The 55330-nt window shown below is 72.1% G+C and carries 55 protein-coding genes (1 of these 55 cut by a window edge); 21 read left to right on the top strand and 34 right to left on the bottom strand.

The genetic code is table 11. From position 1 onward, the window contains the following. Positions 1 to 165 precede the first annotated feature (165 nt). From ACFC09_RS34340 to ACFC09_RS34360, 5 genes are read right to left on the bottom strand one after another with little or no spacing between them, the layout of a single operon-like run. Positions 166 to 963 carry a type III pantothenate kinase gene (locus tag ACFC09_RS34340; RefSeq protein WP_376534841.1) on the bottom strand — a complete coding sequence of 266 codons (798 nt, stop codon included), beginning with the start codon at positions 961 to 963 and terminating at the stop codon, positions 166 to 168. A 4-nt stretch (positions 964 to 967) separates the two neighbouring features. Continuing rightward, a complete protein-coding gene (gene nadC, locus ACFC09_RS34345; RefSeq protein ID WP_376534843.1) occupies positions 968 to 1945 on the bottom strand; it encodes a carboxylating nicotinate-nucleotide diphosphorylase in 978 nt (325 codons plus the stop codon). A 5-nt stretch (positions 1946 to 1950) separates the two neighbouring features. Then, positions 1951 to 3810: an L-aspartate oxidase gene (locus ACFC09_RS34350; RefSeq protein WP_376534845.1), complete on the bottom strand. Its 1860-nt coding sequence runs from the start codon at positions 3808 to 3810 to the stop codon at positions 1951 to 1953. After that, entirely contained in the window at positions 3807 to 4829 is a 1023-nt protein-coding gene (gene panC, locus ACFC09_RS34355) for a pantoate--beta-alanine ligase (RefSeq protein WP_376534847.1), read from the bottom strand. The genes ACFC09_RS34350 and panC overlap by 4 nt, the downstream gene beginning before the upstream one ends. Then, positions 4826 to 5815, bottom strand: a complete 990-nt coding sequence (locus tag ACFC09_RS34360; RefSeq protein WP_376534849.1) for a Rossmann-like and DUF2520 domain-containing protein — start codon at positions 5813 to 5815, stop codon at positions 4826 to 4828. The genes panC and ACFC09_RS34360 overlap by 4 nt, the downstream gene beginning before the upstream one ends. Positions 5816 to 6081: 266 nt before the next feature. Here ACFC09_RS34360 and ACFC09_RS34365 point away from each other — a divergent pair, with 266 nt between their 5' ends. Next, positions 6082 to 7278: a threonine aldolase family protein gene (locus ACFC09_RS34365; RefSeq protein ID WP_376534851.1), complete on the top strand. Its 1197-nt coding sequence runs from the start codon at positions 6082 to 6084 to the stop codon at positions 7276 to 7278. Between the two features lie 282 nt (positions 7279 to 7560). On the opposite strand, the gene ACFC09_RS34370 is transcribed toward ACFC09_RS34365, so the two are convergent. The 3 genes from ACFC09_RS34370 to ACFC09_RS34380 form a co-directional block, all read right to left on the bottom strand. Next, positions 7561 to 8193, bottom strand: a complete 633-nt coding sequence (locus ACFC09_RS34370) for an AAA family ATPase (protein WP_376534853.1) — start codon at positions 8191 to 8193, stop codon at positions 7561 to 7563. A gap of 33 nt (positions 8194 to 8226) precedes the next feature. Continuing rightward, entirely contained in the window at positions 8227 to 8898 is a 672-nt protein-coding gene (locus ACFC09_RS34375) for a response regulator (RefSeq protein WP_376534855.1), read from the bottom strand. 99 nt (positions 8899 to 8997) lie between these two features. Then, positions 8998 to 10203 (bottom strand): sensor histidine kinase, encoded by a 1206-nt coding sequence (locus ACFC09_RS34380; protein ID WP_376534857.1) that lies wholly within the window; start codon positions 10201 to 10203, stop codon positions 8998 to 9000. A gap of 118 nt (positions 10204 to 10321) precedes the next feature. Here ACFC09_RS34380 and ACFC09_RS34385 point away from each other — a divergent pair, with 118 nt between their 5' ends. Further along, positions 10322 to 11758, top strand: coding sequence for an SAM-dependent methyltransferase (locus ACFC09_RS34385; protein ID WP_376534859.1), 1437 nt, complete (start codon positions 10322 to 10324; stop codon positions 11756 to 11758). A 219-nt stretch (positions 11759 to 11977) separates the two neighbouring features. Here the strand turns inward: ACFC09_RS34385 and ACFC09_RS34390 are convergent, their stop codons facing one another. Further along, positions 11978 to 13129 (bottom strand): NADH-quinone oxidoreductase subunit D, encoded by a 1152-nt coding sequence (locus tag ACFC09_RS34390; protein ID WP_376534861.1) that lies wholly within the window; start codon positions 13127 to 13129, stop codon positions 11978 to 11980. Positions 13130 to 13331: 202 nt separating this feature from the next. On the opposite strand from ACFC09_RS34390, the gene ACFC09_RS34395 reads away from it, so the two are divergent. Beyond that, positions 13332 to 13754: a PH domain-containing protein gene (locus tag ACFC09_RS34395; RefSeq protein ID WP_376534967.1), complete on the top strand. Its 423-nt coding sequence runs from the start codon at positions 13332 to 13334 to the stop codon at positions 13752 to 13754. Beyond that, positions 13751 to 15079, top strand: a complete 1329-nt coding sequence (locus ACFC09_RS34400; protein ID WP_376534863.1) for a PH domain-containing protein — start codon at positions 13751 to 13753, stop codon at positions 15077 to 15079. Before ACFC09_RS34395 ends, ACFC09_RS34400 begins: the two co-directional genes overlap by 4 nt. Before the next feature lie 287 nt (positions 15080 to 15366). On the opposite strand, the gene ACFC09_RS34405 is transcribed toward ACFC09_RS34400, so the two are convergent. Both ACFC09_RS34405 and ACFC09_RS34410 read right to left on the bottom strand, forming a co-directional pair. After that, a complete protein-coding gene (locus tag ACFC09_RS34405; protein WP_376534865.1) occupies positions 15367 to 17064 on the bottom strand; it encodes a hypothetical protein in 1698 nt (565 codons plus the stop codon). A gap of 132 nt (positions 17065 to 17196) precedes the next feature. Beyond that, the gene (locus ACFC09_RS34410) at positions 17197 to 18318 is read right to left on the bottom strand and encodes an alpha/beta hydrolase (protein ID WP_376534867.1); all 1122 of its coding nucleotides are present in this window, start codon (positions 18316 to 18318) and stop codon (positions 17197 to 17199) included. Positions 18319 to 18521: 203 nt separating this feature from the next. Here ACFC09_RS34410 and ACFC09_RS34415 point away from each other — a divergent pair, with 203 nt between their 5' ends. From ACFC09_RS34415 to ACFC09_RS34440, 6 genes are all read left to right on the top strand, one after another. Further along, entirely contained in the window at positions 18522 to 20405 is a 1884-nt protein-coding gene (locus ACFC09_RS34415; protein ID WP_376534869.1) for a phosphatidylglycerol lysyltransferase domain-containing protein, read from the top strand. Positions 20406 to 20458: 53 nt separating this feature from the next. Then, on the top strand, positions 20459 to 21385 hold the full coding sequence (gene folP, locus ACFC09_RS34420; protein ID WP_376534871.1) for a dihydropteroate synthase: 927 nt from the start codon (positions 20459 to 20461) through the stop codon (positions 21383 to 21385). Beyond that, on the top strand, positions 21382 to 21885 hold the full coding sequence (locus ACFC09_RS34425) for a nuclear transport factor 2 family protein (protein ID WP_376534873.1): 504 nt from the start codon (positions 21382 to 21384) through the stop codon (positions 21883 to 21885). Before folP ends, ACFC09_RS34425 begins: the two co-directional genes overlap by 4 nt. A 246-nt stretch (positions 21886 to 22131) precedes the next feature. Next, a complete protein-coding gene (folB, locus tag ACFC09_RS34430) occupies positions 22132 to 22491 on the top strand; it encodes a dihydroneopterin aldolase (RefSeq protein WP_376534875.1) in 360 nt (119 codons plus the stop codon). Next, complete coding sequence (gene folK / locus ACFC09_RS34435; RefSeq protein WP_376534877.1) at positions 22488 to 23099, top strand: 2-amino-4-hydroxy-6-hydroxymethyldihydropteridine diphosphokinase; 612 nt, start codon at positions 22488 to 22490, stop codon at positions 23097 to 23099. The genes folB and folK overlap by 4 nt, the downstream gene beginning before the upstream one ends. Before the next feature lie 83 nt (positions 23100 to 23182). Then, the gene (locus ACFC09_RS34440; protein ID WP_376534879.1) at positions 23183 to 23674 is read left to right on the top strand and encodes a DUF3180 domain-containing protein; all 492 of its coding nucleotides are present in this window, start codon (positions 23183 to 23185) and stop codon (positions 23672 to 23674) included. A gap of 15 nt (positions 23675 to 23689) precedes the next feature. On the opposite strand, the gene folE is transcribed toward ACFC09_RS34440, so the two are convergent. The 6 genes from folE to dacB all read right to left on the bottom strand — a co-directional run bounded on the left by folE (position 23690) and on the right by dacB (position 31627). After that, entirely contained in the window at positions 23690 to 24295 is a 606-nt protein-coding gene (gene folE / locus ACFC09_RS34445) for a GTP cyclohydrolase I FolE (RefSeq protein ID WP_376534881.1), read from the bottom strand. Positions 24296 to 24417: 122 nt separating this feature from the next. After that, entirely contained in the window at positions 24418 to 26457 is a 2040-nt protein-coding gene (ftsH, locus tag ACFC09_RS34450; RefSeq protein WP_376534883.1) for an ATP-dependent zinc metalloprotease FtsH, read from the bottom strand. A 185-nt stretch (positions 26458 to 26642) separates the two neighbouring features. Continuing rightward, a complete protein-coding gene (gene hpt, locus ACFC09_RS34455) occupies positions 26643 to 27203 on the bottom strand; it encodes a hypoxanthine phosphoribosyltransferase (protein ID WP_376534885.1) in 561 nt (186 codons plus the stop codon). A gap of 65 nt (positions 27204 to 27268) precedes the next feature. Further along, a complete protein-coding gene (gene tilS, locus ACFC09_RS34460; RefSeq protein WP_376534887.1) occupies positions 27269 to 28354 on the bottom strand; it encodes a tRNA lysidine(34) synthetase TilS in 1086 nt (361 codons plus the stop codon). Positions 28355 to 28546: 192 nt separating this feature from the next. Beyond that, positions 28547 to 29680 (bottom strand): zinc-dependent metalloprotease, encoded by a 1134-nt coding sequence (locus tag ACFC09_RS34465; protein WP_376534889.1) that lies wholly within the window; start codon positions 29678 to 29680, stop codon positions 28547 to 28549. 333 nt (positions 29681 to 30013) lie between these two features. After that, positions 30014 to 31627, bottom strand: coding sequence for a D-alanyl-D-alanine carboxypeptidase/D-alanyl-D-alanine-endopeptidase (gene dacB, locus ACFC09_RS34470; protein WP_376534891.1), 1614 nt, complete (start codon positions 31625 to 31627; stop codon positions 30014 to 30016). Between the two features lie 79 nt (positions 31628 to 31706). Between dacB and ACFC09_RS34475 the strand changes: the two genes are divergently transcribed. Further along, the gene (locus ACFC09_RS34475; protein WP_376534969.1) at positions 31707 to 32198 is read left to right on the top strand and encodes an inorganic diphosphatase; all 492 of its coding nucleotides are present in this window, start codon (positions 31707 to 31709) and stop codon (positions 32196 to 32198) included. A gap of 174 nt (positions 32199 to 32372) precedes the next feature. Next, the gene (locus ACFC09_RS34480) at positions 32373 to 34028 is read left to right on the top strand and encodes a threonine/serine exporter ThrE family protein (protein WP_376534893.1); all 1656 of its coding nucleotides are present in this window, start codon (positions 32373 to 32375) and stop codon (positions 34026 to 34028) included. A 105-nt stretch (positions 34029 to 34133) separates the two neighbouring features. Here ACFC09_RS34480 and ACFC09_RS34485 read toward each other — a convergent pair whose 3' ends face one another. Continuing rightward, entirely contained in the window at positions 34134 to 35270 is a 1137-nt protein-coding gene (locus tag ACFC09_RS34485; RefSeq protein ID WP_376534971.1) for a DedA family protein, read from the bottom strand. Between the two features lie 162 nt (positions 35271 to 35432). On the opposite strand from ACFC09_RS34485, the gene ACFC09_RS34490 reads away from it, so the two are divergent. Next, on the top strand, positions 35433 to 35798 hold the full coding sequence (locus ACFC09_RS34490) for a YbjQ family protein (protein ID WP_376534895.1): 366 nt from the start codon (positions 35433 to 35435) through the stop codon (positions 35796 to 35798). Here ACFC09_RS34490 and ACFC09_RS34495 read toward each other — a convergent pair. After that, entirely contained in the window at positions 35782 to 36582 is an 801-nt protein-coding gene (locus ACFC09_RS34495) for a MerR family transcriptional regulator (RefSeq protein WP_376534897.1), read from the bottom strand. The genes ACFC09_RS34490 and ACFC09_RS34495 overlap by 17 nt on opposite strands. Positions 36583 to 36749: 167 nt before the next feature. Here ACFC09_RS34495 and ACFC09_RS34500 point away from each other — a divergent pair, with 167 nt between their 5' ends. Continuing rightward, positions 36750 to 38162, top strand: a complete 1413-nt coding sequence (locus tag ACFC09_RS34500; RefSeq protein WP_376534899.1) for a glutamate decarboxylase — start codon at positions 36750 to 36752, stop codon at positions 38160 to 38162. Between the two features lie 377 nt (positions 38163 to 38539). Here ACFC09_RS34500 and ACFC09_RS34505 read toward each other — a convergent pair whose 3' ends face one another. The 5 genes from ACFC09_RS34505 to ACFC09_RS34525 all read right to left on the bottom strand — a co-directional run bounded on the left by ACFC09_RS34505 (position 38540) and on the right by ACFC09_RS34525 (position 44640). Continuing rightward, a complete protein-coding gene (locus ACFC09_RS34505) occupies positions 38540 to 39301 on the bottom strand; it encodes an ABC transporter permease (RefSeq protein WP_376534901.1) in 762 nt (253 codons plus the stop codon). Then, positions 39298 to 40263 (bottom strand): ATP-binding cassette domain-containing protein, encoded by a 966-nt coding sequence (locus ACFC09_RS34510; protein ID WP_376534903.1) that lies wholly within the window; start codon positions 40261 to 40263, stop codon positions 39298 to 39300. The genes ACFC09_RS34505 and ACFC09_RS34510 overlap by 4 nt, the downstream gene beginning before the upstream one ends. 140 nt (positions 40264 to 40403) lie before the next feature. After that, positions 40404 to 41045, bottom strand: a complete 642-nt coding sequence (locus ACFC09_RS34515) for a PadR family transcriptional regulator (protein ID WP_376534905.1) — start codon at positions 41043 to 41045, stop codon at positions 40404 to 40406. A gap of 1119 nt (positions 41046 to 42164) precedes the next feature. Then, a complete protein-coding gene (locus ACFC09_RS34520; protein ID WP_376534907.1) occupies positions 42165 to 43625 on the bottom strand; it encodes an aldehyde dehydrogenase family protein in 1461 nt (486 codons plus the stop codon). 190 nt (positions 43626 to 43815) lie between these two features. Then, entirely contained in the window at positions 43816 to 44640 is an 825-nt protein-coding gene (locus ACFC09_RS34525) for a helix-turn-helix domain-containing protein (protein ID WP_376534973.1), read from the bottom strand. A gap of 335 nt (positions 44641 to 44975) precedes the next feature. On the opposite strand from ACFC09_RS34525, the gene ACFC09_RS34530 reads away from it, so the two are divergent. Next, on the top strand, positions 44976 to 45467 hold the full coding sequence (locus ACFC09_RS34530) for an ATP-binding protein (RefSeq protein WP_376534909.1): 492 nt from the start codon (positions 44976 to 44978) through the stop codon (positions 45465 to 45467). A 93-nt stretch (positions 45468 to 45560) separates the two neighbouring features. Here the strand turns inward: ACFC09_RS34530 and ACFC09_RS34535 are convergent, their stop codons facing one another. The 8 genes from ACFC09_RS34535 to rpmG all read right to left on the bottom strand — a co-directional run bounded on the left by ACFC09_RS34535 (position 45561) and on the right by rpmG (position 49429). Beyond that, positions 45561 to 45779, bottom strand: coding sequence for a DUF397 domain-containing protein (locus tag ACFC09_RS34535; RefSeq protein WP_376534974.1), 219 nt, complete (start codon positions 45777 to 45779; stop codon positions 45561 to 45563). Positions 45780 to 45976: 197 nt separating this feature from the next. Further along, positions 45977 to 46453, bottom strand: coding sequence for an SRPBCC domain-containing protein (locus tag ACFC09_RS34540; RefSeq protein WP_376534911.1), 477 nt, complete (start codon positions 46451 to 46453; stop codon positions 45977 to 45979). Beyond that, entirely contained in the window at positions 46450 to 46803 is a 354-nt protein-coding gene (locus ACFC09_RS34545) for an ArsR/SmtB family transcription factor (RefSeq protein ID WP_376534913.1), read from the bottom strand. The genes ACFC09_RS34540 and ACFC09_RS34545 overlap by 4 nt, the downstream gene beginning before the upstream one ends. 34 nt (positions 46804 to 46837) lie before the next feature. Further along, on the bottom strand, positions 46838 to 47209 hold the full coding sequence (locus tag ACFC09_RS34550; RefSeq protein WP_376534915.1) for a VOC family protein: 372 nt from the start codon (positions 47207 to 47209) through the stop codon (positions 46838 to 46840). 153 nt (positions 47210 to 47362) lie between these two features. Further along, positions 47363 to 47602, bottom strand: coding sequence for a 30S ribosomal protein S18 (gene rpsR / locus ACFC09_RS34555; RefSeq protein WP_376534917.1), 240 nt, complete (start codon positions 47600 to 47602; stop codon positions 47363 to 47365). A 5-nt stretch (positions 47603 to 47607) separates the two neighbouring features. Then, positions 47608 to 48990, bottom strand: a complete 1383-nt coding sequence (locus ACFC09_RS34560) for a GTP-binding protein (protein WP_376534919.1) — start codon at positions 48988 to 48990, stop codon at positions 47608 to 47610. Beyond that, entirely contained in the window at positions 48987 to 49259 is a 273-nt protein-coding gene (locus ACFC09_RS34565) for a type B 50S ribosomal protein L31 (protein ID WP_376534921.1), read from the bottom strand. The genes ACFC09_RS34560 and ACFC09_RS34565 overlap by 4 nt, the downstream gene beginning before the upstream one ends. Positions 49260 to 49264: 5 nt before the next feature. After that, positions 49265 to 49429, bottom strand: coding sequence for a 50S ribosomal protein L33 (gene rpmG, locus ACFC09_RS34570; RefSeq protein WP_376534923.1), 165 nt, complete (start codon positions 49427 to 49429; stop codon positions 49265 to 49267). Between the two features lie 62 nt (positions 49430 to 49491). On the opposite strand from rpmG, the gene rpmB reads away from it, so the two are divergent. The 4 genes from rpmB (at position 49492) to ACFC09_RS34590 (ending at position 51500) form a co-directional block, all read left to right on the top strand. Beyond that, positions 49492 to 49728 carry a 50S ribosomal protein L28 gene (gene rpmB / locus ACFC09_RS34575; protein WP_376534925.1) on the top strand — a complete coding sequence of 79 codons (237 nt, stop codon included), beginning with the start codon at positions 49492 to 49494 and terminating at the stop codon, positions 49726 to 49728. Between the two features lie 18 nt (positions 49729 to 49746). Beyond that, positions 49747 to 50052 carry a 30S ribosomal protein S14 gene (rpsN, locus tag ACFC09_RS34580; protein WP_376534927.1) on the top strand — a complete coding sequence of 102 codons (306 nt, stop codon included), beginning with the start codon at positions 49747 to 49749 and terminating at the stop codon, positions 50050 to 50052. 56 nt (positions 50053 to 50108) lie between these two features. Then, positions 50109 to 50597, top strand: a complete 489-nt coding sequence (locus ACFC09_RS34585; RefSeq protein WP_376534929.1) for a hypothetical protein — start codon at positions 50109 to 50111, stop codon at positions 50595 to 50597. Positions 50598 to 50981: 384 nt separating this feature from the next. Continuing rightward, positions 50982 to 51500 (top strand): DUF4232 domain-containing protein, encoded by a 519-nt coding sequence (locus ACFC09_RS34590; RefSeq protein WP_376534931.1) that lies wholly within the window; start codon positions 50982 to 50984, stop codon positions 51498 to 51500. 251 nt (positions 51501 to 51751) lie between these two features. On the opposite strand, the gene ACFC09_RS34595 is transcribed toward ACFC09_RS34590, so the two are convergent. After that, a complete protein-coding gene (locus ACFC09_RS34595) occupies positions 51752 to 52117 on the bottom strand; it encodes a hypothetical protein (protein WP_376534933.1) in 366 nt (121 codons plus the stop codon). 309 nt (positions 52118 to 52426) lie between these two features. Continuing rightward, positions 52427 to 53605, bottom strand: a complete 1179-nt coding sequence (locus ACFC09_RS34600) for a DUF2786 domain-containing protein (protein WP_376534935.1) — start codon at positions 53603 to 53605, stop codon at positions 52427 to 52429. A 226-nt stretch (positions 53606 to 53831) separates the two neighbouring features. Here ACFC09_RS34600 and ACFC09_RS34605 point away from each other — a divergent pair, with 226 nt between their 5' ends. Together ACFC09_RS34605 and ACFC09_RS34610 are read left to right on the top strand one after the other, a co-directional pair. Next, positions 53832 to 54629 (top strand): Clp protease N-terminal domain-containing protein, encoded by a 798-nt coding sequence (locus ACFC09_RS34605; protein ID WP_376534937.1) that lies wholly within the window; start codon positions 53832 to 53834, stop codon positions 54627 to 54629. 49 nt (positions 54630 to 54678) lie between these two features. After that, on the top strand, positions 54679 to 55330 hold the start of the coding sequence (locus tag ACFC09_RS34610) for a bifunctional 3'-5' exonuclease/DNA polymerase (protein WP_376534939.1). Its footprint extends 1034 nt past the window's final position; 652 of the gene's 1686 nt are visible here — the first part of the coding sequence; the start codon lies at positions 54679 to 54681; the stop codon falls past the right edge of the window.

The raw sequence follows: 55330 nt of genomic DNA on the forward strand, positions 1-55330 counted from the left end.
GAAGCGGCGCGGACCGGGCCGGGCCGGACGCGCAGACGGGCGTTCGGGCGGGGCCGTGGGCGGGCGCGTGGCCGGGCTTTCGGCCGGGCGCGTGGGCAGGGCGCGTTCGGTTGGGCGTGGGTGGGTGGCCGTTCGGTTGGGCGCGTGGGTGGCTGTTCGGCCGGGTCAGGGCCGGGACACGTTCCGCTCGTACACGAGGCGCAGCCCGATCAGCGTCAGCCACGGCTCGTGCTCGTCGATGACCGACGACTCGCCCAGGACCATCGGCGCCAGCCCGCCCGTGGCGATCACCGTGACGTCGTCGGGATCGTCGGCCAGTTCCCCGGCCATCCGGCCCACCACGCCGTCGACCTGCCCGGCGAACCCGTACACGATCCCCGCCTGCATCGCCTCCACGGTGTTCTTGCCGATGACGCTGCGCGGCCGGGCCACCTCGATCTTCCGCAGCTGCGCGCCCTTGACCCCGAGCGCCTCGACGGAGATCTCGATACCGGGCGCGATGACCCCGCCGATGTACTCCCCGCGCGCGCTGACCGCGTCGAACGTCGTCGCCGTACCGAAGTCCACGACGATCGCCGGACCGCCGTACAGTTCGACGGCCGCGACCGCGTTGATGATCCGGTCGGCGCCGACCTCCTTGGGGTTGTCGGTGAGGATCGGCACGCCGGTCTTCACGCCGGGCTCCACCAGCACCGCGGGCACGTCCCCGTAGTAGCGCCGCGTCACCTCGCGCAGTTCGTGCAGCACCGACGGGACGGTCGCGCAGATCGCGATGCCGTCGATGCCGTCGCCCAGTTCCTCGCCGAGCAGCGGGTGCATGCCCATCAGCCCCTGGAGGAGCACCGCCAGCTCGTCCGCCGTGCGGCGGGCGTCCGTGGAGATCCGCCAGTGCTCGACGATGTCGTCGCCGTCGAACAGACCCAGCACGGTGTGCGTGTTGCCCACGTCGATCGTCAGGAGCATGGTCTTACTCCGCCTCGCGCAGGTCCAGGCCGATGTCCAGGATCGGCGACGAGTGGGTCAGGGCACCGACGGCCAGGAAGTCCACACCGGTGTCCGCGTACGTCCTGGCGTTCCCGAGCGTCAGCCGGCCCGACGCCTCCAGCAGCGCCCGCCCGGCCACGAGGGCCACCGCCTCCTCGCACTCACCGGGCGTGAAGTTGTCCAGCAGGATCAGGTCCGCGCCCGCGTCGACGACCTCGCGCAGCTGGTGCAGGGTGTCCACCTCGACCTCGATCGGCACGTCCGGGAACGCCTCCCGTACGGACGTGAAAGCCTGCGCGACCCCGCCGGCGGCGACCACGTGGTTGTCCTTGACGAGCGCCGCGTCCGACAGCGACATGCGGTGGTTGACCCCGCCGCCGCAGCGCACCGCGTACTTCTCCAGCGACCTGAGGCCCGGCGTCGTCTTGCGGGTGTCGCGCACCTTCGCCTGGGTGCCGTCGAGGGCGTCCGCCCACGCGCGCGTGGCCGTCGCGACGCCCGACATGCGACACAGCAGGTTCAGCGCGCTGCGTTCGGCCGTCAGCAGGTCGCGCGTGCGCGCGGTGACCGACAGCAGCGGCTGCCCCGCCGCCACCCGGTCGCCGTCCTCCACGTGCCGCTCGACCTCGAACTCGTCCGTGCAGACCACCGAGACCACCGCCTCGGCGACCCGCAGGCCCGCCACCACGCCCGCCTCGCGCGCGGTGAAGTCGGCGGTGGCCCGAGCGTCCTCGGGGATGGTCGCGACGGTGGTCACGTCCTCGCCGCCCGCCAGGTCCTCCTGGACGGCGACGCCCGCGATGTCCTCGACCTCCACCGGGTCGAGCCCGGCGTCGGCCAGGAGCTGGGCGAGCGCGGGGTCGAGCCCGCACTCCAGGTACGCCTCGTCGCCCTCACCGCCGCAGGCGCAGCCGTCGCCGCAGCCACCGGTCGGGGCGAGGGGAAGGTCGGGGGTGCTCACTTCTGTCACTGCTCCTGGGGACGGTAGGGCCGGGTCGGGGGGAAGTCTGCGGTGTCCGTGGTGCGCACGGCCAGCGTGCGGTCCGGATTCAGCCGTACGACGATGTGGCGCCGCCAGTCGGTGTCGTCGCGGGCGGGCCGGTCCTCGCGCCAGTGGCAGCCGCGGGTCTCCTCGCGCAGCCGGGCGGCGGCGACCAGGACGCGGGCCACGCACAGGAGGTTGGTGGCCTCCCAGGTGTCGACGCCCGGCTCGGCGGTCTTGCCGTCCTCGTCGAGGGCGTCGCGGGCCTCGGCGTGCAGCCGCTGGAGCTGGTCGGCGGCCTTGGCGAGGGATTCGTCCGAGCGCAGGACGCCCGCGCCGTCGGTCATGATCCGCTGGATCGCGAACCGGGCCTCGGGGGCGAGCAGCGGGTACGCGGGCCGGTCCGGCCGCCCGGCGGCCTCCGGCCGGGGCGGGGTCGGGCCGGGGGCAGGCGCACCCCGCAGGCCCCTTGCCTGGTCCGCGTGGTCCGCATGGCCCGCGTGGTCGGCGTGGTCCGCCCGCTCCGCCTCCGCCTGGTCCGCGTGGTCCGCCGCGATGTCGGCGGCGATGTCGGCGGCGATCCGCTCGGCGTAGACCAGTCCCTCCAGCAGGGAGTTGGAGGCGAGCCGGTTGGCGCCGTGCACGCCCGTGCAGGCGACCTCGCCGCACGCGTACAGCCCGGGGACCGTGGTGCGGCCCCGGGAGTCGGTGCGGACGCCGCCGGAGGCGTAGTGGGCCGCCGGGGCGATCGGGATGGGCTCCCGGACCGGGTCGATGCCGTGCGCGCGGCAGGCGGCCAGGATCGTCGGGAAGCGGTGTTCCCACATGTCCTGGCCGAAGTGCCGGGCGTCGAGGAACATGTGCCCGGCGTCCTGCTCCTGCATCCGGCGCATGATGGCCTTCGCGACGATGTCCCGGGGCGCCAGCTCGGCCAGTTCGTGCTGCCCGGCCATGAAGCGCACCCCGGCGGCGTCGACCAGATGGGCGCCCTCGCCGCGCACGGCCTCGGAGACCAGCGGCTGCTGCCCCTCCGCGTCGGCGCCGAGGAACAGCACGGTCGGGTGGAACTGCACGAACTCCAGGTCGGAGACCTCGGCGCCGGCCCGCAGGGCGAGCGCCACGCCGTCGCCCGTCGACACCGACGGGTTGGTGGTCGCCGAGAACACCTGGCCCATGCCGCCGGTCGCCAGCACCACGGCGGGGGCGTGCACGGCGCCCACGCCGTCGTGCTGGCCCTCGCCCATGACGTGCAGGGTCACGCCCGCCGTGCGGCCGGCCGCGTCCGTGAGCAGGTCGAGCACGAGCGCGTTCTCGATGGTGCGCACCCCGCGCGCGTGCGCGGCCTCCACGAGGGTCCGGGAGACCTCCGCGCCGGTGGCGTCGCCGCCGGCGTGCGCGATCCGGCGGCGGTGGTGACCGCCCTCCCGGGTCAGCTCGATGCCGCCCTCGTCGTCCGTGTCGAAGTGGGCGCCGGTGGAGATCAGCCGCCGGACCGCGCCGGGGCCCTCGGTGACGAGGATCCGTACGGCCTCCTCGTCGCACAGGCCGGCGCCCGCGACCAGGGTGTCGTCCAGGTGCTGTTCGGGGGTGTCGCCCTCACCGAGCGCCGCCGCGATGCCGCCCTGCGCCCAGCGGGTGGAGCCGTCGTCGAGCCGGGCCTTGGTGACGACGACGGTCCTGAGGCCGGCGGCCTCGCAGCGCAGGGCCGCGGTGAGACCGGCGACGCCGGAGCCGACGACCACCACGTCCGCGGCGATCGACCAGCCGGGCGCGGGTGCGTGCAGTCGTATGCCCGTGCTGGTGCTGCCTGTGCTGCTGCCGGTGCTGGTGCCTGTGCTGGTCACGAGGCGGCTCCGAGGGTTCCGAAGGTGAGGGGGAGGTTGTCGATCAGCCGGGTCGTGCCGACCCGGGCGGCCAGGGCGAGGACGGCCTCACCGGTGAAGTCGTCGTCGATCTCGGTGAAGTCGGCCGGGTCGACGAGGGCGAGGTAGTCCACTTCCAGCGGCGGGTCGTAGTGCGCGGCCTCGTCCAGGACGGTGCGGGCGGCGGCGCGGACGGCCGCCGCGGCTCCCGGTACGGCCTTGGCGACGGCGTGCGCGTCGGCGGCGGCCCGGGACTCCCCTATGGCGCTGAGCGCCTCGGCACGCGCACGCGTGGACGGCACTTCGAGGGCACGCGCGCGCAGCGCCTCCTGCGCGGCGTGCCGGTCGCGGCCCGCGAACAGGGCCCGGGACAGGGCGAGCGCCGTGCGCCGCTCGTCGATCGAGAGGTAGCGGTTGCGGCTGGACAGGGCGAGGCCGTCGGGTTCGCGCACGGTCGGTACGGCGACGACGTCGACGCCGAAGTTCAGGTCCCGCACCATGCGGCGGACCAGGGCGAGCTGCTGGGCGTCCTTCTGTCCGAACAGGGCGACGTCGGGCCGGGTGAGGTGGAGCAGTTTGGCGACGACCGTGAGCATGCCGTCGAAGTGTCCGGGACGTGCGGCGCCCTCCAGCCGGTCGCCCATGGGGCCCGCGGCGATGCGCACCTGGGGCCGGCCGCCGGGGTAGACCTCGTCCACGGAGGGCGCGAACACGGCGTCGGCGCCGGACTGTTCGGCGATCTTCAGATCGGCTTCGAGGGTGCGCGGGTAGCGGTCCAGGTCCTCGCCCGCGCCGAACTGGAGCGGATTGACGAAGACGGTGACGATGACGAACCCCTTGCCGCCGACGCGCTCGCGCGCGGCCCGGACCAGGGTGGCGTGGCCCTCGTGCAGCGCGCCCATGGTCATGGCGACCGCGGTACCGCCCGGCACCGCGAACCGGTCGCGCAGCCGCGTCAGGTCGTCGGCCGTGGCGGCGAGTTCGAGACGGCGGCGGCTCATCGGTCCTCCCCGTTCCCGGCCGGGTCGGTGCCGTCCGTGCCGTCCGTGCCGTCCCTGCCGCCTGTGCCGTCCGTGCCGTTCCTGCCGCCGTCGGCGAGCACCCCGAGCAGGTCCTCGGCGAGTTCCGGCTTCAGCAGCCCGTGCGCCAGCGCCCGGTCGGCGGTCGCGCGGGCCATCGCCAGATAGCCGGCGAGGCTCTGCGGGGCGTGCTTGCGCAACTCGTCGACGTGCGCCGCGACCGTACCCGCGTCCCCGCGCGCGACGGGCCCGGTCAGCGCCGCGTCGCCGGAGCGCAGGGCGTTGTCCAGGGCGGCGCCGAGCAGCGGGCCCAGCATCCGGTCGGGCGCCTCGACACCGGCCGCGCGCAGCAGTTCCATGGACTGCGCGACCAGGGTCACCAGGTGGTTGGAGCCGAGGGCGAGGGCCGCGTGGTAGAGCGGGCGCTTGTCCTCGTCGACCCATTCGGGCTCGCCGCCCATCTCGATGACGAGCGCCTCGGCGGCCAGCCGCAGTTCCTCGGGGGCGGTGACGCCGAACGAGCAGCCGGCCAGCCGCTGGACGTCCACGGGGCTGCCGGTGAAGGTCATCGCGGGGTGCAGCGCGAGCGGCAGCGCGCCCGCGCGCAGGGCCGGGTCCAGCACCCGCGCGCCGTACCGCCCGGAGGTGTGCACGAGCAGTTGCCCCGGTCGTACGGCGCCGGTCTCCGCCAGTCCCGCCACGAGGCCCGGCAGGGTGTCGTCAGGGACGGTGAGCAGGACCAGGTCGGCGCGGCCCAGGACCTCGGCGGGCGGCACGACGGGCACGTCGGGCAGCAGCAGCGCGGCGCGTCGCCTGGAGGCGTCGGAGACCGCGGAGACGGCCACCGGGTGGTGCCCGGCGAGTTGCAGGGACGCGGCCAGGGCCGGGCCCACCCGGCCGGCGCCGACGACGCCCACGGTCAGCCGCGCCGGACGGTCCTTGAGGTCTGGCTGTTGGTCTGTACTCACGCGACGGTGGCCTTCCCGTTCCAGTCCGCTCCGGGTACCGGACGATTTCTCGTCATGTTAACGCGATCGGGTCGAGGGCCGGCCGGTCGTCCACAGGCTGTGGGTTTCCGTGCACCCGGACCTACCCGGGACACCGGGACCACCGGACCACCGGACCACCGAGCTGTCGGACCACCGGACCACCGGGGCACCCGGGGGCACCGGAGAAATGTGGCTGCCGGGAAATGAGGCTGCCGCGCACAGCGGGGCACGGCATGATCCGGTGCATGAATGACACGGCTGGGCAGGACGAAGGCCCCTCGCGGCACGAGCAGGAGCAGGAGCGGCTGCGGCAGCGGCGGACGGCGGCGAACCGGAACGCACGGCACGCGCTGGCCCGCACGAGCATGCGGGCCACGATCCGCGAACGGCTCGAAGAACTGCGGGAGGCCGGCCCCGAGGTGTACGACCTGGACGAACAGGTCGACGCGTACGGCGACCGGATCGTGGCCGCGCTGGAGGACCGGGTCGCCGCGCTGCTGGGCACGGAGGCCGCGGCGTTCTTCCCGACCGGCACGATGGCCCAGCAGGTGGCCCTGCGCTGCTGGGCGGCCCGCACCGGCAACACCACGGTCGCGCTGCACCCGCTGTCGCATCCCGAGGTGCACGAGCGGCACGCGCTCAGCCAGGTCTCCGGGCTGCGCCCGGTCCATGTGACCACCGCGGCCCGGCTCCCCACCGCCGAGGAGATACGCGCCCTGGGGGAGCCCTTCGGCACGCTGATGCTGGAGCTGCCTCTCCGGGACGCCGGCTTCGTCCTGCCCACCTGGGAGGAGCTGACCGAGACCGTGGCGGCCGCCCGGGAACGGGACGCCGTGGTGCACTTCGACGGGGCCCGGCTGTGGGAGTCGACCGTCCGTCTCGACCGCTCCCTGGACGAGATCGCGAGCCTGGCGGACAGCGTCTACGTGTCGTTCTACAAGTCCCTCGGCGGCTTGAGCGGCGCCGCGCTCGCCGGCAGCCGGTCGCTGGTGGAGGACGCCAAGGTCTGGCGGCACCGGTACGGCGGCACGCTGTTCCAGCAGTTCCCGGCCGCGCTGTCGGCGCTCGTCGGGCTGGAGCGCGAGCTGCCCCGGCTGCCGGAGTACGTGCGGCACGCGCGCGTGGTGGCCGGCGCGCTGCGCGAGGGGTTCGCCGCGGCCGGCCTGTCGTGGGCGAGCGTGCACCCGGAGGAGCCGCACACGCACCAGTTCCAGGTCTGGCTGCCGTACGAGCCGGACGTGGTCGCCGAGGCAGCGGTGCGGCAGGCCGAGGAGACCTCGGTCGCCCTGTTCACGGGCGCCTGGCAGTCCGGCGGCCCGAGCCTCGCCGTCACGGAGGTCACCGTCGGGGCGTCCGGCCTGGAGTGGACGGCGGACGACGTTCGGGCAGCAGTGGCGGAGTTCACCGCCCGGCTCCCGAAGAGGTCCCGGCCCGGCGCCTGACCCGGCCCGGCCGCCGGCCCGGCGCGGCGCGTAATCCGGTCCGGGTCCTGGCCCGGTCCTGCTCGTGGCCCGGTCCGGCTCGTGGCCGGGTCGTCGCCCGGCTGGGCGGCGACCTGCTGGGCGGCGACCTGCTGGCGGGGCTGCTGCGTCAGGCCGCCGTGCCTGGTCGGCCAGGTCCCGCCGGTCGGCCAGGTCCCTCCCGGTCGGCCCTCGCAGGCCCCGTTCGGACCGGGCTCGGACCGGGCTCGGACCGGGGCGCGGGCCGATGGAGCACGGCCCGGCTCAGTCGAAGCGGATGTGCCGCAGTCCGACGCCGGCCTGCCGGACCCGGGTCCGCAGCGGACCCTCGGTGTTGGGCAGCAGCGTCAGCCCGGCCAGCACCGCGATCCGGTCCGCCGTCTTGGCCACCGTGGAGTGGTCCGTCCACAGGTGCTCGGCGAACTCCGGCTCGCGCAGCCGCTCCAGGCAGTGGTCGAGCTGCTGGACGGCCCAACTCTCCCGGCGCAGCCCGGCCTTCTTCCCGGAGACGTACCGCAGCAGGTGTCCCAGGCCGCGCTCGCGCAACCGCTTCAGCGCCGTCTCCCGCTCGGCGAGGAGCGTGAAGTGCCGGACGTCGTGGCCGAGTTCGCGCAGCCGGCCGACCGTCTCGGCGAAGTGGCCGGAGTCGGTCACCGTCATCGGTGCGATCACCACCCCGTCGTGCTTGCTCAGGGCGAGGTCGAGCACTTCGACGACGCCCTGCCGCCAGGCGGCCAGGTCCTGGAAGTCCGCGCGCAGTCCGGGCGGGAGCATGCGGTGCAGCCCGAAGCCGGGGTGCTCGGGGTCGCAGATCACACTGCCCGGCAGGCGGCGCTGGATCTCGTGCGCGGTCTGCGTCTTGCCGCCCCCGAAGGGGCCGTTGATCCACAGGAGCATGTGCACGACCCTATCGATGCCCTCGCGCGCGGGTCAGCCCTGTCCGCCCGCCCGTACCAGACCCGTCTCGTACGCCAGGACCACCACCTGCACCCGGTCCCGCAGCCCCAGCTTGGTCAGGATGCGGCCGACGTGTGTCTTCACGGTCGCCTCGGACAGCACCAGCCGGGCCGCGATCTCGCCGTTCGACAGGCCCTGGGCGACCAGCACCATGACCTCGCGCTCGCGGTCGGTGAGCCGCTCCAGCTCCTTGTGCCGCGGTTGCGGGCCCGCGGTGGGCAGCATCGGCGCGAAGCGGTCGAGGAGGCGGCGGGTGGTGGAGGGGGCGACGACGGCGTCGCCGCTGTGCACGGAGCGGATCGCGGCCAGCAGCTCGGCCGGCGGCACGTCCTTCAGCATGAAGCCGGAGGCCCCCGCCTTGAGCCCGGAGAAGGCGTACTCGTCGAGGTCGAAGGTGGTCAGGATCAGCACCTTCGGCGGATTGGGCGCGGAGCAGATACGGCGGGTGGCCTCCACGCCGTCCAGCTTCGGCATACGGACGTCCATCAGGACGACGTCGACGTCGGTGGAGCGCAGCACCTGGAGGGCCTCGACGCCGTCTCCCGCCTCCGCGACGACCTCCATGTCCGGTTGGGCGGCCAGCACCATCCGGAAGCCGGTGCGCAGCAGCGCCTGATCGTCGACGAGCAGCACGCGGATCGCCATCGGTTTCCTCTTCCGTTCCTCTTCCGTTTCCGGCTTCTCGGTCTCGGTGCCCCGCCGGGTCACTGGGTGCCCCACCGGGTCACTGGGTGCCCCACCGGGTCAGTGCGCCGGTTTGAGCGGGAGCAGGGCGCTGATGCGGAATCCTCCGCCCGGCCGGGGCCCCGCGTCGAGGGTGCCGCCGACCATACCGACCCGCTCGCGCATGCCGATCAGGCCGTGGCCGCCGCCGTCGGCGCCGCCCTCCTCGTACAGCTCGTGCGGGGCGCCCCTGCCGTCGTCCTCGACGAGCAGGCCGAGCCCGTCGTCGAAATAGACCAGCCGCACGCTGGCCCCCGCGTCCGGCCCGCCGTGCTTGCGGGTGTTGGTCAGGGCCTCCTGCACGATCCGGTACGCGGTCAGCTCGACGCCGCTGGGCAGCGGGCGCGGGGTGCCCTCGACCTTGAAGTCGACGGTGAGTCCGGAGCTGCGGCACTGCTCGATCAGTTCGTCGATCTGCTCCACGTCGGGCTGCGGGACGTACTCGCCGCTCTCCTTGTGCTCACCGGTGCGCAGCACGCCCAGCAGCCGGCGCATCTCGGCGAGTGCCTGACGGCCGGTGGAGGAGATCGTCTCCAGGGCCTTCTTGGCCTGGTCGGGCGCGGCGTCGAGGACGTAGGCGGCACCGTCGGCCTGCACCACCATCACCGACACGTTGTGCGCGACCACGTCGTGCAGTTCGCGCGCGATCCGCGCGCGCTCGGCGGCGACCGCGACCTTCGACTGCGCCTCCCGCTCCTTCTCCAGCCGGGAGGCGCGCTCCTCCAGTTGCGCGAAGTAGGCACGGCGCGTGCGCATGGAGTCGCCGAGCACCCATGCGAGGGCGAACGGCACCGTCTGGAAGACCGCCATCGCGATCTGCCCCGCGAAGCTCGCGTCCTCGGCCGGCCAGCGGATCTGGGCGAGGGACGCCGCGCACAGACCGGCGACCAGGGCGAACCGGGAGGCCCACCGGACGCCGGTCGCGGCGACGGTGTAGACGATCACCAGCATGGCGAAGTCGGCGACGGTCGTCTCGATGTCCAGGGCGAACTGGGCCACTCCGGTCGCGGCGGCCAGCAGCAGCATCGGCTCCGGCAGCCGGCGGCGCAGCGCTATGACGACGGACATCACGGCGGACACGGCCAGCGCGGCGCCGACCGATCCATGGTGGTGCGACGCCCCGTTGATGTTGGTGACACCCACGCAGGAGAGCCCGAACAGGACGACGGCCCAGAAGGAGTCGACCAGGGTCGGGTGTGTGCGGAGGTAGTCGTAGAGGCGCTGCACGTAACCCAGAGTAGGGAAGTGTGACGTGTGCAGGGGTCAACCGGAGGACCGATCCGAACCTGACGCGCGTACTCCGCTAGGTGGATGCCGTGATCATCTGCCCGCCTAGTCTGGTCGGATGACGGACGGGGCTACGAGCGGCGCAGCGGGGCCGGCCACGGGCGGAACCGCGGACGGAATCGCGGCGGAAACCGCGGCGGAAACCGCGCGTGGGAGCGCGTACGGGAGCGCCCACGGAACCGGCGGGTCCGCAAGCGGAAGCGGCGGAGACACGGGCGGGACCGGTGGAGGCACGGGCGGCACCGGCGGGAACGCGGGCGGCACCGGCGGTGCGGCGTCGGGCGGGAACGCGGACGGCACCAGCGGTGCGGCGTCGGGCGGGAACGCGGACGGCACCAGCGGTGCGGCGTCGGGCGGCGCGTCGGGTGCGTGGCGTGGCTGGCGGGCGGCCGCCGAGGCGGCGCTCTACGGCCCGGACGGCTTCTACCGGCGGCCCGAGGGCCCGGCCGGCCACTTCCGCACCTCCGTGCACGCGTCGCCGCTGTTCGCCCGTGCGGTGGCGCGGCTGTTGTGCCTGGTCGACGAGGCGTTGGGACGGCCCGCGACGCTCGACTTCGTCGACATGGCGGCCGGGCGGGGCGAACTGGTCGGCGGGGTGCTCGCCGCGCTGCCCGCCGAGGTGGCCGCCCGCGCGCGCGGGTACGCCGTGGAGGTCGCCGCCCGCCCGGCGGGGCTCGACGAGCGCATCACCTGGCTGAGTGAGCCGCCCGCCCGGATCACCGGGCTGCTGTTCGCCAACGAGTGGCTGGACGACGTACCGCTGGAGGTCGCGGAGGTGGACGGCGCGGGCGTGCCGCGGCTGGTGCTCGTGCGGGAGGACGGCGCCGAGCGGCTCGGCGAGCCCGTGGCGGGCACCGAGGCGGCGTGGCTCGCGCGCTGGTGGCCGCTGCCGCCGGAGGAAGGGCTGCGCGCGGAGATCGGGCTGTCGAGGGACGTCGCGTGGGCGTCCGCCGTCGCCCGCGTCGAGCGGGGACTCGCGGTGGCCGTCGACTACGCGCACACCGTGCGGACGCGCCCGCCGTTCGGAACGCTCACCGGGTTCCGGGAGGGACGCGAGACGGCGCCCGTGCCGGACGGGTCGTGCGACATCACGGCGCACGTCGCAATGGACGCGTGCGCCGCACCGGACGCGTACGCGACGCCTGCCCCGTACACGGCATCGGTCGCCGGCGCGGACACGGACGCGTACACCTACGCGTACGGCGAGCAGGAGGCCGGTGCGCCGCCCCGCACGGCGCGTACGCTCCCGGACGCACGCCTGCTCACGCAACGTGACGCGCTGCACGCCCTGGGCCTCACCGGCGCACGTCCCCCGCTCGCGCTCGCCTCCACCGATCCCCCGGCGTACGTCCGGGCCCTCGCGAGCGCCGGTGCCGCCGCGGAACTCACCGCGCCCGGCGGCCTCGGCGACTTCGGCTGGCTGCTCCAGCCGGTCGGCATCCCGCACCCGCTCGGCACGGACCCGGCACCCGGTCGCGGCCCCGCCCACCGGTGACGGCCCCGCCCGCCCGCCACGCGGGCCGCCCGCGCCCGCGCCGCCCGCTCGTCCGCCGCCCGCGCGCGTGCCCCATCCCGCGCGCGTCCGCGTCACCTGGTCACCTGGTCATCACCTGGTCACCTGGCGTCACTTGTCGCTGCTTGCCGCAGTTCGCCGCCGCCTGCCGCCGCCTGCCGCCGCCTGCCGCCGCCTGCCGCCGCTTGTCGCCGCTTGTCCCTACTTGTCGATGTCCCCGACCACGAAGAACATCGACCCCAGGATCGCCACCATGTCCGCGACCAGCGTCCCGGGCAGCAGCTCGGTCAGCACCTGGATGTTGTTGTACGAGGCCGAGCGCAGCTTGAGCCGGTACGGCGTCTTCTCGCCCTTGCTGACCAGGTAGTAGCCGTTGATGCCGAGCGGGTTCTCGGTCCACGCGTACGTGTGCCCCTCGGGCGCCTTCAGGACCTTGGGCAGCCGCTGGTTGATCGGCCCCGGCGGCAGCTCCGCGAGCCGGTCGAGGGCGGCGTCGGCCAGCTCCAGGGCGTTGTGCGTCTGCTCCAGAAGGCACTCGAAGCGGGCCAGGCAGTCGCCCTCCTGCCGGGTCACCACCCGCAACGTGTCCTGGAGCTGCCCGTACGCCAGGTACGGCTCGTCGCGCCGCAGGTCGAAGTCGACCCCGGCCGCGCGGGCGATCGGCCCGCTCACGCCGTACGCGTGCACGGTCCCCGGCGTGAGCGTCCCCACGCCGCGCGTGCGCCCACGGAAGATCTCGTTGCCGAGGACCAGGTCGTCGAAGACGTCCATGCGGGAGCGCACCGCGGCGACGGCGGCACGCGCGCGTCCCGTCCAGCCGGCCGGAAGATCGTCCTTGAGGCCGCCGACGCGGTTGAACATGTAGTGCATGCGCCCGCCGGAGACCTCCTCCATGACGTTCTGCAACACCTCCCGCTCCCGGAACGCGTAGAAGACCGGGGTGATGCCGCCCAGCTCCAGCGGATAGGAGCCGAGGAACATCAGGTGGTTGAGCACCCGGTTCAGCTCGGCGAGCAGCGTGCGCGTCCACACCGCGCGCGGGGGCACCTCCATGCCGAGCATCCGCTCCACGGCGAGCACCACGCCCAGCTCGTTGGAGAACGCGGACAGCCAGTCGTGACGGTTGGCGAGCATGATGATCTGGCGGTAGTCGCGCGCCTCGAAAAGCTTCTCCGCACCCCGGTGCATGTAGCCGATCACGGGGTGCGCCCGCACGATGCGCTCGCCGTCCAGCACGAGCCGCAGCCGCAGCACGCCGTGCGTGGACGGGTGCTGAGGGCCGATGTTGAGCACCATGTCCGTGCTCTCCGCCGCACCGCCGATCCCGACCGTGGTCTCCGTCGTAGGAGTCATGCGTCCAGTCTCCCCTACGTAGGCTGGCCGTATGGAGACGGGCAGCCCGCGCGAGGCGGGAGCGGCGCGAGCGGCGGGATCCGCGGACGCGCCGGGGACGACGGACGGGACCGGGACCGCCGACGCGCCGGGGACGGCGCGGGCGGGGGGCACGGCGGGCGCCGAACCGGTGTGGAACGGGCTGCCGCCGGGGCTGCTGCGGATGCGCCGCATGCTGCTGTCGGTGTGGCTGGGAGCGGTCGCGCTGGCCGCGGGGCTGCTGCCCGGCCTGCTCGCCGGGCCGTCCTGGGCCGCCTTCGCGCTGCTGCCGCTCGCCCTGCTGGCCTGGGGCTGGCTGATGCTGGGCCGCAACTGGCGCTCCTGGCGGTACGCCGAGCGCGCCGACGCCCTGCTGATCAGCCGCGGGGTCCTGTGGCGCGAGGAGACCGTCGTGCCCTACGGGCGGATGCAGCTCGTCGAGGTGACCTCCGGACCCGTGGAGCGGCACTTCGGGCTGGCCAGCGTCCAGCTGCACACCGCCGCCGCGGCCACCGACGCCACCATCCCCGGCCTCGACCCGGCCGAGGCGGAACGGCTGCGCGACCGGCTCACCGAACTGGGCGAGGCCCGATCGGCCGGCCTGTGAGCGCGCCGGGCGTCGAGGAGGGCATACGGTCCGGGCGGACCGTGACCGAGCGGCGGCTGCACCCCGTGACGCCGCTGCGGCGGGCCTGGGCGCCGGTCGCCGTGCTCGCCGGCTGGGCGGTGCACGACCCGAACCAGGCGCAGGAGCAGCTGACCAGGCTGACCACGGCGTGGCTCCTCGCCGGGCTGGCGGTGCTGGTCCTGGCAGCCGCCCTCTACGGCTTCCTGTCCTGGTGGTTCACGCACTTCGCGGTGACGGACAGCGAACTGCGCATACGCACCGGCCTGTTGTTCCGGCGCACCGCGCACATCCGGCTGGAGCGGATCCAGGCCGTCGACGTCACCCGTCCGCTCCTCGCGCGCGTGGCGGGCGTCGCGAAGCTGCGGATCGACGTCATCGGGACCGACAAGAAGGACGAACTCGCCTTCCTGAGCGAGCGCGACGCGCGGACCCTGCGCGCGGAACTGCTCGCGCGCGCCGCCGGTTTCGCGCCCGAGACGGCGCACGAGGTCGGCGAGGCACCGCAGCGGCAGCTGATGCGGGTGCCCGCGCGCGACCTGGTGGTCTCCCTCGTGCTGTCCGGCGCCACCTGGGGTTCGCTGGTGGCCGCGCTCGTCGTACCGACCGTGCTCTTCCTGACCACCCACAGCGTGTGGACGGTGCTCGCCACCGCACTGCCGCTGTTCGGCGCCGCGGGCGCGCACAGCACGGGCCGGTTCGTCACCGAGTACGACTGGACGGTGGCCGAGTCCCCGGACGGGCTGCGGATCGACCATGGGCTGCTCGACCGGGCGCACGAGACGGTGCCGCCGGGACGGGTGCAGACGGTGCGGATCGTGGAGCCGCTGCTGTGGCGGCGGCGGAACTGGGTGCGGGTGGAACTGGATGTCGCCGGGTCGTCGAACGCGCTGCTCGTTCCGGTCGCCCCGCGCGCGGTCGCCGAATCGGTCATCGCGCGCGTGCTGCCCGGTGTGGCCGTGCCGCGGTCGGTGCACCGCCCGCCGCCGCGCGCCTGGCGGTGCCTGCCGCTGTGGTGGCGCGGGCACGGTGTCGCGGTCACCGGCGCGGTGCTCGCGTCCCGGCACGGGCTGCTGTGCCGGACCCTGTCGCTGGTGCCGCACGCCAAGGTGCAGAGCGTACGGCTCACTCAGGGCCCCTGGGAGCGCCTGTGGCGCCTCGCGGACGTGCATGTGGACACGGGAGCCGGCAAGACCGTCACGGCCCGTCTGCGGGACGCACAGGAGGCCGCGGAGCTGCTGCACGCGCAGGCGGAGCGGTCACGGACGGGACGCAGGGACGCGCCGCCGGACCGGTGGATGGCCTGAACCCTGGGACGCGCCGCCGGACCGGTGGATGGCCTGAACCCTGGGACGCGCCGCCGCGCCGGTGGATGGCCCGAGCCCGAGGACACCCCGCCGGACCGATGAACGACCGAGCCCAGGGACGCGCCGCCAGACCGACGAGCGACCCGAACCCGAGGGCACGCCACCGGACCGATGAACGACCCCAGCCCGGGGACGCGCTGCCGGACCGATGAACGACCGGAGCCCGGGGACACCCCGTCCGGACCGGTGAATGGCCTGCGCGCGCCCGCCCGTTCAGTGGGCCGCGCTCAGGAGGCCGCGCTGCGCAGGCCCTGGAGGTCGATCTGTTCCGTCTCGTCGTGCGCCGTCAGGTCGATGACCTCGCCGCTGTCGCGCGTCCGCTCGTCGGCGGACGTCGACGCCGCGCCGGACTCCGCTTCGTGGAGCGCGAGGGCCTCCTGGCCCACCACGTCGGCCAGGTCCTCGTGCTGTACCGCCTGTACGGCGTCCTCGTGCCGTACGGCCTGCACGGCGTCCAGGGGCGCCGACGGGGCGTCCGAGGGCGCCGACCGCGCGCCCTTCTCCATGCCGAAGAAGTCGAACCCGCCCTCGGCCGCCGGGCGCCGCGTGGGCGCGGCGGCCGGTACGACGGCCACCGCGGTCGGCACCGTGAAGTGCCCCGCGGGCCGCTGCACGGGACCGGTGGACGCGGCAGCCTCCGGTGTCGTGCCGGCGGCCGCGTGCTCGTGCGCGGCGACCGCCTCGGGCTTCCCCTCCGCCTCGTCCTCCGGGACGGAATCCACGGCAGGCCCCGTGGCGGACTCCGCAGTGGAATCCGCGGTGGAATCAGCCGCGGGAGCCGCCGCCGGAGCCGTGACGGACTCCACGACCGGCTCCGCGCGGTCCGTGCTCGGCCGCGCCGCGGTGGCCGTCCGGGTCACGCCGTCGACCCTGCGCTCCCCTTCGGGCGCGGCGGCCGGGGCGGACCCGAAGGCGCGCTCGACGGCGGGACCGACCGCGGGCGCCTCCTCGCCGTCGGCGGCGGAACGGGACACGGAACGGGCCCCGGACGCCCCCTCACCATCAGCGGTACGGGCCCCGGACGCCCCCTCACCATCAGCGGTACGGGCCTCGGACGCCTCCGCACCGTCAGCAGTACGAGCCCCGGACGTCCCCTCGGCGTCGGCGAAGCGGGACAGCGCCGCCTGGGCCCGCCGGAACAGCTCGGAGCCCTCCGGGGAGAACACCGCGGGAGCCGCCGGCCTCTCCCCGGCCGCCCCGGACCGCCCCGCGGGTGCCTCGGGTTCGCCGGCCGCGCTGCCGGAGTCCGCCGCGCGCGCCCCGGCCGCGACGGCCCCGGACGCCACGTCCTGGGAGGATCCGAGGGCCCTGGACCCGGCTGCCCCGGCCTCGACCGCCCGAGCGCCACCGCCTCCGGACTCGACCGCCTTGGACTCGACCGCCCTGAACTCGACGGCCCGGGAGTCGACCGCCCGCGACTCGGCCGTACCCCGCACCGGACCGGCCGCCGGCGGCAACGCGCGCGTGGGCACGGCCTCCAACTCCAGCAGCCGGCGGCCCTCCAGGGCGCTGGCGCGCTCGGTCTCCGCCGTGGCGTAGCGCCGCAGCAGCGCGGCGTGCTCGTTGCGCAGCCCCGTCAGCTCCGCCCGCTTGGCGCGCAGCCGCTGCTCCAGCTTGCCGCGCAGTTCGCGCGACTCCTCCAGATCGGTCTCCAGTTCGGCGACCCGTTCCTCGTGGCGCCACTCGTCACCGGCACGCGCGCGTGCGAGGTCGGCGACCTCTTTGCCCGCATGGGTGTCCCAGCGGCGCATCACGACCGCGCCCACGACCGCCGTCGCCGCGGCGGCCGCGGACAGCGAGCGGAGCACCAGCGGTTCGGAGAACACCCAGGGACCCGACGCGCAGACGAGGGAGACGCCGGCGATCGCCGACGGCGGCAACAGCCTGTGCAAAGGCGGGGAATGGCGGTGACGTCCACGTGGCATGGCCAGAAACTTACCGCGCGTAGGCGAATCGTGGTTGCCCACCCCGCAAAAACACAGTCATTCCGAAGCCTTCTCGCGACATCCGCAACTCCCCGGGCGGAGTTCCGTCCGCCGAATTCCCCAAGATCGTTTTCAGCTGACCGCCAATCGCCCGCTCAGCCACTGCAACATGGCCGGGATCTCGCGCCTCCAGGTGTTGAAGTTGTGGCCGCCGCTGTCCAGGATGATCGACGAGATCCGGGTCACCTTCGTGGCTTCCACGCGTTTGATGAATTCCAGCGTGGCCTTGTAGTTGGTCTCGCCGACCTTGCTGCTGCTGACGAGCAGTGAGGTGTCCGGCGCGGGCTCGTGGTCGAGGAACCACCGCAGATCCGCGCGATTGCGCAGCACCTTGTCGCCGTGGAAGAGATCGCCGGTCGTGGGATCGATCGGCGCCTTGTAGTACGGCGACAGACCCGCGCCCGCCGCGTACACATCGGGATGGTGCATCGCGAGCTTCAGGGCGCAGTAACCGCCGGTGGAATCACCGGCGATCCCGAGGCCGCCCGGTTTTCCGCTCACCCGGTAGTGGGCGCGCAGTGCCTCGGGCAGATCCCTGGCGAAGAACGTCTCGGCGCGCGGGCCGCCCGGCACGTCCACGCACTCGGTGTCCCGCGGCGGCGCCACCGTCGGCCGCAGCATCACCAGGATCATCGGCTGCATGCGCCCTTCCTGGGCGAGTTCCCGCGCGGTACGCGGATAGTGCAGCTTGTCCACCAGGGAGCGCGCCGTGCCGGGGTACCCGGTGAGGACGACGGCCGCCGGGAACCTGCGCGTGGCGTGCCCCGGCTGGAAGTACTCGGGCGGCAAGTACACGTACGCGGGGGTGACGATGTGCGTCGTCCGCCCCATGACGTTGACCTGCTGCACCTCCCCGGTCCTCTGCGGCAGCGATCCGCTCGTACCGAGCACCCGCGCGGTGCCGACCACCTGGACCGGGCCGTCGAACCGGGCGGCGTGGTCGACGACGACGCCCTGGCCGGTCTCCTGCCCGAACAGGTCGGCCCAACTGGCGTAGAAGCCGAAGGACTGGTTGGCCGCGAGCCCCACGGAGGCGAACAGCGCCACCTGGGTGGCCAGCAGAAGGGTGACCCGGCCGCTGACGGCCGGCCAGGTCGCGCGGGCCAGCCGCGGCCAGATCCAGACGGTGCCCGCGAACAGCAGCACCGCGGACCCGACTGCCAGCACCAGCACTTTGTCGCTCGTGAGACCCATGGGCTTCCCCTGCCTGCGCTTTCCGCCCACGGCCCGCCGACGCTCTCGTCGCGAGGGCTTGCCCCGGGCTTTCCGTTGCCTTTGAACCGGCTTTCCGATGGGGAGTGAACCTCCCCGGTCGAGACACCGTCCTAGAGGGCGCAATGTCGCCGGATGCCCGATCGGCACCGGGTTCAAGGTCTCTCGCAGAACTACGGGATGCGATGTCTGTCAGGATAGATGGGGATGTGTCGGGCGAGGTTCCCAGGCAGCCGAGCGCGGCGCGGCGCATACTCCGCGGCCCGCGCCCCGAAGCCGTCCCCGCCCTGATCGGCCGGGCGGGCGCCTTCGTGGGCCTCCTGGACATCGCGGCCAGCGTCTTCCCGCGCTTCAGGCACAGCCGCATGCACGCGCTGGCCGAAGTGCTGCCCGGCGCCCTCGGCCCGTTCGCCGCCGCGCTCTCGCTCAGCACCGGCGTGCTCCTGCTGCTGCTCGCGCACGGGCTCAAACGGCGCAAGCGCCGGGCGTGGCGGGCCGCGGTCGCGCTGCTGCCGGCCGGTGCCGTGGCGCAGTTCGCCTACCGGCACTCCGTCATCGGAGCGCTCATCTCGCTGGTGCTGCTCGTGGCGCTGCTGCGCCACCGCGGCGAGTTCGCCGCCCTGCCCGACCCGCGCAGCCGCTGGCGCGCGGTCGCCAACTTCGTCCTCATGGGGGCCGGTTCCCTCGCCCTCGGCCTGGTCATCGTCAGCGTCCACCCGAGGCGGACGATCGGCGACCCGAGCCTGGCCGACCGCCTGACGCACGTCCTGTACGGCCTGTTCGGCTTCGAGGGACCCGTCGACTACCGGGGCGCCACCTCCTGGACGGTCGCCTTCTCCCTCGGCGCCCTCGGCCTGCTCACCGCGGTCACCACCATCTACCTCGCCTTCCGCCCGGAACACCCGGCCGCGCGCCTGACCGAGGAGGACGAGGCCCGGCTGCGCGCGCTGCTGGTGAAACACGGCGGGCGCGACTCCCTCGGCCACTTCGCGCTGCGCCGCGACAAGGCGGTCGTGTTCTCACCCAGCGGCAAGGCGGCCGTGACCTACCGCGTGGTCTCCGGCGTGATGCTCGCCAGCGGCGACCCGATCGGCGACGTCGAAGCCTGGCCCGGCGCCATCGAACGCTTCATGGACGAGGCCACGGCCCACTCGTGGACCCCCGCCGTGATGGGCTGCTCGGAGACCGGCGGCGAGGTGTGGACCCGGGAGACCGGCCTGGACGCGCTGGAACTCGGCGACGAGGCGGTGGTGGACGTCGCGGATTTCTCGCTGGCCGGACGCGCGATGCGCAACGTCCGGCAAATGGTCAAGCGGATCGAACGAGCGGGTTACGAAACCCGGGTCCGGCACATTCGTGATCTCAGCGAGGGAGAACTCGAACGCGTCCGGCGGGCCGCCGAGGACTGGCGCGGCACCGACACCGAGCGCGGCTTCTCCATGGCGCTCGGCCGCATCGGCGACCCGGCCGACGGCGACTGCCTGATCGCCACCGCGCACCGGTCCGACGGCGACGCCCCGGACGGCGCCACGCCAGGTGCCGCGCGGAGCGAGGACCAGCCCGGTCCGTACGGCGACCTGAAGGCCATCCTGCACTTCGTGCCCTGGGGCAAGGACGGCGTGTCCCTGGACCTGATGCGCCGCGACCGGACGGCCGACCCGGGCATGAACGAACTGCTGATCGTCGCCGCCCTCCAGGCGGCGCCGAAGCTCGGCATCACCCGGGTCTCGCTCAACTTCGCGATGTTCCGCTCGGCCCTGGCCCGCGGCGAGAAGATCGGCGCGGGACCGGTGCTGCGCGCCTGGCGCGGGCTGCTGGTCTTCCTCTCGCGCTGGTTCCAGATCGAGTCGCTGTACAAGTTCAACGCCAAGTTCCAGCCACGCTGGGAGCCGCGGTTCGTCGTCTACCGCGCCTCCGGCGACCTGCCCCGCATCGGGCTCGCCGCCATGCAGGCGGAGGGCTTCGTGAGCCTCGCCCTGCCGCTGCCCCGCTTCCTGCGGCGCCGCTCGGCCGCCGCCGCCCGCGAGTGCGCCCACAGCGTGCCGGAACGAGACGTACGAGCCGCCTGAGCCGCGCCGGGCCGGGCACTCTGCCCGTCCCGCCCGGGGCCTACGCTGAGCGTATGAACTACCTGACCGGCCGCGGCCGAGTGGCGGGCCTTCCGGCATGGGACCGCTGCGCGGTCATGGGCGTCGTGAACGTGACCCCCGACTCCTTCTCCGACGGCGGCCGCTTCTTCGACACGTCCGCCGCCGTCAAACACGGCCTCGACCTCGTCGCCGAGGGAGCCGACCTGGTCGACGTCGGCGGCGAGTCCACCCGCCCCGGTGCCACCCGCGTCGACGAGTCCGAGGAGCTGAGGCGGGTCGTCCCCGTCGTCCGCGGCCTCGCCGCCGAGGGCGTCGTCGTCTCCGTCGACACCATGCGCGCCTCGGTCGCCGCGCAGTCCCTCGCGGCCGGCGCCGTCCTCGTCAACGACGTCAGCGGCGGTCTCGCCGACCCCGCGATGATCCCGGTGGTGGCCGAGGCGGGCGCCCCCTTCGTCGTCATGCACTGGCGCGGCTTCCTGGAAGGCAGCACCGTCCAGGGCGTGTACGAGGACGTCGTCACCGAAGTCGTCGACGAACTGCACGCGCGCGTGGAGGCGGTCCTGGCGGGCGGCATCGCCGCCGACCGAGTCGTCGTCGACCCCGGACTCGGCTTCTCCAAGGAGGCCGGGCACGACCTCACCCTCCTCGCCCACCTCGACCGCCTGCTCACCCTGGGCCACCCGCTGCTCGTCGCCGCCTCCCGCAAGCGGTTCCTCGGCCGGGTCCTGGCCGGCCCGGAGGGCGCGCCGCCGCCCGCCCGGGAGCGCGACGCCGCCACCGCCGCCGTCTCCGCGCTCGCCGCGCAGGCCGGCGCCTGGGCCGTGCGCGTCCACGAGGTGCGCGCCACGGCGGACGCGGTACGCGTGGCGCGAGCCGTGCAGGAGGCGCGCGCCCCGGAGCACCCGGCGCACGGCACGCCGGTCTCGGGCCCCGCACACGGCACCGGAGAAAGCCGGTGAGCGCCGCCCGTACGGACGTCGAACAGGTCGAGCTGGCCAACACCGCCTACTACGAGGCGATGGAGGAGGGTGACTTCGAGAAGCTGTCCTCGCTCTGGCTCGACCCGGCCGACCTGGGCGTCGACGAGGAGTACCACGATCCGGCGGACACCGGCGTGATGTCCTGCGTGCACCCCGGCTGGCCGGTGCTCACCGGCCGCGGCGAGGTCCTGAGGTCGTACGCGCTGATCATGGCGAACACCGACTACATCCAGTTCTTCCTCACCGATGTGCACGTCTCCGTCACCGGTGACACCGCCCTGGTGACCTGTACCGAGAACATCCTCAGCGGCGGACCGGCCCCCGAGGCCGGCGCGGAGCTGGGCCCGCTGGTCGGCCAGCTCGTCGTCGCCACGAACGTGTTCCACCGCACATCCGACGGCTGGAAGCTCTGGTCGCACCACGCCTCCCCGGTTCTGACCGAAAACAATGAGGACGAGGACGACGACTCTCCGGCCTGAGCGGGTAGGCGCCTGCCAGGCACCGGGAAGTGGCTGGGACCACAGACCGGCGAGCAGGTCGGCCACCGGCCTGTGAGCCGCCGGGTTCCCCCAGGGAAACACGTGGTGAAACCTCCCGGTACCCGGCCGGGCGCACACCCCCGTGACCCGGTGCTGTCAGTGCCCGCAGGTAGATTCGTCTGAGGCCGGTGCGCCGCCCGCTCTCGGTACGAATCGGCCGTCCCGACGATTGCAGGAGTGATTCGCGTGGATCGTGTCGCGTTGCGCGGCCTCAAGGCCCGCGGGCACCACGGTGTCTTCCCCGAGGAACGCGAGAAGGGCCAGCCCTTCGTCGTCGACCTCGTCCTGGGCCTGGACACCCGGCCGGCCGCTGCCGACGACGACCTGACGAAGACCGTGCACTACGGCATCGTCGCCGAGGAGGTCGTCGCCGTGGTCGAGGGCGACCCGGTGGATCTCATCGAGACCCTCGCCGAGCGCATCGCCCGGACCTGCCTGAAGCACGAAGGGGTCGAGGAGGTCGAGGTCTGCGTCCACAAGCCGGACGCGCCGATCACGGTTCCCTTCGACGACGTGACCGTCACCATCACCCGGAGCCGAGTATGACCGCATCCTTCACGCAGGGTCCGAGCGACCCGACCGTCCAGCCGGTGCCCGCCTCCGTCGTCGAGAAGGTCGACGCCGCCGACACCACCTTGCAGAATCCCAAACGCGCCGTGCTCTCCCTCGGCTCCAACCTCGGCAACCGGCTGGAGACCCTCCAGGGCGCCATCGACGCCCTGGAGGACACCCCGGGCGTCCGCATCAAGGCGGTCTCCCCGGTGTACGAGACGGAGCCGTGGGGCGTGGCGCCCGGCAGCCAGCCCTCGTACTTCAACGCGGTGGTGGTGCTGCGGACCACCCTGCCGCCGTCCTCCCTGCTGGAGCGGGCGCACGCGGTCGAGGAGGCGTTCAACCGGGTGCGGGACGAACACTGGGGACCGCGCACCCTCGACGTGGACATCGTGTCGTACGCCGACTTCGTCTCCGCCGACCCGCAGCTCACCCTCCCCCACCCGCGCGCGCACGAACGCGCCTTCGTGCTGGCGCCCTGGCACGATCTGGACCCCGACGCCCAACTCCCCGGCCGCGGCGCCGTCGCCGACCTGCTCGGCACCGTCACCCGCAGCGGCGTGGAAGCCCGCGCGGACCTGGAACTCCGATTGCCGGAGTAGTCGTTAAGGTCGAGACGACCACGGGACGGACACGCTGGAAGTGGCCGCCCACGACCACCGTGCGGGGGAGCTGAACAAACACCGTGAAAGAGCTGCGCATCAGGATGCTGGTCGGCGTGTTCTTCATCGCCGGAGTGCTGTCCTGGGCAGGCGCCCGGCTGTGGAACTCGGTGGGGACGCTCCCCAGCGTCCCGCTGGCCGCGCCCATCGTCCTCGCCCTGATCGCGGTGGTCCTGCTGTCCACGGCGCTGTCGCTGCGCGCCCGGCTCCGGGCCCAGCGGGAGCGCCGTCCCGGCGCCAAGGGCGTCGACCCCCTGATGGCCGCCCGCGCGGTCGTCTTCGGCCAGGCCAGTGCCCTGGTCGCCGCCCTCGTCGCCGGCATGTACGGCGGCACGGGTGTGTTCCTCCTGGAGATCCTCGACATCCCGGCCCGCCGCGACCAGGCGTTCTACGCCGGTTTCTGCGTCCTGGCCGGAATCGCGGTGATAGCGGCCGCCCTGTTCCTGGAGCGCGTCTGCAAGCTCCCCGAGGACGACGACGACAACGACCACCCGGGAGCGCAGCCGGTGGCCTGACGGCTCGCGGACCGGTCAGCGCGCCAGTATCAGGCTCATCGCCTCGGCGCGCGTCGTGGCGTCCCTGAGCTGCCCGCGCACGGCCGACGTCGTGGTCCTGGCACCGGGCTTGCGGATGCCGCGCACGGACATGCACATGTGCTCGGCCTCGATGACGACGATCACGCCCCGGGCCTCCAGGATCCGCACCAGGGAGTCGGCGATCTGCGTGGTGAGTCGTTCCTGCACCTGTAGCCGGCGGGCGAACACCTCCACCAGACGCGCCAGCTTCGACAAGCCGGTGATCTTACCGGTCTCGGCCGGGATGTATCCGACGTGCGCCACACCGTGGAACGGCAGCAGATGGTGCTCGCACAGCGACACGATCTCGATGTCCTTCACCAGGACCATCTCGTCGTGACCCAGGTCGAACGTCGTCGTCAGGACGTCCTCCGGCTCCTGCCGCAGCCCTGCCAACAACTCCCGGTAGGCCCGCGCCACCCGCGCCGGTGTCTCCCTCAGCCCCTCGCGGTCCGGGTCCTCGCCGACCGCGATCAGGAGCTCGCGTACGGCGTTCTCGGCGCGCTTCTCGTCGAACTCACCGATGGTGCCCTCGCCGTCCAGGGTCACGGGATCGGTCATTGGGTGCCTCGTTCCTGTAGCTCACACGCCGACATAACCGAAATGCCGCGCCCCCCAAGGCTAGAACCCTGGGGGGCGCGGCATTCATCCCGGACCGGTGTGGCCATGGCCACACCGGTGGGTCAGCTCTCCGGGCGGTCCTCCGGCGACGGCTCGACCACCGGGGCGGACTCCGCCGCCGTGGACTTGGCCGTGCTGATCGCCGGCGTCGAGCCGTTCGCACCGTTGGTCAGTGCCAGCTCCTTGGGGGAGAGCACCGGCGGGCGGGTGGACGGCGTACGCCGGGAGGAACCGGTCCAGGCGGGCCGCGGCGGGCGCTTGACGATCGGCGCGAAGATCTCGGCGATCTCCTCCTTGCCCAGGGTCTCCTTCTCCAGGAGGGCCAGGACGAGGTTGTCGAGGACGTCGCGGTTCTCGACCAGGATCTCCCAGGCTTCGTTGTGCGCGTTCTCGATGAGCTTCTTGACTTCCTCGTCCACCAGAGCGGCGACCTCTTCCGAGTAGTCGCGCTGGTGAGCCATCTCACGTCCGAGGAACGGCTCGGTGTTGTCGCCGCCGAACTTGATCGCGCCGAGACGCTCGGTCATGCCGTACTGCGTGACCATCGCGCGGGCCGTGGTGGTGGCCTTCTCGATGTCGTTCGCGGCGCCCGTGGTCGGGTCGTGGAAGACCAGTTCCTCGGCCGCGCGACCGCCCAGCATGTAGGCGAGCTGGTCCAGCATCTCGTTGCGGGTCGTGGAGTACTTGTCCTCGTCGGGGAGCACCATCGTGTAGCCGAGGGCCCGGCCGCGGGACAGGATGGTGATCTTGTGCACCGGGTCGGAGTTCGGGGAGGCCGCCGCGACCAGGGCGTGTCCGCCCTCGTGGTACGCGGTGATCTTCTTCTCCTTGTCCGACATGATCCGGGTCCGCTTCTGCGGGCCCGCGACCACCCGGTCGATCGCCTCGTCCAGCATCTGGTTGTCGATCAGCTTCCGGTCGCTGCGGGCCGTGAGCAGCGCCGCCTCGTTCAGCACGTTCGACAGGTCGGCGCCGGTGAAGCCGGGGGTGCGACGGGCGACGGCCGAGAGGTCGACGTCCGGGGCGACCGGCTTGCCCTTCTGGTGGACCTTGAGGATCTCCAGACGGCCCTGCATGTCCGGGCGGTCGACCGCGATCTGACGGTCGAAACGGCCGGGGCGCAGCAGCGCCGGGTCGAGGATGTCCGGACGGTTCGTCGCGGCGATGAGGATCACGCCGCCCTTGACGTCGAAGCCGTCCATCTCGACGAGCAGCTGGTTCAGCGTCTGCTCGCGCTCGTCGTGACCGCCGCCCAGGCCGGCACCGCGGTGGCGGCCGACGGCGTCGATCTCGTCGACGAAGACGATCGCCGGGGCGTTGGCCTTCGCCTGCTCGAACAGGTCACGGACCCGGGAGGCACCGACACCGACGAACATCTCGACGAAGTCGGAACCCGAGATCGAGTAGAAGGGGACCCCTGCCTCGCCGGCCACGGCGCGCGCGAGCAGGGTCTTGCCCGTGCCGGGCGGGCCGTACAGCAGCACGCCCTTGGGGATCTTGGCGCCGACGGCCTGGAACTTGGCCGGCTCCTGAAGGAACTCCTTGATCTCCTGGAGTTCCTCGACGGCCTCGTCCGAGCCCGCGACGTCCGAGAAGGTCGTCTTGGGCGTGTCCTTGGTGATGAGCTTGGCCTTCGACTTCCCGAAGTTCATGACCCGGGAGCCGCCGCCCTGCATCTGGTTCATCAGGAACAGGAAGACGACCACGATCAGGACGAAGGGCAGCAGCGAGAGCAGGACGCCGACGAACGGGTTCTGCTTGGACGGCGACACGGTGTAGCCGTCCGGGATCTGCTTGGCCTGGTACTTGGTCTGCAGCGTGTCCGCGATGGTCACGCCCTGGTCGCCGATGTAGCTCGCCTGGATCTTCGAGCTGCCGTCGACCTTCTGGCCGTCCTTGAGGGTGACCTTGATGCTCTGTTCGTCACCGGTGGTGAGTTTGGCCGACTCCACCCTGTTGTCGTTGATCGCCGCCACGACCTGGCCGGTGTCCACCGTCTTGTAGCCGCCGGACGAGCCGACGACCTGCATCAACACGACCACGGCAAGGACGGCCAGCACGATCCACATGACCGGCCCACGGAAGTATCGCTTCACGTCCATCCATACGGAGCGGTTTCGCCCCGTCCCTCCTGCCATAGTGAGTTTGATAAGACAGTTCTTCTGACGGTACCCCAGCATTGTTGCCCGAAGGCGCACGGACGGCTGGCAATCCCGTCTCTGCATGCTCCAACGGCGCGAGACCCGCTGGGGTTCCCGGTCGTGCCACGGGCCTGTACCCGATGGGTTCAGCCGCCGTAGACGTGAGGCGCGAGCGTACCGACGAACGGGAGGTTGCGGTACTTCTCGGCGTAGTCGAGTCCGTAGCCGACCACGAACTCGTTGGGAATGTCGAACCCGACCCACTCCACGTCGATGGCGACCTTCGCGGCCTCGGGCTTGCGCAGCAGCGTGCACACCTTGAGGGTGGCGGGCTCGCGGGAACCGAGGTTCGAGATCAGCCAGGACAGGGTCAGGCCGGAGTCGATGATGTCCTCGACGATGAGGACGTGCTTGCCCTTGATGTCGGTGTCGAGGTCCTTGAGGATCCGCACCACACCGGAGGACTGGGTGCCCGCGCCGTAGGAGGACACGGCCATCCAGTCCATGGTGACGGGGGTGGACAGCGCACGGGCGAGGTCCGCCATGACCATCACGGCCCCCTTGAGGACACCGACGATCAACAGGTCCTTGCCCGCGTACTCCGCGTCGATCTTCGCGGCCAGTTCGACCAGCTTCGCGTCGATCTCTTCTTTGCTGATGAGCACCTGCTGGAGGTCGGCACCCATGTCGTTCGCGTCCACCCGCATCACTTTCGGTCGTCCCGCAGTTACGGCCCCGGCCCGTCCGGTCCCTCCGCGCGGAGAGGTGGGTTTCAGGCTTGCCGGATGACCAGTCTGCCACCCTGCCTCTGGGCGACGACTTTGCCCGGGAGGTTGATGGCTCCCTGGCCGCGCCAGCCGGTGATCAGCCGGTCGACCTCCTCGATGTGCCGGGCGAACAGCGAGCCGGCCGGAGCGCCCGCCTCGATGGCGGCACGGCGCAGGACGCGGCGGCGCACGGCGGACGGCAGCGCGCACAGTTTGGCGCACTCCAGGAGGCCGGTGGCGTCGCGTACGGCGGTCTCGGCCTGGCTGGCCCAGGTGTCGAGGGCGTCGGCGTCGTCGCGGGACAGTTGCGCGGTGCGGGCCAGCGCCTCCACGACGCCCTTGCCGAGCGCCTTCTCCAGCGCGGGCAGTCCCTCGTGGCGGAGCCGGGAGCGGGTGTACGCCGGATCCGCGTTGTGGGGGTCGTCCCAGACCGGCAGGGACTGGACCATGCACGCCTTGCGGGCCGTCTGCCGGTCGAGGTGGAGGAACGGGCGCCGGTAACGGCCGCCGGCCCCCGAGACCGCGGCCATGCCGGACAGGGAGCGGATGCCGGAGCCCCTGGCGAGGCCGAGCAGGACGGTTTCGGCCTGGTCGTCACGGGTGTGGCCGAGCAGGATCGCGAGGGCGCCGTGGCGGTCGGCTGCGGCGTCGAGGGCGGCGTAGCGGGCGTCGCGGGCGGCTGCTTCCGGGCCGCCCGAGCGGCCGACCCGCACGCTGATGGACTCGACCGGTTCGAGACCGAGTTCCCGCAGCCGCAGCACGACCTCGCCGGCGCGGGCGTCGGAGCCCTGCTGGAGGCCGTGGTCGACGGTGATGCCGCCGGCGCGGATGCCGAGTTTGGGGGCTTCGAAGGCGAGTGCGGAGGCGAGTGCCATGGAGTCGGCGCCGCCGGAGCACGCCACGAGTACGAGCGGGGACGGGGAACGCTCGTACACGGCGCCGCGGACGCCGCCGCGCGGGACCGCGCGCCGATGCCCGGCCGCCGGGGATGCGGGGGGTGCGGGGGATGCGGGGGTGTCGTGGGCGAGGAGGTCGGTCAGGACGCGGCGGACCGCCAGGCGTATCGCCGCGACCGCAGGATGGGGACCCATGTCCGGTTCCCTTCATGAAGTTTTCGGGGGGTGAGCCCGATGCCGGTCACTCAGAGTGTGTAGATGGTGACAGAAACGGGCCGTTCCCCGAGCATTGCACGCCTACCCATGGCACACGGTCCCTCGGACGGGTGATTGAAGGGGCGTTCGCCTGCCGTGGACCGGATCGGTTTCACGACGCCCGCGTGCCGTTCACGACTCCGTCCTGCCGTGCACCCGTGTGACCCAGTCCGCCGGTTTGGCGATCTCCGCCTTGGTGGGCAGGGTGTTCGGGGACGTCCACACACGGTTGAAGCCGTCCATGCCGACCTGCTCGACGACGGCTCGTACGAACCGCTCGCCGTCCCGGTACTGCCTGAGTTTGGCATCCAGGCCGAGCAGCTTGCGCAGGGCCATGTCCAGCCGGGAGGCGCCCTTGGCCCGGCGCTGCTGGAACTTCTCGCGGATCTCGGCGACGCTCGCCACGACGTCCGGACCGACCCCGTCCATCACGAAGTCGGCGTGGCCCTCCAGCAGCGACATGACGGCGGTGAGCCGGCCCAGGATCTCCCGCTGGGCGGGGGTCTGCACCAGTTCCACGAAGGACCGGCCGCCGTCGGCCTCCTCCGCCTCGGGGCGCCCGCCGGCCAGCGACTGGGCGGCCTCGCGGATGCGTTCCAGGACGGTCATGGGGTCGACGTCGGTCTCCGCGAGGAACGCCTGGATCTCGCCCTCCAGGTGGTCGCGCAGCCAGGGCACCGCGGAGAACTGCGTGCGGTGCGTCTCCTCGTGCAGGCACACCCACAGCCGGAAGTCGTGCGGCTGGACGTCGAGTTCGCGCTCGACGTGGACGATGTTCGGCGCGACCAGCAGCAGCCGGCCGCCGCCGTTCTCGCCCGCCGGGAGGTCCCGGGTGGCCGGGGCGAAGGTCTCGTACTGGCCGAGGACGCGGGAGGAGAGGAAGGACAGCAGCATGCCGAGTTCGACGCCGGTGACCTTGCCGCCGACGGCGCCGAGGACCGCGCCGCCCGGCGTGCCGCCGCGCCGCTCCTGCATCTTGTCGAGCAGCGGCCGCAGGATCTCCCGGAACCCGGCGACGTTCGCCCGGATCCAGCCGGGGCGGTCGACGACGAGGACGGGGGTGTCGTGGATGTCCTCGCCGCCCATCCGGGTGAAGCCGCGGACGTGCTCCTCCGACGCCTTCGCGTGCCGGCGCAGTTCCGCGACGACGGCGCGGGCCTCGTCGCGGCTCACCTCGGGGCCCGGCCGTACGAGCCGGGTCGCGGTCGCGACCGCGAGATTCCAGTCGACCATCCCAGAAGAAGCGGCACCGCCGATGCTCGTCATGCGTCAACGGTACGTGAGCGTTACCACTTGGGGCAGGCCGTACGAGGGCGCTCCGCTGGGTGTGGGGTGCGATGGGGGCAGGGGCGCGGGAGTGGGTCGGGTACGGGAGTGGGACGGGTACGGGAGTGGGACGGGTACGGGAGTGGGACGGGTACGGAAGTGGGACGGGTACGGAAGTGGGACGGGTGAGGGGGTGCGATGGGGGCAGGGGGTGCGCATGGTCGTGGGCAGGTGCGGGTGCGTCGTGGTTGAGCGCGCGGTTCCCCCGCCTCTTCTTGCAGGGGCGCGTCACCCGCGGCGCTCACAGGGGGTGCTCGTCCCAGGCCGGTGTGATCAGTTCGTCAGGGCCGTGGCCGTCGTGTCCAGGGCTGTCTGGGCCTCGGTCGGGTTTGTCGTGTTCGATGCGAGGAAAGCGAAGGCCAGCAGTCGGCCGTCCCGGTCGACCACGGTTCCGGCCAGCGCGTTCACGCCCGTCAGGGTGCCCGTCTTGGCCCGTACGAGGCCCGCCGCGGCGTTCTTGTAGCGGTCGCTGAGGGTGCCGGAGAAGCCGGCCACGGGAAGGCCGGTGAGGACCGGGCGCAGGTCGGGGCGGGCCGGGGAGGCGGCCTTGGCCAGGAGGGCGGTGAGGAGGTCCGCCGTCAGCCGGTCGTCGCGGTTGAGGCCGCTGCCGTCGTGGAACGCGGCGCCCGCCGTCGGCAGGCCCAGCTTCGTCAACTGGGCGGCGATGGCCCGCCCGCCGCCGGCGAAGTCGGCGCGGACACCGGTGGCGACGGCGGTCTGCCGGGCCAGGGCCTCGCCGAGATCGTTGTCGCTGTTGGTCAGCATGCGTTCGACCAGGTCGGACAGGGGCGGTGAGGAGACGGTGGCGAGGGTGGCGACGCCGCCCTCGGCCTTGGCCGGGGCGGGCGCGGTCGTTCGCACGCCGGCGTCCGCCAGGAGACCGGCGAAGGTGCGGGCCGCGGCCGACGCGGGATCGGGCACCCGGGGCGCCGGGCCGCTCGTCGAGCCGTCGGTGCGGCCCTCGTCGGTCATCAGGGCGTCGACGCGGGCGAGGTTGTCGTTGACGCCGATGGGGTGCAGGTCGGAGCCCGCGTACAGGGTGCTGTCGTAGGCCAGCGTGACCTTGCGGACGCCGCGGGCGCGCAGCGCCTTCGCGGTGTCGGTGGCGAGCGTGCGCAGGCTGGCCCAGCCGCCGGTCTCCGTGCGGGCGGTGAGGGTGGGGTCGCCGCCGCCGACCAGGACGAGCCGGTCGGTGCCGGGCTCCAGGACGGTGCGGGTGGTCAGGCGGTGGTCCGGGCCGAGGGCGGAGAGGGCGGCGACCGCCGTGGCGATCTTCGTGGTGGAGGCGGGGGTCAGCGGTTCGCCCCCGGCGGTGTCGTACAGATGTTCGCCGGACGCCACGTCGACGACCACAGCGGCGTGCGCGTCGCCGAGCGCCGGGACGTCCAGCAGCGGGCCGAGGACGTCCGCGAGGGACTTTCCCCCGCGGGCGGCGTCCGCGGCCCGCGCGGTGCCGCCGAGACCCGTCAGCACGGGGGCCGCGCTCGGGGCGGGGCGGGGCGGCGCGACGGTGCCGGAGTCGGCACCGTGATCTGTGCCACCTGCCCGCCCGAGGGCGGCGGCCCGGTCCCGCTCGGCCGTACGCTGACCCGTGGCGTCCCAGGGGCCGGCGGCCGTCACCACCCCGGCGGCCAGTGCCAGCCCGGCGGTGGCGGCGCCCGCGGTGTACTGCCAGGTCCGCGCGGTCCGGGGCCCGGGGATCCGCGCGAGCTGTGGTTCCACGGCCCGAACGAGCCGCGCGAGCTGCGGTTCCACGGCCCGAACGAGCCGCGCGACCCGTGGCCGGACGGTCGCCGCGAACCCTGCCAGACGCAGTCGTACGGCGTTCGTGACCCGCACCAGGTGCGGCCTCGCGGCACGCCAATGCCTCAGCTCTGGCATGACCACCAGCCCCTTTCGCGATCACACAGCTGCGTGAGGGACACTTAACCACCAGAACTATGTGCTGATCATGGAGGAGCCACCGGTGGAGTTCGACGTCACGATCGAGATCCCGAAGGGTTCGCGGAACAAGTACGAGGTGGACCACGAGACCGGTCGTATCCGCCTGGACCGTCGTCTCTTCACCTCGACCGCCTACCCGGCCGACTACGGCTTCGTCGAGAACACCCTCGGCGAGGACGGCGACCCGCTGGACGCGCTGGTCATCCTGGAGGAGCCGACCTTCCCGGGCTGCCTGATCCGCTGCCGCGCGATCGGCATGTTCCGCATGACGGACGAGGCGGGCGGCGACGACAAGCTGCTGTGCGTGCCGGCCACCGACCCGCGCGTGGAGCACCTGCGCGACATCCACCACGTGTCCGAGTTCGACCGCCTGGAGATCCAGCACTTCTTCGAGGTCTACAAGGACCTGGAGCCCGGCAAGTCGGTCGAGGGCGCCAACTGGGTGGGCCGTACGGACGCCGAGGCGGAGATCGAGCGGTCCTACAAGCGCTTCAAGGAGCAGGGCGGTCACTGAGCCACTGCTCCACGGACGGGCCGTACGCGTGCGCGTACGGCCCGTCGGTGCGTCCCCGCGCATACTGGGGCGTTCGGAGGTTGTCGTTCGGGAGCGCCGTCTCCCAGAATCTTCCAGGACCTTCCCGAGAGTGTCGTCGTCCGGGGGACGTAGCCGTTCAGGGGGCGTTGAGGAGTGACGGAGGCAGCAGACCGCAAGCCCCGCTCGGACGAGGCGAGGTACGACCCCGAGCTGACCTCGGAATTCACCGTTCCCGAGGGACTCGCGGTCCCCCGGACCTGCGGTGAGTCCGACACCACCTCCGAGTTCTCCGTGCCGGAGGGTCTCGACGCGCCGCACCCGTCGGGCGCCGAACCGGAGGGTTCGGCGTTCACCCCGCCCAGCGGCCACAGCCCCCAGCACCGCCTCTCCTCGTTCACCCCGCCCGCCGGCGTCCCGGCCGTCAGCCTGACCAAGGACGCGCCCTGGCAGGACCGGATGCGCACGATGCTGCGCATGCCGGTGGCCGACCGCCCGGCGCCGGAGCTGGTGCAGAAGGCGGAGGAGGGCGGCCCGGCCGTGCCGCGCGTGCTCGACCTGACCCTGCGCATCGGCGAGCTGCTGCTGGCGGGCGGTGAGAACGCCGAGGACGTGGAGGCCGCGATGTTCGCGGTCTGCCGGTCCTACGGGCTCGACCGGTGCGAGCCCAGCGTCACCTTCACCCTGCTGTCGATCTCGCACCAGCCGTCGCTGGTGGAGGACCCGGTGATGGCCTCGCGGACGGTCCGCAGGCGCGGCACCGACTACACGCGCCTGGCGGCCGTCTTCCGGCTCGTGGACGACCTGACCGACCCGGAGACCCACATCTCCCTGGAGGAGGCGTACGGGCGGCTCGCGGAGATCCGCCGCAACCGGCACCCGTACCCCGGCTGGGCGCTGACCTCGGCGAGCGGACTGCTGGCCGGTGCCGCCTCGGTCCTGGTCGGCGGCGATCTCGTCGTGTTCTTCGCCGCCGCGCTGGGCGCGATGCTCGGCGACCGGCTCGCCTGGCTGTGCGCGGGGCGCGGGCTGCCGGAGTTCTACCAGTTCACGGTGGCCGCGACGCCGCCGGCCGCGATCGGGGTGGCGCTCACCCTGGCGCACGCCGACGTACGGGCGTCGGCCGTGATCACCGGTGGACTGTTCGCGCTGCTGCCGGGGCGGGCGCTGGTGGCGGGCGTGCAGGACGGTCTGACCGGCTTCTACATCACCGCGTCCGCGCGCCTGCTGGAGGTCATGTACTTCTTCACCGGCATCGTCATCGGGGTGCTGACGATCCTGTATTTCGGGGTGAAGCTGGGCGGTCGGCTCAACCCCGAGGCGGCGGTGAACATCGAGGGCCGGCCGCTGCTCCAGATCGCCGCGTCGATGCTGCTGTCGCTGACCTTCGCCGTGCTGCTCCAGCAGGAACGATCCACCGTGCTGGCCGTCACCCTCAACGGGGGCGTCGCCTGGGCGGTGTACGGCGCCATGCACGACGTCGGCGGCATCTCACCGGTCGCCTCCACGGCGGTGGCGGCGGGTCTGGTGGGCCTCTTCGGGCAGTTGCTGTCGCGCTACCGGTTCGCGTCCGCGCTGCCGTACACGACGGCCGCGATCGGGCCGCTGCTGCCGGGCTCGGCCACCTACTTCGGGCTGCTGTCCATCGCGCAGAACGAGATCGACAAGGGGCTGGTGTCGCTGGCGAAGGCCGTGTCCCTCGCCATGGCCATCGCGATCGGGGTCAACCTCGGGTCGGAGATCTCGCGGTTGTTCCTCCGGGTCGGCTCCGCCCGGAAGCGGCGGGCGGCCAAGCGGACCAGGGGTTTCTGACCCGCTTGCGCCGAGGGGCCGTTGCGTCGCCGGCCTCTGCGTCATCGGCCGTTGCGTTGCCGGGCGTTGCGTTGCCGGGCGTTGCGTTGCCGGCCGTTGCGTCGCTCAGGGGCGGTGGTCGCCCTGGCGGGAGTCGTACGGGTACTGCCCGCCGCCGTATCCCCCGTTGTCGTGACCCTGCTGGCCGTACCCCTGCCCGCCGTGGCCCTGGTTGTCGTGACCCTGCTCGCCGTAGCCCTGACCGCCGTGGCCCTGGTTGTCGTAACCCTGCTCGCCGTAGCCCTGACCGCCGTACCCCTGGTTGTCGTAACCCCGGCCGTCCTGGCCCTGGTTCCAGCCGCCGTACGGGTCCTGGGGCTGCTGCGGCTGCGCCTGCTGGGGGTGGGACTGCGGCCGGGGCCGGGGTCGCTGCTGAGGCTGCTGGCCATAGGGCTGCTGAGGCTGCTGGCCATAGGGCTGCTGACCATAAGGCTGCTGCGGCTGCCGGCCGTAAGACTGCTGAGGCTGCTGAGGCTGCTGACCGTAGGCCGGCTCGATGCGGCGCAGCTGGGTCGTGGCGTCGTCCCCGGCCGGGGGCTGCTGCTGGAAGGGCTGCGCGGCGGTCTGCTCGGCGGGCGGGTTCTTCCTGCTCTTCGCGCGGGCGCGCAGGAACTCGATGATGAGCGGAACCACCGAGACGAGGACGATCAGGATCAGGATCGCCTCGATGTTCTTGTTGACGAACTCGATCTTGCCGAGCCAGGAGCCGAGCAGGGTCACGCCCGCGCCCCACAGGACGCCGCCGATGACGTTGAAGGTCAGGAACGAGCGGTACTTCATGCCACTGACGCCCGCGATGATCGGCGTGAACGTGCGCACGACGGGCACGAAGCGGGCCAGGATCAGGGACTTCGGGCCGTACTTCTCGAAGAACTCGTGCGCTTTGGCGACGTTCTCCTGCTTGAAGAGACGGGAGTCCGGGCGGTTGAAGAGGCTCGGGCCGACCTTCTTGCCGAACATGTAGCCCGCCTGGTCACCGAGGATCGCGGCGACGCAGATGAGGGCGATGGCGCCCCACAACGGGAAGTCCAGCTGGCCCGAGGTGATCAGCAGTCCGGCCGTGAACAGCAGCGAGTCACCGGGCAGGAAGAAGCCGATGAGCAGTCCGGACTCGGCGAAGACGACGAGCAGCAGACCCCAGACGCTGTAGGTGTCCAGCAGGTAATTGGGGTCCAGCCAGCTCGGGCCGAGGGCAAGCGGCATCACGGTTCCGGGCTCCTGAGGAGTGAGGATGGCGGTGGCGTCCAGGTACGACCGCACAACGCTATCAACGCGATGTGCACGCCCCAGGTTCCACCGGTGGCTCCAGGATGCACTGTGGGCCGGCTGGGACAAAGCTGTGGGCCATGGGTAAAGCTGTGGGCCATGAGTATCGATGAATACGGCGGTGGCCAGGGACCCCAGCCCGATGTGCTGGTCGTCACGACGAACGACGTTCCCGGGTACCGGGTGCGCGAGGTCATCGGTGAGGTCTTCGGGCTGACCGTGCGCTCCCGGCACCTGGGCAGTCAGATCGGCGCCGGTCTGAAGTCGATGATCGGCGGTGAACTGAAGGGACTGACCAAGACACTCGTGCAGACCCGCGCCCAGGCCATGGACCGGCTCGTCGAGCAGGCACGCGCGCGTGGCGCCAACGCCGTCCTGGCCTTCCGGTTCGATGTGACCGAGGCGGCCGACGCGGGGACCGAGGTCTGCGCGTACGGGACGGCGGTGATCATCGACAGGGCCTGAGCGCCTGGTCGGCGGGTGTGCCGTGCCGGGCCGCGTTCGCGTCGATCGCGGCCCGCAGGTGCTCGGCCAGGCCCGGCCGCACGGAGTCGTAGAAGGACTTGAAGCGTTCGTCGGCCACGTACATCTCGCCGAGACAGCGGTGCATGGCGTAGGCGCACTCGTAGAACCACGTCGAGATGTGCTGCCGGTGCGCCTCGGCCAAGTCCATGGCCGGCTCGCCGGCCGGGTCGGCGCCCGCGTCCACCAGCGCCGCGTACCGCTCGCTCCAGTCGTCGGCCTCGGCCTGGAGCCGCTTCCAGTCCTCCTTGGTGTAGCGGGCGGCGCGGCGCTGCGACTCGGCGTACGCCTCCGTGTCGCCCCAGCGTGCCTCCGTCTCCTCCGCGTACTGCTCGGGATCCTTGTCGCCGAAGACCTCGAACCGCTCCTGTGGTGTGAGGTTGATGCCCATCCTGCGTGCCTCCATGGCGTGCTCCACGGCCTCGGCCATCCGCTGCAACTTCTCGATCCGGGCGGTCAGCAACTCGTGCTGGCGGCGCAGGTGCGCGCGCGGGTCCGCGTCCGGGTCGTCGAGCAGGACCGCGACCTCGTCGAGCGGGAAGCCGAGCTCCCGGTAGAACAGGATCTGCTGCAACCGGTCGAGGTCGGCGTCGCTGTAACGCCGGTGGCCCGCGTGGCTGCGTCCGCCCGGCACCAGCAGGCCGATCTCGTCGTAGTGGTGCAGGGCCCGCACGGTGACTCCGGCGAATCCGGCGAATCCGGCGACCTGCCCCACGGAGTAGCTCAATTCCGCTCCTTCTCTCGGTACGCGCTCCACGGTGCCGCCTCACGCGGCGTGAGGTGCAAGCGCATGGCCGCGGACCCCTTCGGGATATTCACCCACTTATGTCCATTTATTTAACTTACGTCCGTCTATCGTGAGCCCGTACCGACCCTCCAGGAAGGCACGCCTCCATGGCACTGCACAAAGGTCCGCAGAAACACGAACACGGGCGGCTGTCCGTCAACCCGTTCTTCGGGGAGGCCAATCCGGTCGGCGGCATGACCCAGGCCCCGCCCACCAACCGGCTGCCGAACGAACCGCTGGCTCCGTCGACGGCGTACCAGCTGGTGCACGACGAACTGATGCTGGACGGCAACTCCCGGCTCAACCTGGCCACCTTCGTCACCACCTGGATGGAGCCGCAGGCCGGGGTCCTGATGTCCGAGTGCCAGGACAAGAACATGATCGACAAGGACGAGTATCCGCGCACGGCCGAACTGGAGCGGCGCTGCGTGGCGATGCTCGCCGCTCTGTGGAACGCGCCGGACCCGTCGGCCGCCGTGGGCTGTTCGACGACCGGTTCCAGCGAGGCGTGCATGCTGGCCGGCATGGCGCTCAAGCGGCGGTGGATGCAGCGCAACGCCGACCGCTACCCGTCCAGTGGGGTGCGCCCCAATCTCGTCATGGGGGTGAACGTCCAGGTCTGCTGGGAGAAATTCTGCACCTTCTGGGAGGTCGAGGCCCGCCAGGTCCCGATGGAGGGCGAACGGTTCCACCTCGACCCGCAGGCGGCGGCCGAGCTGTGCGACGAGAACACCATCGGGGTCGTCGGGATCCTCGGGTCCACCTTCGACGGGTCGTACGAGCCGATCGCCGACCTGTGCGCGGCCCTGGACGCCCTCCAGGAGCGGACCGGCCTGGACGTGCCGGTGCACGTGGACGGCGCGTCCGGCGCCATGGTCGCGCCGTTCCTCGACGAGGACCTGGTGTGGGACTTCCGCCTGCCGCGGGTGGCCTCCATCAACACCTCGGGGCACAAGTACGGCCTGGTCTACCCCGGTGTCGGCTGGGCGCTGTGGCGGGACCAGGAGGCGCTGCCCGAGGAACTGGTCTTCCGGGTCAACTACCTCGGCGGCGACATGCCGACCTACGCGCTGAACTTCTCCCGGCCCGGTGCGCAGGTGGTCGCGCAGTACTACACGTTCCTGCGGCTGGGCCGCGAGGGCTACCAGGCGGTGCAGCAGTCCACCCGGGACGTGGCGCGCGCGCTCGCCGAACGGATCGAGGCGTTCGGTGACTTCCGGCTGCTGACCCGGGGCGACGAGTTGCCGGTGTTCGCCTTCACCACGGCCGCCGACGTGACGTCGTTCGACGTCTTCGACGTCTCCCGGCGGCTGCGCGAGGGTGGCTGGCTGGTGCCCGCCTACACCTTCCCGCCGCACCGGGAGGACCTGTCCGTCCTGCGGGTCGTGTGCCGCAACGGGTTCTCGACCGACCTCGCCGACCTGTTCGTCGAGGAGCTGGGCCGCCTCCTGCCGGAACTGCGCCGGCAGCCGCATCCGCTGACGCGGGACAAGGTGGCGGCTACGGGTTTCCATCACTGAGCGGAGCGCTCCGCTGGGGAGGGCCGAGTTACGTCGTCGGCTCTCCGCGGGTGCGTCGTGGCTGGTCGCGCAGTTCCCCGCGGTGGCGCTCCGCTGGGGAAAGCCGCGTTACGTCGTCGGCTCTCCGCGAGTGCGTCGTGGCTGGTCGCGCAGTTCCCCGCGGTGGCGCTCCGCTGGGGAGGGCCGAGTTACGTCGTCGGCTCTCCGCGAGTGCGTCGTGGCTGGTCGCGCAGTTCCCCGCGCCCCTATAGGGGCGCCTGCCCCGCCGGAGTCCGGAGCGTGTCGGTGATGAGGCGGGCGGTCAGGGGCGGGGCACGTCGGTCGTCCGCGGGTGCGTCGGGGCTGGTCGCGCAGTTCCTCGCGCCCCTTAAGGGGGCTCAGTGGCTGAGGCGGGTGAATCTGTGGATCGCCAGGGGGAAGAACACCGCGAGCAGGGCGAGTGGCCAGAGCACCGCCGGCAGGGTGTGGCCGGGTGCGCCGGCCGGGCCGCCGAGGAGTTCCCGTACGGCGGTGGCCGTGTGGGACAGCGGGTTCCACTGCACGGCCGTGCCCAGCCAGCCGGGCATGGCCTCCGGGGTGGCGAAGGCGTTGGAGAGGAAGCCGACCGGCCAGACGAGGATCTGCACGGCCTGCACCAGTTCCGGTCTGCCAGCGACCAGGGCCAGGTGGATGCCGATCCACAGCATCGCGAAGCGGAAGAGGAGCAGCAGGCCGAGGACCGCGAGCAGGGACCCCGGCCCGCCGTGCGGCCGCCAGCCCAGCGCGTACGCCACCACGGCCATCAGCACGAGGCCCGCCGCCGACTGGAGCATGTCGGCGGCCGAACGGCCCACCAGCACCGCTCCGTTGGCCATCGGCATGGCGCGGAAGCGGTCGATGACCCCCTTGTCGAGGTCCTGGGTGACGGCGAGCATCGTGCCCTCCAGGCCGAAGGCCATGGTGAGGGCGAGCATGCCGGGCACCAGATAGTCGACGTAGTCGCCGCGTACGCCCCGGCCGCCGCCGACCAGATAGCCGAACATGAGCAGCAGCATCACCGGGAAGAGCAGGGCGACGACCAGTTGTCCGGGCTGCCGTGCCCAGTGGGCGAGTTCACGGCGGGTCATGGTCCAGGAGTCGGCCAGGGCGTGGCTGCTCACACTGTCTCCTTCGTCCGGTCCGTACGGTTCTCGCGTCCCGTCAGGTGCAGGAACACCTCGTCCAGGGTCGGCCGGCGCAGCGCGATGTCCGCCACCTCGATGCCGGAGGTCTCCAGGGCTCGTACGACCCCGGAGAGCGCGGCCATCCGGTCGGTGACCTGGACGCTGAGCAGTCGGCGGTCCTTGTCGACGGTGACGTCGGCGCCCCGCGGCGGCAACAGGGCCAGCGCGGCGTCCAGTTGGCCCGCGTCGCGCAGCACGACGTCGATCCGGTCGCCGCCGGTCAGCGTCTTCAGTTCGTCGGCGGTGCCGTCGGCGACGACCCGGCCGTGGTCGACGACCGAGATCCGGTCGGCGAGCTGGTCGGCCTCCTCCAGGTACTGGGTGGTGAGCAGGACCGTGGTGCCGCCGCCGGTCAGGGACCGTACGGCGGCCCAGACCTCGGTCCGGCCACGCGGGTCGAGCCCGGTGGTCGGCTCGTCCAGGAAGAGCACCTCCGGGTCGACGATCAGCGACGCGGCGAGGTCGAGGCGGCGCCGCATTCCGCCGCTGTACCGCTTGACGGCCTTGTGCCCGGTGTCGGCGAGCCCGAAGCGCTCCAGGAGTTCGCCGGCCCGTACGCGCGCGTGCCGGGCGCCCAGGTGGTGGAGGCGGCCGAACATCTCCAGGTTCTGGTGCCCGCCCAACTCCTCGTCGAGCGCCGCGTGCTGACCGAGCAGGCCGATGCGGTGCCGGACCTCCTGCGCCTGGGTCCGCACGTCGTACCCGGCCACCTCGACGCGTCCGGCGTCCGGCCGCAACAGGGTGGACAGGACCCGGACGAGGGTCGTCTTGCCCGCCCCGTTGGGGCCGAGCACGCCGTGCACGGTGCCGCGGCCGACGACGAGGTCGAGTCCGTCCAGTGCGTGTTTACTGCCGTATTTCTTGCGTGCGCCTTCGACAGTGATCGCCGTTCCGGTCACCGCGCTACCCACCCCTTCTAGTCAAACTTGACTACTAATGCGCCGGAGACGGTAGCGCCCGACGCAGCCATTAGTCAAACTTGATTACTGCATTCCGCGAGCGCCCGCCGCGGCGCTCGGAGCGCTCTCGGCGGCGTGCTTCAGCGCGTGTCGTCCGGATGCCGCTCGGTCGTGGCGTACGGGTTCTCCTGCCCGTCGACGAGGACGCCCACGAACGGCTCGCCCTCCCCGGCGAACGTGTAGGCCCCGCCCTGGACCCGCTCGATCAGCCCGCGGGTCCACTCGGCGCCCGTGTCGGCGGTGTGCACCCAGAGGTTCATGATCTCGCCGATGTGGCCGAACTGGCCCGGACCGTCCTCGGGCGTGTAGTGCTCGACGACGGTCCTGCGCCACGCCTCGATGGCCCGCACCCGCTCCTCCAGCAGGTCGAGGGCCTCCTCGCGACGGAGGTCGACCATGAAGCCCAGGGCCGCGGTGAGCACGTCCGGCCGCTGGTCGTAGGCCGTGAGGTAGGTCCGCAGCAGCGAGAAGTACTCCTCGGTGCCCGCCTCGGTGATCTCGTACTCGGTGCGCGGCGGGCCGCCGGCCGTGGACGGCGCGATCTCGTGCGCGAGCAGCAGCCCCTGCTTGGCCATCTGCTTCAGGGCGTGGTAGATCGAGCCGGGCTTGGCGTTGGACCACTCGTGCGCGCCCCAGTACTCCAGGTCGTTGCGCACCTGGTAGCCGTGGGCCCGCCCGTGCTGGCGGACCGCGCCCAGCACGAGGAGACGGATCGCTGACATGTGATCCAGGTTATTGCCCGGCGTGAACCGCGCGACGGTCAGGGACGGAGCGTCCCCGCCATGACGCCCTCGCCCCCACTGCACGGCGCCGCATCGCGCGGGCCGCGCGTGATCCACGGCGTGAGGGTGTCGGCATGAAGGACGGCATCACCCGGCCGACGCGACTGCTTCCCTGGACGGTCCCGGAGGGCAAGCCCTGCTGTCTGAGGCGTCACTCGCCTCTCTTCCGAAAATGATCCTGCGGTTCGGGTCCGGTGGTGGGCATGAACGCCGACTTCCACTCCTGATCCGTGAGTTGAACCGGCCCGCCTCGCCGACACGTTGTCCCCCACGCAAGGGTCACGGGGAGCTGACGGGCCGAATTCGGGCGGCGCGTCCGGCACTCCACGATCTCCGTCGGCGTCAGAAAAGAAGAAGTCAGCACACATGAGTCCTTCCCCCAGCGATCCCAGCGGTGGCGACTATTTCGGCGATACCAGCGCTTACGAGACGTCACGCTATTACACCCAGCATCAGCGAGGCGCCTTGGCCTACCTCAACCAGCTTTTCAGGAGCAACGAGCAGCGCGGCTGGAGGCAACACTTCCGCGATCATCCCATGAATGAAGAAATGGAAGCAGCGAGGGACTCTGCACTGGCCACGCTGCGAGATTTCATCGAGACCGGACGTACAGTCCAGGACGCCCGGACGGAATATCATCGCGACCAGAACTCGCGGTTGCGTTGGGGCACTTACGAAAGCGCCAAGAACCTGCATCGTGAAGCTGCTGACGTGTGGATAGCTTACGGGACCACATTCTACGAATACGTGAGAACTGCTTTGGATTATCGGGATGCGGACACAGCCCAATTGACCACCCGGCGCATACCCTCAGGACTTCCGGCACAACTACTGGCGGAACAGAATCCCTATAACCAACGGCGAGGGACAAGGACTCCACCCCCGCAACAAAACAACGGATACAACGGATACTCACCGGGCGGAGCAGGTCAGCAGTCTCGCCCACGCGGCCGATAACACCCATCCTTCCGCTTTCCGAGCGGAGTACATGCCCGCCCCGACGCGAACGGGCACGCTTGGAAATTGGAAGGCATCTGGAGCAGTTGCGGGGTCACGGACTCAGAACGGGAACCGGCTCCTGCCGTGCTGCACCGAGATCCACTTCAGGGTGGTGAAGGCGTCCGCCGTCGTCTCGCCGTTCAGCCGGCCGAGGCCCGAGTGCTTCTCGCCGCCGAAGGGCACGATCGGCTCGTCGTGCACGGTGCCGTCGTTCACGTGGAACATGCCGGTGTCGATCCGCTTGGCGAACGCCACACCGCGCTCGATGTCGCCGGTGTGCACGGCGCCGCTGAGGCCGTACGGGGTGTCGTTGACGATCCGGACCGCCTCCTCCTCGCCGTCGAAGGACACGAGGAAGACGACCGGGCCGAAGATCTCCTGCTGGAGCAGGGCCGAGTCGGCGGGGAGGCCGGTGAGCACGCTGGGCTCGACCAGGTTGCCGGTGACGGTGCCGCGCACCAGGGCCGTGGCGCCCTCGGCGAGGGCCTGCTCGACGGCGCCGGACATGGCGGTCGCCTGGGTGGAGTTGATCACCGGGCCGATGACGGTCTGCGGGTCACGCGGGTCGCCGACCTTGAGCGTCCTGACCTTGGCGACGAACTTCTCGGTGAACTCGTCGGCGACGGAGCGGTCCACGAGGACCCGGTTCGCGGCCATGCAGACCTGGCCCTGGTGGACGAACCGGCTGAAGACCGCCGCGTCGACGGCGTAGTCGAGGTCGGCGTCGTCCAGGACCACCAGCGCGCTGTTGCCGCCCAGTTCGAGCACCGAGCGCTTGAAGTTCGCGGCGCAGACGGAGGCGACGTGCCGGCCGACCTTGTCGGAACCGGTGAAGGAGATGACCTTCGGCACCGGGTGCTCGATGAAGGCGTCGCCTATCTCCGCTATGTCGGTGATGACGACGTTGAACAGACCGCCCGGCAGCCCCGCCTCCTCGAAGATCTTCGCGAGCAGGGTGCCGCCGGCGATCGGCGTGTTCTGGTGCGGCTTGAGCACCACGCCGTTGCCCAGGGCGAGCGCCGGGGCCACCGATTTGAGCGACAGCAGGAACGGGAAGTTGAACGGGCTGATCACACCCACCACGCCCACCGGGATCCGGTACAGGCGGTTCTCCTTGCCGTCGCCCGGCGAGGGCAGGATCCGCCCCCCGGGGCTCAGCGCCAGGTGGACCGCCTCGCGCAGGAACTCCTTGGCGAGGTGCAGTTCGAAGCCCGCCTTCACCCGCGTGCCGCCCAGCTCCGCGATGATCAGGTCGGCAATCTCCTGCTCCCGGTCCTCGATCAGCCGGAGCGCCCGCTCGAAGACCCCGCGCCGGGTGTACGGATTGGTCTCGGCCCACTGCTTCTGGGCCCGCGCCGCGGCCCGGTACGCCTGGTCGACCTCGTCGACGGTGGCCACGGTGATCGAGGCCAGCTTCGTGTCGTCGTACGGATCGAGGTCGATGACGTCCCAGGCACCGGTGCCCGGACGCCACTCACCGTCGATGTACTGCTGGGCCAGGTCGGTGAAGTAGGACGACATGTGATCCCTCGATCCCCTCGCTGCCGGAGCAGCCGGTCAGACACCCAATCAACTTCACGGTCTGTTCACGTTCACGGTCGGATGACACTGATCACACGTCATCGTATCTGTGTTGGTTGTGAGTTGGGGTGGCGCGTGGGGACAGGAATCCGCGCGGAGGTCGCGTGCCGCGCGGGCGGACGGGGCGGAATCAGGACAGTTGGAGCAACCCCCGCAGCAGATCACGGCTCTCGTCCGGACCCGGGCTGTCCTGCTGCAACTCCTTGAGCGCGTGCTCGTACTGGGTGACGTCCTCGCGCTTGTCCAGATACAGCGCGCTGGTGAGCTGCTCCAGATAGACCACGTCGGACAGATCGGACTCGGGGAAGCTGAGGATGGTGAAGGCGCCGCTCTCACCGGAGTGCCCGCCGAGGCTGAACGGCACGATCTGGAGCCGCACGTTGGGCCGCTCGGAGATCTCGATCAGGTGCTGGAGCTGGCCGCGCATCACCTCCCGGTCGCCGTACGGGCGGCGCAGGGCGGCCTCGTCCAGGATGATGTGGAGGTCGGGCGCGTTCTCGGAGACGAGGTACTTCTGCCGCTCCAGGCGCAGCGCGACGCGCCGCTCCACGTCGGCGACGCTCGCCCCTTTCATACCGCGCTGCACGACCGCCCGTGCGTACTCCTCGGTCTGGAGCAGCCCGTGCACGAACTGCACCTCGTACACCCGGATGAGGGATGCCGCGCCCTCCAGGCCCACGTAGGTGGGGAACCAGTTGGGCAGCACGTCGGAGTAGCTGTGCCACCAGCCGGCCACGTTCGCCTCCCTGGCCAGGGAGAGCAGCGACTCGCGCTCCGCCTCGTCAGTGATGCCGTACAACGTCAACAGGTCTTCCACATCCCGTGTCTTGAAGCTCACCCGGCCCAGCTCCATCCGGCTGATCTTCGACTCCGAGGCGCGGATCGAGTACCCCGCGGCCTCACGTGTGATGCCGCGAGACTCGCGCAGTCGCCTGAGTTGCGAGCCGAGCAGCATGCGTCGCACCACCGATCCGGGCTCTCCCGCGCTCACGTTCGCCAGCCTCCCCAACCGTCTTCAAGTCCCGAAGTCTGCCACTAAAACACTTCGAGCTGTACTCGTACGGTTACGGAAATGGAAAGGAGGTCAAAGCTTCCCCGCAGGATGGCGCAAGGGTCAGGTGAGCCAACGTACGAGAGGTTGGCGGAAAAAATGGCCAACAAGTAGTACGTGAGGGCCCATTTCGGTCGCGTGCACGTGCATCTGCCCTTGCATCTGCCCAGCGCATCCGAAACCATGGTCCCGCGCCACCGCTGCATCGCAACGACCGCGAATTCCCGGGAGTGCCTCGCATGGGGACGAATGGATCGACCATGCTCAAGCCGCTACGACAGGGGCTTCCTCCACTGGATCCCGCGGCCGTGGCCAGCGCCGCCTCCTGCGCCCTGCCGCCCCGGTACGAAGCCGTCCGCGAAGCCCGCAGGTTCACCCGTGGCACCCTCGACCAGTGGGACGTCGGCGACCGTTTCGACGACATATGCCTGGTCGTCTCGGAACTCGTCACCAACGCCCTGCGGCACGCGCTGCCCGGCGACCCCGGCACCGACCCGTCCGTGGCGGTGCGGCTGCACCTGATGCGCTGGACCGAACGGCTGGTGTGCGCGGTGCGCGACCCCAGCCACGAGACCCCGGTCACGCACACCTCCGAGGACTACGTGGCCGAGTCGGGGCGCGGCCTGTTCCTCGTCGAGTCCTTCAGCGACAGCTGGGGCTGGCACCCGCTCGCGGGCACCCTCAGCGGCAAGGTCGTCTGGGCGATGTTCCGGCTCCCGCAGGACGATTGACGCGACCGGCGCCGTCCGGGGTCGGCCGTCTACGCGCGTTCCCCCGGCCGGCGCGGCCCCGGCCCTGAACGACGCCCGCGCAGGGCGCCCGCGTCAGCTCGCTATCAGGTGGTCGAACTCGCCGTCCTTGACCCCGAGCAGCATCGCCTCGATCTCCGCGCGCGTGTAGACGAGCGCGGGACCGTCGGGGAAGCGCGAGTTGCGCACCGCCACGTCCCCGCCGGGCAGCCGGGCGAACTCCACGCAGGAACCCTGCGAGTTGCTGTACCTGCTCTTCTGCCAGGCCACTCCGTCCAGCTGCGTGGCAGCCATGCCGTTGTACACGTCGTACCCCCCGTACACGCCGTCAACGTCGAGGTTCACAAGTTGCTCCCCGCTGGTGCACTGGCTGGTGTGGCCATTGATGCAGTGGTCGACTGACCGGGATCATAACCCCGATCATGTGCAGGTGCATGGGCAGATGCACGTGCACGGAAGGTGCCCTTCCGGTTACAGCTTTGACGCCCCCTTTACCGAAGTACCTCAAGCGTGTGCCCCAGACTCCGCATGACATGCGTGCGCCAGCCCCCGCCCATGATCTTCCGCGCCATCATCTGCGCCGGGTCGTCCGGATCGAACCCCTCGTGCACTAGGAACAGACGCGTACCGCGCCCTTCCTGTTCCAGTGTCCACGTGATGGTCCAGTCCGCGGGATCGGCGGGGTCGGCGTCGGTCCACCGGACGGACAGCATCCGCTCGACGTCGTAGGCGAGAACCTGCACGTCGACGACGCCGGAGAAGCGGGAATTGGGGCGCGGGACGGACGTCATCCGATACCGGTGGCCGACTTCGAGGCGGAAGTCCTCCGAGCCGGGCATCTGCCACTGCACGAGCAGACCGGGTTCGGTGAGGGCCCGCCAGACCTTGGCAGGCGGGTGCGGGAGGAACTGGTCGACGCGGACGGTGGTGAGGTCGTCGGCGTCGCCGTCCGGGGCGGGCGTGCTCATGGGCGGCCCTCGTCGGGCAGGCGGTCGAGCAGTTCGCCGAGCCCCTTCAGGCGGTCGCGCCAGAACCGCTCGTACGGGTGGAGCCAGTCCTGCAACGCGGCGAGCGGTGCCGCCTCCAGGCGGTAGATGCGCTGCCGGCCGGAGCGCTCCTCGGAGACCAGGCCGGCCTCCCGGAGCACCTTGAGGTGTTCCGAGAGGCTGGGGCGCCGCATGGCGAAGTGGTCGGCCAGGGCCTGGACGGGCTGGGGTCCGCCGTCGCGCAGCAGGCGCAGCACCTCGCGCCGGGTGGCGTTGGCGAGCGCGGCGAAGACGCGGTCCTCGGCGTCCTCGCGGACCCCGGTCGTCGTCATGCGTTCCCCTTCCGTCCCTTCCCGCCTATCCCGCCTAGGACTGAGCCTCGGTGAGCAGCATCAGACCGTTGCCGTCCGGGTCCCGGAAGGAGGCCATCCGGCCCCACGGGAGTTCGTCCGGGCCCTGCACGTCGGTGCCCGCCTCGGCGAGCCGCGCGCAGTCGGCGTCGACATCGGTCGTCACCAACATGATCCCCCGGGTCGAACCGGGCTCGAAACCGCCCATGCCCGGCCCGGAGAGCGTGAAGACGGTCTGGGCGCCCTCGGGGGCGACCTGGAGCCAGCGGCCCTGGGGCATGTCCAGGTCGGCGGTGACCCGGAAGCCGAGCACGTCCGTGTAGAAGCGCAGGGCCCGGTCCTGGTCAGTGACGGGGAGTGTGACGAAGGAGGCGTGTGTGATGTTCATGCGCCCGACAATAGGTAGGAGATTCCCTACACGTCAATCGTAGGGAATCTCCTACCTGTTTGTGTGGGGGGTGTCACAGCCGGCGTCACGGCGGGCGTCACGGCGGGCGTCACAGCCGGCGTCTCGGCCGGCGTCACGGCGGGCCGGGTGCGCTCAGCGGCTGGATCCGGAGTACGGCAGCAGGGCCATCTCCCGGGCGTTCTTGATCGCGCGGGCCAGGAGCCGCTGCTGCTGCGCGGTGACGTGCGTGACCCGGCGGCTGCGGATCTTGCCGCGGTCGGAGATGAACTTCCGCAGCAGGTCGGTGTCCTTGTAGTCGATGTACTCGACCCCGGCCCGGTCCAGCGGGTTGGCCCGGTTCCCGGCGGGCTTGTGCACACTCTTCCGGCGCATGGCGGTCAGACCTCCAGGAGGGTGTCGAAGGCGGACGGCAGCAGCTTCCACGCCTCGCGCCCGGCGGCGTACTCGGCGTCGGTCAGCAGGCAGGACTCCAGCAACCGCGCCAGTCCGTCGCGGTCGAGGCCGGGTGAGGTGAAGACCAGGTGCTGGCAGCGGTCACCGTGCTCCGGGTGCCAGTCCAGCGCGGCGGCAGCCCGCCGCACCGGCGGGATCAGGTCCCAGGCGGCGTCGGGCAGCGATGCCAGCCACGGCCCCGCGCCCTCCACGCACAGGGCGCCGCCGGCCGCGTCCCAGTGCAGCAGCGTGTCGGGCCGGTCGGCGAGCCAGAACCGCCCCCGGCTGCGGGCGGCGGCGCAGGTCACGTCCTCCAGCGCCGCGTACAGCCGCTCCGGGTGGAACGGCCGGAGCCGCCGGTAGACAAAGGTGGCGACCCCGTGCGCGTCGGCCTCCGCGGGCAGCCGGGCGCAGGCCGGGTGCTGGGCCGCCGCGGCGGCCTCCACGTCGAATCCGGCGAGGGCGGCGCGCGCCAGCGCCGAGAGGGGACGGGTGTCGGCGGGTCTCGCCGAGATGCCTGACGTGCGCGGTGCGTTCGGTGCGTTCGACGCGTTCGACGTGCGCGGTGCGTTCGGCGTGCGCGGCGTGCGCGGCGTGCGCGGTGCGTTCGGCGTGCGCGGTGCGTTCGGCGTGCGTGGTGCGTTCGTGGCGTCGGCTTCGTTCGCCGCGTCCGTCGCGTCTGACGCGTCCACGGTGTCCGCCTCCGGCGGTCCTTCGGCCTCGTGCCGCGGCCGGTCGTCCGGGATCGGGATCCGGCGGGCCGTCGGATGGAGCTGGGACAACAACTCGCGGTCCTCGTCGTCGGCCTCGGGGGAATCGGCCACAGCGAGCACGGGGGCGTACTCCAGTTGGCGGGCGAAGGTGTCGGCGACCGTGCGCTGGTCGCCGGCCGCCGCCGCGAGTCCGCGTTCGGCGAGGTCGTCGCCGTTGCCGAGGTACGGCAGCACGAGTGCCGGGTCGACGGCGGTGATCACGCCGGTGACGGTGAACCCGCCCGCCGTGACCACCTCCGCCATCGCCTTGGGCTCGACGGAGTCCCACAGTTCGACGACCGCGAGCCGGGTGTGCCCGTCCCGGGCGAGCCGGCGCAGTTCGGGCACCAGGTCCTCGCGCAGCGCGCAGCACGCGCAGTCGTTGACGAGGGGCGCCTCGCCGACGTCCAGCAGCCCGCCGGCGTCCCGGACCGACCGCACCACCGTGCCGGCCGCGGCCGTCTCCAGGTCGTGGTGGAGTACGACGCTGCCGGGCACGTCGGCGAGGAGGCGGGCCACGGCCGCCCTGCGGGCGTCGGCGTGCAGCCCCGCGACGATCGCCACCGGGAGGCTCACGCGCCGCCCCGCTTCCCGTTCTGCCGCCGGTCCCCGTACCGCCGCTCGAAGCGCTCGACGCGTCCCGCCGTGTCCAGGACGCGCGCGGTGCCGGTGTAGAAGGGGTGGCTGACGTCCGAGATCTCGACGTCCACGACGGGGTAGGTGTTGCCGTCCGCCCACTCGACGGTCTTCTCGCTGGTCATCGTCGACCTGGTGAGGAAGGCGTGGTTCGCGGCCCGGTCCCGGAAGACCACGGGACCGTAGGCCGGATGGATTCCTTTACGCATGGTGGTCAGCGCTCCTCACGGAAGTCGGTGTGCCGGCCGAGGACCGGGTCGTACTTGCGCAGGGTCATGCGGTCGGGGTCGTTGCGGCGGTTCTTGCGGGTCACGTAGGTGTAGCCGGTCCCGGCCGTGGAACGGAGTCTGATGACCGGACGGAGTTCGTTGCGAGCCATGCTGCTATCTTACTGAAAATGACTTCCATTAACAGTTGGCGACGAGGAGAGGTACGTCACCCATGTCCGCGCACTGCATGCTGACCGGCGCACGACCCGGCTTCGGCAACCGCATCTCCCACTCCCATCGGCGCACGTCCCGCCGCTTCGACCCGAACATCCAGACCAAGCGCTACTGGCTGCCGAGCGAGGGCCGCTACGTACGGCTGCGGCTGAGCACGAAGGCGATCAGGACCGTCGACGTGATCGGCGTCGAGGCGGCGGTGGCGCGCATCCGCGCGCGCGGAGTGAAGGTCTGAGGGGGACGGAGCACCGATATGGCGAAGAAAAGCAAGATCGTGAAGAACGAGGAGCGGCGGCGCACCGTCGCCCGGTACGCCGCCCGCCGGGCCGAACTGAAGGAGATCGTCCGGCGGCCGTCCAGCACCGAGGAGGAGCGGCTGGCCGCCCAGCGGGAACTGCGCGGCCAGCCGCGCGACGCCAGCGCCACCCGCGTGCGCAACCGTGATCAGGTGGACGGCCGCCCGCGCGGCTACCTCCGGACCTTCGGCCTGTCCCGGGTGAACCTGCGGGAGCAGGCGCACCGCGGACACCTGCCCGGCGTACGGAAGTCTTCCTGGTAGGTCCTGATAGCTTGCTGCGGTCGTTCGGCAGACCGGCTACAGCTTGGGAGCTTCCAGTGACTTGGGCGACTAGGACGGTGCGGATCGCGGCGGCGGCCGCGGGACTGACGGGCACGCTCACGCTGAGCGCGTGCGGCGGCGGCGACTCCGCGGACGACACCACGCCGCGGTCGAGCACGTCCGCGGCCACGGGGTCCGCGTCGGCCACCGCCGGCGCCACGGCCTCGGGCGGCACCTTGCAGGGCAGCTGGCTCACCACGAACGGCGGCAAGGCCGTGGCGCTGGTGGTCAACGGCAAGCAGGCCGGTCTCTTCACGACCGGCGGGTCCGTGTGCAGCGGTACCGCCGGCGAGGAGTCGGGCATGCAGATGATCCACCTGACCTGCACCGACGGCAGCAGCGACCGCGAGACCGGGATGGTCGACTCGGTGGCCGGGGACAACCTGAAGGTGACCTGGTCCGGCAAGCTCGGCACGGAGACCTACACCAAGGCGGAGGGCGGCAAGCTCCCGGCGGGCCTGCCGACGGCGAACCTCGGTTCTTGACGGCCGGTTCGGTGGGCGAGGGCCGAGCCGGTTCGGTGGGTGACGGCCGAGCCGGTTCGGTCGTTGCCGGGCCGGTTCGGTGGGCGGGGGCCGGGCCGGTTCGCGAGGGGGCGGATCGGTTCAAGAGCCCGGACCGGTTCGCGAAGGGCGGGCCCCTTCACGAAGGTTCGGTTCGCGAAGGGCCCGGTTTCGGCGCACTGTCGGTTCGTGAAGGTTCTCGATCCGTGCGGATGTCGGTTTTTGAGAGCCTGGTTCTTCAAAGGCTCGGTTTCTGATCCAAGGCCGGGCTCCTGCCCGCGATCCGGAGGGGCGCGTGACGGGATGGCCGCGCCACGCGTGATGATGCTGGGTACACCGTCACGACCTCGACAGGGATCCACACACATGCGCGTCATTCCGCTCAGCGTCACCCTCCTCGCCGCCGCCCTCACCCTGACCGCCTGCAACGACGGGGGCGGCGCCACGAACGGCAAGGGCGACTCGGCCTGCGCCATCGGCGGGGTGTCCGTGCAGATCGGCTCGGCGAGCGTGGCCCCGGGCGCCGGTGACACCGGCGAAGTGCCCGTGAGCATCACCAACCAGAGCGCTCCGTGCACGCTGGACGACTTCCCCGACGTCGTACTGGTCACGGGCGGCAGCAAGGTCGCCGTCCCCGTGGCCCAGGGCGCGAAGGCCCAGAAGCTGAAGCTCGCCAAGGGGGACTTCGCGTCCTTCACGATCAGCTATGTGCGCGGTGCGGCGGGCGACGGGACCAGTCTGGCGGCGAAGACGGTGGAGATCAGCCTGCCCGGCGCCAAGGACGCCGAGAGCTTCCCGTGGTCGTACGGCCCCGTCGCGGGCAAGGGCGGCTCGGACAACACCCCGAACGCCTCCGTCGGCGCCTTCCAGCAGAGCGGCGACTGAGACCGGGAGACGCCGGGGCGGGCGGGCCCGCGCGCGTGGGGGGCGTGGTGCGGGCGCGGGGGAGGGAGGAGGTCCAGGCGCGCGTGAGCACGGAGCGCGCGCCGGCCGGATCCGCCCGCCGACTCGCCGCCGGATCCGCCCGCCGACTCGCCTCCGGGGTGGCCGCGACTCGCCCTCCGGGGTGGCCGCGCCCGGTCCCTGCCCGCGGCCCTGTGCCTTCCTTCCGGGTACGTACGAGACGTCCGGGCGGCTCACGCGCGCGCCGAACGGGCCTCCTCGTGGAACTCCACGTACTCGACGATCGCGCCGCCGGGCAGCCGCACGGTCACGTTGCGGCCGGTGGGCACCTCGTCGGGTCCGTCGAGGATCGCTCCGCCGTGTTCCTCGGTGATGGCCAGGGCCTCGTCGAGGGATTCGACGATCGCGGTGGCATGGGTGGCGCGGAACGGAGCGAGGGCTTCCGCCGTACCCGCGAGCAGCAGGAACCCGCCGATGGCGGCGAGTTCCAGGCCGCGGTGGCTGAACCGCAGCCGTGGCTGCTCCCCGGTGAGCCGTACGAAGGCGGGCAGCGCCACGGCCAGCGAAGCCGGGATCACCCGCACCCGGCGGGCGGGCAAGGCCCGTCTGATGGCGCTGCGCCGCGCCGATCTCGATGCCCGCTTCCCCGGGCTCCTCGCCGCCGTGCTGGGCACAGACGGGCGATGATGCCGGGACCCGCCGGGTTCCGCCCGGCGGGGCCGGGACCTGGCGGGTTCGGGACCCGGCGGATCCGGGGACCCGGCCACGTCCGGCGGCCCCGCCGCCGTCCGACGAACCGGCGTGTCCGGCGAACCGGCGTGTCCGGGGACCCCGCGCGCCCGGAGACCCGGCGCGCCCGGAGACCCGGCGGATCCAGAGACCCGGCGCGTCCGGCGGCCCTGCCGTGCTCACTCCAGTCCGGGGCGGGCCTTCACCTGGGCCCGGTCCGCCGCCCGTCGGCCCTCCGTCCAGCCCGCCGCGTCGCTGACGCCGCGCAGGCGGGTCGAGGCCGTCCGCGGGAACATGCGCTCCAGGTGCTCGCTGACCGCGACCTGCCGGGTGGCCAGGACCGGGAGCAGGTCCGGGCCGGCCTGGGTCGCGGCGGCGGCCGTGAGGCGGTCGCCGACGCGGTGGGCGTAGGCCGCGAGGAACGACTGCCGGAAGGTCTTGGTCCGCTTCCGTCCGCCCGCCCGCTGCGCCGCCTCCGCCTTGGCCATCGCGCGCGTGGCCTGCACCAGGAGCGAGGTATAGAGCAGTTCGACCACCTCCAGGTCGGCCGCGAAACCGACGACCGTGGAAAAGCCGAGCGACTCGTCCCACACGGCGCGGCAGTGGTTCGCCGTGGCGACCGCGTCCAACAGCACCGCCTTGGCCTGCTCGTACGGCGGCTCGACGCCGATCCGCCAGGCCCCGGGCGCGTCCGGAGCGGGTGCGTCCGCCGCCAGCAGCGCCTCGTCGACGCTGTGCCGGGCCATCAGCTCCTGCGCCTTCGCGCTCAGCGCCTCCGCCTCCTCCGGATACCCGGTCGCCTCGGCCTTGGCGAGCAGCGCGCGGATGCGGGAGAGCATGCGGGCGGCCGGGCGCCCCCGGTCCGGTGCCGCCGTCCCGTGCGGCTCCCCCGAATTGCCCGGTCCCTGTGGAGTGCCCGGACCCCGTGGCGTGCTCGGGGGGTCCGCCAGCGGCTCCAGGGCGGGCAGGCGCAGCAGCAGCCGGTACAGCTCCAGGACGGCGGTGGCGTGCGAGAAGCGGTCCGCCTCGCGCGCCGGGGCGGCTGGGAGGGCGGCGAGCTGTGCCGCCCAGCGCGGGCCGCGGGGGCGGTCGGCCGGTGCCTGGGCGCGGATCAGCACCGCGGTCAACCGGACGTGCCCGTCCTCCAGGTCCCGCCGAACCATCCGGACGACGTCGGCGGGCTGCCAGCCGCGCCGCCAGGCCGCCGCCACGAACTCCGCGCCGCGGCGGGCGAGTTCGGCGTCCGCGGCGGGATCGGCCGCGAGGAGGGACGCGCCGGTGTCGAGTCCGGAATCGGTGCCGTCGTAGAGGGCCGCCTGGAAGGCTCGCTCCACGGTGCTGGTCGTACTGCTGCTCACCCGTCGATCGTGCCACGCGCCGCCGACAACGGGCCGCACTGTCCACACCCTGTGGACAACTCCCGCCGTCTGGCCGCCGGTTCGTCCTGCTTCCGCCCGGAAACCCGGCAGCGGAACCGGCAGGGGACCGGCAGGGGACCGACAGGGGACCGACATACCTCAACAGAACCCGGAACACTGTCAACTCGCGGTTGACGCCCACCGGGCGTCAACCTAAGGTTGACACATGACGACCCAACCCGAGGGCAACACGTCTATCCGCCTCGACGACCTCATCGACGCCATCAAGAAGGTGCACACCGAACCCCTCGACCAGCTCCAGGACGCGGTGATCGCCGCCGACCACCTGGGCGACGTGGCGGACCACCTGATCGGCCACTTCGTCGACCAGGCGCGGCGCTCGGGCGCCTCCTGGACCGACATCGGCAGGAGCATGGGGGTCACCCGGCAGGCGGCGCAGAAGCGCTTCGTACCGAAGGAGTCGGCCGACCTCGACCCCAACCAGGGATTCAGCCGCTACACCGTGCGCGCCCGGAACGTGGTGATGGCCGCCCACGCCGAGGCCAAGGAGTCCGGCGGCACCGAGGGTCTGCCCGAGCACCTCGTCCTCGGGCTGCTCACCGAGCCGGACGCCCTCGCCGCGAAGGCGATCACCGCCCAGGGCGTGTCGCTGGAGGAGGTCGGCGCGGCGGCGCGCGCGGCGCTCCCGCCCGCCGCCGGCCGGACACCCGAGCTGGTCCCGTACAGCGCGGGCGCCAAGAAGGTCCTGGAGCTCACCTTCCGCGAGGCCCTGCGCCTCGGCCACAACTACATCGGCACCGAGCACATCCTGCTGGCCCTGCTGGAGCACGAGAACGGCCAGGGCGTGCTCAACGGCCTCGGCATCACCAAGGCGACGAGCGAGCAGTACATCGCCAAGGTACTGGAGGTGCTGGTTCGGCAACGGACGGAGCTGCGGGACGTTTTGCAGACCGAACCGAACCAGCCGAACCAGAAGGACCAGCCGGACCAGAAGGACGACTGAAACGGCAGGTCACGGCGGATTGTCAGACCTGCCTGCCACACTCTGCGACATGGCCGACCGGTGGGCACTCGCTCCGGCCGAGGACGGAGGCGTGGACGTCGCCCCCCTCGGCCCGGACGGGCTGCCCGCCGGTCCGGTCCGGCGGGAGCCAGATCTCGCCGAGGCGGTGCGGGACCGGCCGGAGGTGACGCGCTGGGTGTGGCGGTCGACCCCCGAGGTGTATCCCCGTCTGCTCGCCACGGGGGTGCGAGTGGACAGGTGCTACGACATCGAGGACGCCGAAACACTCCTGCTGGGCCATGAGGGGCGGCACGGCGAGCCACGCTCGGCGGCCGCCGCCCTGGCCCGGCTGCGCGGCGGTCCCGTACCGCCCGATCCGCCGCTGCGCCCGGCCGAACCCGGCGCGCAGTCACCGCTGTTCGAGCCGCAGGGCGCCCGCCTGTCGCTCGACGACCTGCTCACGGTCTACGGCGACCAGCAGCGCCGGCACACCAGGACGGCCCACCCCGACCGGATGCGGCTGCTGACGGCGGCCGAGTCGGCCGGGATGCTGGTGGCCGCCGAGATGAACCACGCGGGTCTGCCCTGGCGGGCGGACGTGCACCGCGAGGTGCTGGACGGCCTGCTCGGGGAGCGGTATCCGGGCGGGGGCGAACCGCGTCGGCTGGCCGAGCTGGCGGACGAGGTGTCGGTCGCCTTCG

Origin of the sequence: Streptomyces sp. NPDC056161 (assembly GCF_042268025.1) — a bacterium.
Lineage (GTDB): Bacteria > Actinomycetota > Actinomycetes > Streptomycetales > Streptomycetaceae > Streptomyces.

What these genes read in the sequence shown, in the direction of transcription:
- rpmG (WP_376534923.1), bottom strand. Translation starts at nt 49,429, where the DNA reads ATGGCTCGCAACGAACTCCGTCCGGTCATCAGACTCCGTTCCACGGCC.
- ACFC09_RS34605 (WP_376534937.1), top strand. Translation starts at nt 53,832, where the DNA reads ATGACGACCCAACCCGAGGGCAACACGTCTATCCGCCTCGACGACCTC.
- rpsN (WP_376534927.1), top strand. Translation starts at nt 49,747, where the DNA reads ATGGCGAAGAAAAGCAAGATCGTGAAGAACGAGGAGCGGCGGCGCACC.
- ACFC09_RS34530 (WP_376534909.1), top strand. Translation starts at nt 44,976, where the DNA reads ATGGGGACGAATGGATCGACCATGCTCAAGCCGCTACGACAGGGGCTT.
- ACFC09_RS34485 (WP_376534971.1), bottom strand. Translation starts at nt 35,270, where the DNA reads ATGCCGCTTGCCCTCGGCCCGAGCTGGCTGGACCCCAATTACCTGCTG.
- folK (WP_376534877.1), top strand. Translation starts at nt 22,488, where the DNA reads ATGACCGCATCCTTCACGCAGGGTCCGAGCGACCCGACCGTCCAGCCG.
- ACFC09_RS34340 (WP_376534841.1), bottom strand. Translation starts at nt 963, where the DNA reads ATGCTCCTGACGATCGACGTGGGCAACACGCACACCGTGCTGGGTCTG.
- folP (WP_376534871.1), top strand. Translation starts at nt 20,459, where the DNA reads ATGAACTACCTGACCGGCCGCGGCCGAGTGGCGGGCCTTCCGGCATGG.
- ACFC09_RS34390 (WP_376534861.1), bottom strand. Translation starts at nt 13,129, where the DNA reads ATGACTCCTACGACGGAGACCACGGTCGGGATCGGCGGTGCGGCGGAG.
- ACFC09_RS34370 (WP_376534853.1), bottom strand. Translation starts at nt 8,193, where the DNA reads ATGCTCCTGTGGATCAACGGCCCCTTCGGGGGCGGCAAGACGCAGACC.
- ACFC09_RS34550 (WP_376534915.1), bottom strand. Translation starts at nt 47,209, where the DNA reads ATGAACATCACACACGCCTCCTTCGTCACACTCCCCGTCACTGACCAG.
- rpsR (WP_376534917.1), bottom strand. Translation starts at nt 47,602, where the DNA reads ATGCGCCGGAAGAGTGTGCACAAGCCCGCCGGGAACCGGGCCAACCCG.
- panC (WP_376534847.1), bottom strand. Translation starts at nt 4,829, where the DNA reads ATGAGCCGCCGCCGTCTCGAACTCGCCGCCACGGCCGACGACCTGACG.
- tilS (WP_376534887.1), bottom strand. Translation starts at nt 28,354, where the DNA reads ATGGGTCCCCATCCTGCGGTCGCGGCGATACGCCTGGCGGTCCGCCGC.
- ACFC09_RS34525 (WP_376534973.1), bottom strand. Translation starts at nt 44,640, where the DNA reads ATGCTGCTCGGCTCGCAACTCAGGCGACTGCGCGAGTCTCGCGGCATC.
- ACFC09_RS34590 (WP_376534931.1), top strand. Translation starts at nt 50,982, where the DNA reads ATGCGCGTCATTCCGCTCAGCGTCACCCTCCTCGCCGCCGCCCTCACC.
- hpt (WP_376534885.1), bottom strand. Translation starts at nt 27,203, where the DNA reads ATGCGGGTGGACGCGAACGACATGGGTGCCGACCTCCAGCAGGTGCTC.
- ACFC09_RS34565 (WP_376534921.1), bottom strand. Translation starts at nt 49,259, where the DNA reads ATGCGTAAAGGAATCCATCCGGCCTACGGTCCCGTGGTCTTCCGGGAC.
- ACFC09_RS34410 (WP_376534867.1), bottom strand. Translation starts at nt 18,318, where the DNA reads ATGGGTCTCACGAGCGACAAAGTGCTGGTGCTGGCAGTCGGGTCCGCG.
- ACFC09_RS34405 (WP_376534865.1), bottom strand. Translation starts at nt 17,064, where the DNA reads ATGCCACGTGGACGTCACCGCCATTCCCCGCCTTTGCACAGGCTGTTG.
- ACFC09_RS34540 (WP_376534911.1), bottom strand. Translation starts at nt 46,453, where the DNA reads ATGAGCACGCCCGCCCCGGACGGCGACGCCGACGACCTCACCACCGTC.
- ACFC09_RS34490 (WP_376534895.1), top strand. Translation starts at nt 35,433, where the DNA reads ATGAGTATCGATGAATACGGCGGTGGCCAGGGACCCCAGCCCGATGTG.
- ACFC09_RS34520 (WP_376534907.1), bottom strand. Translation starts at nt 43,625, where the DNA reads ATGTCGTCCTACTTCACCGACCTGGCCCAGCAGTACATCGACGGTGAG.
- ACFC09_RS34465 (WP_376534889.1), bottom strand. Translation starts at nt 29,680, where the DNA reads ATGACGAGCATCGGCGGTGCCGCTTCTTCTGGGATGGTCGACTGGAAT.
- ACFC09_RS34415 (WP_376534869.1), top strand. Translation starts at nt 18,522, where the DNA reads ATGTCTGTCAGGATAGATGGGGATGTGTCGGGCGAGGTTCCCAGGCAG.
- ACFC09_RS34545 (WP_376534913.1), bottom strand. Translation starts at nt 46,803, where the DNA reads ATGACGACGACCGGGGTCCGCGAGGACGCCGAGGACCGCGTCTTCGCC.
- ACFC09_RS34535 (WP_376534974.1), bottom strand. Translation starts at nt 45,779, where the DNA reads ATGGCTGCCACGCAGCTGGACGGAGTGGCCTGGCAGAAGAGCAGGTAC.
- ftsH (WP_376534883.1), bottom strand. Translation starts at nt 26,457, where the DNA reads ATGGACGTGAAGCGATACTTCCGTGGGCCGGTCATGTGGATCGTGCTG.
- ACFC09_RS34375 (WP_376534855.1), bottom strand. Translation starts at nt 8,898, where the DNA reads ATGGCGATCCGCGTGCTGCTCGTCGACGATCAGGCGCTGCTGCGCACC.
- rpmB (WP_376534925.1), top strand. Translation starts at nt 49,492, where the DNA reads ATGTCCGCGCACTGCATGCTGACCGGCGCACGACCCGGCTTCGGCAAC.
- ACFC09_RS34385 (WP_376534859.1), top strand. Translation starts at nt 10,322, where the DNA reads ATGACGGACGGGGCTACGAGCGGCGCAGCGGGGCCGGCCACGGGCGGA.
- ACFC09_RS34365 (WP_376534851.1), top strand. Translation starts at nt 6,082, where the DNA reads ATGAATGACACGGCTGGGCAGGACGAAGGCCCCTCGCGGCACGAGCAG.
- ACFC09_RS34515 (WP_376534905.1), bottom strand. Translation starts at nt 41,045, where the DNA reads ATGTCAGCGATCCGTCTCCTCGTGCTGGGCGCGGTCCGCCAGCACGGG.
- ACFC09_RS34395 (WP_376534967.1), top strand. Translation starts at nt 13,332, where the DNA reads ATGCGCCGCATGCTGCTGTCGGTGTGGCTGGGAGCGGTCGCGCTGGCC.
- folE (WP_376534881.1), bottom strand. Translation starts at nt 24,295, where the DNA reads ATGACCGATCCCGTGACCCTGGACGGCGAGGGCACCATCGGTGAGTTC.
- ACFC09_RS34500 (WP_376534899.1), top strand. Translation starts at nt 36,750, where the DNA reads ATGGCACTGCACAAAGGTCCGCAGAAACACGAACACGGGCGGCTGTCC.